A 57,671-nucleotide genomic window follows, 5' to 3' on the forward strand; every position below is an offset into this window, starting at 1 on the left:
CCATTCCCCGGTGGTGCAGAGGGATATTGAAGAACTGCTGGAGAACGGTACGATGTCTGAAGTTGAAGGTGGAGGCATAGCGTATCAGGACACAACCATTCTGCTGGGCACAGAGATCGAGCTGCGTGAACCCGAAATGCGAGAATTTCACATGCTCGCCTACTTCCGGGATCTGAGTACAATGAAATCTTTTACAGCCTGGATGAAGAAGTATATGAAAAATGTAAACCTCAGTTCCCAGCGGGTATACGTACCGGCTCTTGAGATGCAGGCGGAGATCAAGGCGCGCGGCGGTCTGATTATACCCGCTCATGTATTTACGCCGCATAAAGGCATTTATGGCAGCACAGCGCCGCGTATGGCAGATGTTCTGGATACGAGCCTTATCGATGCCGCCGAGCTGGGGTTAAGCTCGGATTCCTCTATGGCGAGTTACATTCGCGAAATGGATCGGATGCCTTTTGTGACCAACTCGGATGCGCATTCTCTTGGGAAAATCGGAAGGGAATATAATGAACTGCAGATTGCAGCCCCTTCCTTTGACGAATTCCGGATGGCGCTGCGTAGAGAAGAAGGAAGATACATTGCGGCCAATTATGGCTTGAATCCAAGACTCGGCAAGTATCACCGGACATATTGTGCAGCCTGCGGCAGCGTTATGGATGAACAGGATTTATCTGCAGAGCGGTGTCCGCTTTGCGGCAGTCAGAAGCTGGTTCAAGGGGTGCTGGATCGTATTCTAGGGATTGCAGACCGGGAACAACCGGAGCTCCCTGCTGATAGGCCGCCTTATCATTATCAGGTTCCACTGGAATTCATTCCTGGGCTGGGCAGAGCCAAGCTGCGTCAGCTGCTGGATCGGTTTGGTACAGAGATGGCTGTGCTGCACCGTACAGATGAAGACCAGTTGGCCGAAGTGGTTGGACCGGTACTTGCTGAGCTGATTGTTGCCGCTCGGAATGGGCAGCTGGCGTTGTCCTCAGGTGGTGGAGGGACGTATGGCAAGGTTACAGCGAAAGAGTAATACAGGTTCTAACGAGTGGTTCGCATTGGGGAAATAACAATTAGGACAAGAGGTCATACGAGCGAGTCCCGGTTCATATGCTGAATTATAAGGATGTTCAAGTTTATAATAACTCCTTGCATCAGGATAACCGGAAAGGGGACTCGTACCTGTATGCGTTCTTCCTATTTTACGTTTAAAGGACAAACCTCGTTATATGTATTCGTAGCTGTCTTGTTTCTGGTCGGTGTGATCTTCGGCGCATTGATGGTCAATGCCTTGTCTCTGGAACAGCGGCAGGATCTTGAAGGATATTTGGGTAACTTTTTTATGACGGTTCAGCATAGTTCCCAAGGCGTCGAAAGCACAGCCTATTGGGATATCGCTATGCTGCATCTGAAATGGGTCGGGCTGATCTTTATTCTCGGTTTGTCTGTTGTAGGTTTACCCGGCATACTTGTGCTGGATTTTCTGAAAGGTGTACTGATCGGCTTTACAGTGGGTTACCTTGTTGGGCAGTACTCGTGGAAAGGGCTGCTGTTTGCACTTGTATCCGTAGCTCCGCATAATTTGTTCGTCATTCCGATTCTGCTGATCTGCAGTGTGGCTGCAATGACGTTCTCGTTATATATCATTCGTAATCGCGTTTTGATGCACCGTGCACCAGGTAGGCAGAGACCCTTTGCTTCCTATATTATTTTAACAGTGGTTATGGCTGTACTGCTGCTCGGCGTAGCATCTTTTGAGACCTGGGTTACCCCCGCAATGATGCGTTGGGTCACACCCATGCTGCTTCCTGTCTAGCTTGCACTGGATGCCCTAAAATGTTGACTTTGATATTGAACTCCCCCTATAATGAAAAGAGTGGGTTAAGTTGCAGTGTGCAGTGATTTCCTAGGGGGAGGGAGAAAATGGAAGCACGGATCGATAAAATTAAGCAGCAACTACAGTCCCAAGGATATAAATTAACGCCCCAGCGGGAAGCCACCGTAAGAGTACTTTTAGAGAATGAAGAAGATCATCTGAGTGCAGAGGATGTTTTCATGCTCGTTAAAGAAAAGGCTCCCGAAATCGGTCTGGCAACCGTGTACCGTACCCTCGAACTGCTGAGTGAGCTGCATGTTGTAGAGAAAATCAACTTCGGCGACGGTGTAGCGCGTTATGATCTACGCGGAGATACATCCAAGCATCACCATCATCACTTAATCTGCGTACAGTGCGGAAGTATGGATGAAATTCGTGAGGACTGGCTTGGTCCGCTTGAAGAACGACTGGAGCGGGAATTTAACTTTTCGGTAGTAGATCACCGACTGGACTTTCATGGAATTTGTTATCGTTGTAAAGCTAAAAATGAACAAAAGCCCAAAGATGAAGAATAACATAGCCTATCTTCAAGCTCTCACCGGCGGTTTTGACGGGGGAGCTTTTTTGGTCCCGCACCCCGTGTGAGGTTCGAACGGGCATGGCATATTCCCGAGTTCACGGACATACCCTGTTTCAAGGACTATACTGGACTTGAATAGGGAAGGGGACATTCCAATGATTATATCTGTGCGGAGAGGGCTCCGTTTTATACGATTTATTGTATTCTTTGCCGGTTTGGTATATCTGTTCTATCACGTACTGGATCTGTTTAACGGCTGGATCTCACCCGTGGATCAGTATCAAATGCCAACCGGCAATGCGGTTAAAGTATTTCAGGAAACGGATTGGCCAGGCATTGGAGAAGCACGTCCTACGATGACGGAGCGTCTTCGTCTCTTCTATTGGTACGGAGAATAGCTGCCATTATGGCATTATGGAGATTAGCTCCGGCAGCGAAGGATGCAAATACGGAAGCAGCCTGCCGGTTGGCATTGCTGTCAGATGAGGAGTGTCGTACATGAATCAGACCATACACGCCTATGCTTTATACCTGGAAGAAGATAAGGGAATGTCGAGCAGCACCATGGAATCGTATCTTCGAGATGTGGACAAGTTCGTGGAATTTGTGAGAAAAGAATACGGAATCCGCGCAGCGGGAGAGGTTAGGCGAACCCATGTTGTGCTGTTTGTCGGTCAGCTCAAGCAGGATGGCCGGGCGAATGCAACGATTGCCCGCAGCATCGTATCTCTAAGATCTTATTTTCATTTTCTGATGCGGCGCGGTGAGATTGTGCAGGACCCTACATTTGATGTGGAAGCACCCAAGGCTGACAAGACGCCCCCTCAAGTACTTACCATTCAGGAAATCGAGCTGCTGCTTGCCGCCCCTGATGTCAGCTCACCACAAGGCGTTCGAGATCGGGCCATGCTGGAGCTTCTGTATGCCACCGGTATTCGGGTCTCGGAGCTGATCGCGCTTGATGTACGGGACGTACAGCCGGGGATGCGCTTTATCAGGTGCGGCGGGGCGGGTAAAGAACGTATTCTTCCGATTGGTGCTCCGGCTGCCCACTGGGCAAAAGTGTACATGGATGAGTTTCGTGATCAACTCCTCAAGACCGGAACGGACGAGCAGGCACTGTTTGTGAATGTATCTGGCAGACGGTTAACCCGGCAGGGATTCTGGAAATTGCTGAAGAAAGCCGCAGTGGACGCTGGCATTTCGGGCGAGATTACGCCGCACACGCTGCGCCATTCCTTTGCAGCTCACCTGATTGCAAACGGAGCAGACACCCGGGCTGTCCAGGACATGCTTGGTCATGTAGAACAGCCCGGCCAGCAGTACAGTCAGCATGGGCGTAAAACGATGAAAGAAATTTATGAAACCCATCATCCGCGGGCAAAATAATTTTGGCGCACAGTCTTCACAATTTGCCGCGGAATGATGTCTCTTTTTAAGCTAAAATATATTCGATACCAACTAAACGCCGTTATACATACGCAGGCTGCATCTTTAATTGCTTGACAACGCCATGACAGGCGCAGGGCATGTACCTGCTGCTCATAAACGGATCGTTTCAACTCAAGGGAGGAACAACATCTTATGACAGCTTTAAACCAACAGATGATTACAGAAGCAGCATCGTATATTCAAAGTAAAAGTTCTATCAAGCCTGAGGTTGGTTTGATTCTCGGTTCAGGCCTTGGCGTTCTTGCTGAACTGATCGAGGATGGCGTGAGCATCGCTTATCAGGACATCCCGCATTTCCCGGTGTCCACTGTAGAAGGACATGAAGGGGAACTGCTCATCGGAACCATTCAAGGCCGTCCGGTCGTGATGATGAAGGGGCGCTTTCATATGTACGAAGGTTACGGCCCGGAGCTGACTGCCTTCCCGGTACGTGTTATGAAAGAACTGGGCGTAAGCCGTATGCTGGTGACGAATGCAGCGGGTGGAGTTAACACATCTTATCAGGCAGGCGATTTGATGCTGATCTCGGATCATCTGAACCTGACTGGCAAAAATCCGTTAATCGGACCAAATGACGCTGCCCTTGGCGTTCGCTTCCCGGATTTATCCGAAGCTTACAGCCGCCGTCTGCGTGCTCTTGCCAAAGACACGGCGGCTGCTCAAGGATTCAATATACAAGAAGGCGTATATGCTGGCATGCTTGGTCCTAACTATGAAACTCCGGCTGAGATCAGAATGCTTCGTACCCTCGGTGCAGATGCTGTAGGCATGTCGACCGTTTCCGAAGTGATCGTAGCCCGTCATGCGGGCCTTGAAGTGCTCGGCATTTCCTGCATCAGCAACATGGCTGCGGGGATCCTAGACCAGCCTTTGTCACATGATGAAGTTATGGAAACGACGGAGCGTGTACGCGAAGCTTTCCTGGCCCTAGTGTTGGCGGTTATTCCTAAGATGTAATGAGGAATTGAAGCTGTAATGAGGAATTGAATAATAAACTGAAGGAATCTTCAGTTCGAAGAATTGAACAGGGAACAAATCATGGAATGGAGTTTTTTCAATGATTTGTTCTCTTTTTTTATAATATGACCATAACACTAACTTATCTTTATAACAAAACAGGCTCCACATATTCCAGTCTGGGCAGGACGTTAATTACATGGAAAGCAGTGATCTAATGTTTGGTTCGATTACATGTGGTTCAGTTATTGTCTCAAATCTTCCCCGCACCTCTCCGTTCCGATCCATCAAAAACTTAGTGAAGTTCCACTTGACCCCATGATCCCCGTGAATATCAGGAAAGTTCTCTATAAGAAAATCATTCATCCACTTGCCGCTGTCTGTTTTGGTATCAAAACCTAGAAATGGCGCTTGTGCGGTTAAAAACTGAAAGATGGGATGGGCGTGCGCCCCTCGCACTTCTATTTTCTCAAACAATGGGAACGTTAGCTTAAATCGATTTTTACAATTTATTTGCACTTCAAAATTGTCCCCGGGTTCCTTCTCGTTAAACTGGTTACATGGAAACGCAAGAATTTCGAAACCATAACGATGATATTTTTCATACAGCTGTTGAAGAGCCTCAAATTGACGAGAGCAGCTGCATTTACTTGCGGTATTAACAACAAGGAGTACTTTACCTCGGTATATGGCTAGATCAGCAGGACTGCCATCTATGAAATGAATTTTTTTATCGTAAAAAGACACTCGGATCACTCTCCTAAAGTATTCAAATCGTGACATATACATCATAATGCAGGATCACTCATTGGAGAAATATATATAAATGATTATATACATAGGTAAATCCTATAAATGATGTTTTCAGGGAGTCGTCTCCGTTTCCGTTCAGGTGCATGTTCAGGTTTGGGAATATGGGAATGCTCTCTGGACAGGCAATCCTTCTCATTTTACTCGAATACAACAACTGCCTTTTCCTTAAGGTAAAAAAAGTTAGGGAAAACCTGATTATAATGGAATAATTTACTGTAAACCCGCCGACAATGGTTAGCAGTACATGCGAGGACTAACCACCGAGCTATTCATTTGAGGAGGGAACCTAGTGAAAAAAAGAATACTGGCATCGTTCATGACCGTTTGTATGCTGCTGCCCCTGCTGTCATCATCTGCTTTGGCGGAAGAATCACCAAAGGCTGCTGGCGGAACGGACCTGGCTCCATCGGCTCGTTCAGCCATTCTGATGGATGCGGATACGGGAACCGTAATATATGAGAAAAACAGTCATGATCAGCTGCCACCAGCGAGCATTACTAAAATTATGACGATGCTGCTTACCATGGAAGCGATTGGTTCGGGTAAGCTCAAGTTAACGGATAAGGTAAGAACCAGTGAGTATGCAGCTTCAATGGGCGGGTCACAGATCTTTCTGGAGCCTGGTGAAGAAATGACGGTGGATGATATGTTGAAAGGCATCGCGATGGCCTCCGGCAATGATGCATCGGTAGCTATGGCCGAGAAGCTTGGCGGCTCGGAAGAAGCCTTTGTACAGATGATGAATGAGCGTGCACAGGAGCTGGGCATGAAGGATACACGTTTTGCCAACGCGAACGGTCTGCCAGTAGATAATCATTATTCCTCTGCGCATGATATCGCGGTGATGAGCCGCGAACTATTGAAACATCAAGGCATTACGAAGTACACGGGCGCCTATCAGGACTACCTGCGTAAAGATTCCGACAAGCCATTTTGGCTCGTGAATACGAACAAGCTCGTGCGTTTTTACCAGGGAGCAGATGGGTTGAAAACGGGGTATACGTCCGAAGCAAAATTCTGTCTGTCGGCTACCGCGTCCAAGGATGGGCTGCGTGTCGTTGCGGTTGTCCTGGGTGAACCCAATACGAAAACTCGCAACAGCGAAGTATCCTCGATGTTTGATTATGCTTTTGGTCAATATACGATGAAGGCTCTTTATAAAGCAGGAGATCTGCTGGGCAGTCTGAAGATTGAAAAAGGCGACGTCGCTGAGCTGCCGCTGAATGCGGCCCAAAACTACAGTGTTTTGATGCGCAAAGGGGCCAAGTCCACAGATATTCGCCATGAATTAATTGTAGCCAAAGAACTGAAAGCTCCGGTCAAGGCTGGACAGAGCGTTGGCAAGCTCGTCGTTTATCAAGGTAACGAAGTGATTAAAGAATTCGACATTCAGGCTCCACAGGACGTGAATAAAGCAGGCTGGTGGAAGCTGTTCAAGCGGACAACCTCCAATTTGTTCGATTAAGCGGCAGGATGCGCCTTTCTCCTGGTGACTGGAACAATTTTTGTAGTTAAATAGGAGTTTTCTTCTAGTTTTGTCGGGGGGCAGGAAAAGCTTTTGGCAGCGTAGAAATCCTTGTTCAAGACAGGGAGGAGAGTGGGCAAACGTGAACTTGAATGTGGACATGGAGCATCACCGCGGGATTTTGATTGTGCGATTATCCGGGGAACTGGATCATCATACAGCTGACATGGTACGAATGCAGATGGATGAAGCGATTCAGCGCAGACAATGCGAGCATCTGGTGCTGAGTTTGAAAGACCTGCAGTTTATGGACAGTTCAGGACTAGGTGTTATTTTGGGAAGATACAAGTTGATCAAAAATAAAGGCGGCAAAATGGTCGTCTGCGATGTGAATCCGCCGGTTTACCGTTTGCTGGAAATGTCGGGATTGTTCAAGATCATGCCGATATACGAAAATGAGGGAACTGCTCTCTCAGGTCTGGAGGTCGTCTCATGAATGAAGGAACAGGGACAAATTTCATGAATCTGCAATTTGCGGCCAAGTCGGAGAATGAATCGTTTGCACGGGTGACTGTTGCGGCGTTTATCTCTCAGCTTGATCCAACGATGGACGAGCTCAGTGATCTGAAAACGGTCGTCTCCGAAGCGGTGACCAATAGTATCATCCACGGATACAATAACAATCCGGAAGGTGTCGTGACCATTCAGGCTGAGATTCGTGACGATATGATCACGATTATTGTAGAGGATCGCGGTGAAGGCATCGAGGATCTTGATCTGGCCAAACAGCCGCTGTATACGTCCAAACCCGAACTTGAGCGGTCGGGCATGGGCTTTACGATCATGGAAAATTTTATGGATGAATTCGAAGTCAGCAGTGAGCCCGGCAGAGGCACCTCCATCAAGATGAAAAAAAGGATTGAATCCAAGAAAGCATTGTATAATTAGGGGTTGGTGTTCTTATGGATGCTGAAGTGAAACCATCTTCACAGACCTATTTGGACGATGCCGAGGTCAAACGGCTGATTGCGCTCAGTCAGTCGGGTGACCATGAATCACGGGATACGCTGGTGAACTGCAACATCAGACTCGTCTGGTCCGTCGTGCAGCGTTTTATGAACAGGGGATATGAACCGGAGGATCTGTTCCAGATTGGTTGTATCGGCCTGCTCAAGTCAGTGGACAAGTTCGATCTCAGTTATGACGTAAAGTTCTCGACGTATGCGGTACCGATGATTATTGGTGAGATTCAGCGTTTTCTGCGGGATGACGGGACCTTGAAGGTCAGTCGTTCGCTGAAAGAAATGGCCAATAAAGTTCGCAAGAAGAGGGACGAACTGTCCAAACATCTGGATCGACTGCCCACAATTAAGGAAGTTGCTGCTGAACTTGGGGTTACCCCGGAGGAAGTGGTATTCGCCCAGGAGGCTAACAAACCGCCAACCTCCATTCATGAGACGGTATTCGAGAATGATGGTGATCCCATTACTCTGATGGATCAGATCGCGGATGAGTCTCAGGAGAAGTGGTTTGACAAGCTGGCGCTGAATGAAGCAATCGGCGGCCTGAGTGAACGGGAGCGGCTTATCGTGTACCTGAGGTATTACAGGGATCAGACTCAATCCGAAGTGGCAAGCAGGCTGGGGATATCCCAGGTGCAGGTCTCACGGTTGGAGAAAAAAATACTGCAATCGATTCGCGATCAAATCGCGCAGTGATTCAGGATTGATTCAGGGCTGATTTTATCCACCGGTTTGGGTGTTGATTCATCTTATTACGACAACTAACAACCTCAATTCGCGTTTTTTAGCGATGAGGTTATTTGTCGTTTTAATATTTGTTTGGAGAATGTTACTTGAGTTTCTTGGTGAGTATGATTTCTAAAGGTTCGTCCTCAAGAATCAAACACCCTGAATCTCGATAGCCTAATTTCCTATAAAAATGCTGCGCCCCTTCATTTGCTAATGTAGACGTCATGACCAAAGGAAAACCCTGCTTCTTCATTTCATTTTCCCAAAAAAGAACTGCCTTCGTACCCATTCCTTCATTTCGATGTACATCTTCAATCCAGAGCATATTCATAAAAGGTGTGTTGTCCCAAAAAAAGCTGTACCGAATCCATCCAATATGGTTCTGCTCTTCATCCTGGATGATAAAGATCTCATCAGCCAAAATTTTCGGTAGGATCAGATTTTCTAAAATATGGTGGTCCTGCCCTTTAATATATTCGTAGTGTGATTGATCTGCCGTAATGATCTTCATGATGGTGGCTCCTTCGTTCTTGAATTCTAAAATTCTGAAAAATATCTCAGTTGTTAAATGTTTATTTTCAAACTTTAAAGTATTGATAGATGAGGGTTAGATTGTCATCTTTCTCCTCTTGTTCGTAAAAATCGATATCGAATGATGTGTATACATTTTTCCAAAATTGAATTGCAGGGATGTTGTTTATAACTTGACCAACAGCATATCTCCCAGGTAAATGTTCGAACAACGCTTTACATGCAGTCCTGCCTAAACCCTGCCGGCGATATTTTTTCACGATGAAAAATGAATTCAAAACATAATCAGCAAATTCCTGATTAGAAAACGGGCCGCTTTGAATTAAAATGAAACCTATAATTTTTTGATCGTGCAGGCGTATAAAGTACGGTGTTAATCCTTCCTTTTCAAAGAACCAATCCAGTATATCAAATTCGAATAGACCATTTTGGGGATTCATCTCTATGTCTTGAATAAATTCGGACAAATCATGAAGGAACAACGTCATTAGATTTTTGAGAATATGTTGATCTGGTTGTTCAGCTTTTGTAATTAGAATCACAAGCCGCCCCTCCTATAAAGTGATTTCTTCAAGGTTAGCAAAGGCGCATCTTAAAAAATATATAAAAAATAATTAGAAAAGTTTGCTGCACACAAAAAATCACACCATAGAAATATGATGTGATTTTGATATACCTTACTTTTTTGAATAGATAATTTTTTTGATGCTGTCCCTGGAAAGACAATATTCATCAGAGAGTGCAGCAATCGTTAAACCATCGGAATATTGTTGACGTATTGTCTCATTTCTTTGGCTTAAATATGTGCGGCTTCCCGAATTTTCTCCCCACTTCTTTCTGCGGCCTTCAGGTATTGGAATGTAAACCATACTGCCTTGAATATATTTCTGTATTTCTATTAATAATTCTTCCGGTAAAATGACATCGGCGTTTACATATTTCATGATCGCTCTGCTCCTTAAAATATAAAATTTAAGGTTGCAAAGCCTATCCTATAAACCATTACCGAAGTTGATATTGAGACGGTTATTACCTCAGCTCCATGCAAACAACCGTCGTTGTTTATAGATCAAGACTTTGCATGGAGCATGCGGGACGTTTACTCATCATCCGGGACCTCACTTTCAAAAAAGCTTCATAAAAATAACTTTCGAGAATTGTTCCGCGGTTTCCTGCACGTACAGTAATTTTAGGGAGCAGCAGGGAAGCAGGCCAGCGGAGGGATGGAATCGGTAAAAGGAGCGAAGCGAGCGCGTTTATCCCGGGATTTCCTCCTTGAAAAGGAGAGAACGAGAAATCCGGGGATAACCAGCGTCCGGCACCGATCCATCCCGGGAGCGTCTGGCGCCCCCTCCATTATTTTGCTTCCACGAGTATGCTTCCAGCCTCTTCCCCTGCCCGCCGCCCGCAAGTGTCTTCCATTTCTTTTGGAATACGAGGGAGGCAGGCCAGCGGAGGGATGGAATCGGTAAAAGGAGCGAAGCGAGCGCGTTTATCCCGGGATTTCCTCCTTGAAAAGGAGAGAACGAGAAATCCGGGGATAACCAGCGTCCGGCACCGATCCATCCCGGGAGCGTCTGGCGCCCCCTCATCACTCTTTCCAACTTAAATGTAATAAATTTGCACATTCTTCAAATACTAATCTAAATTACGCAGTAAAGGAGTGCTTTGGATGTCCCAGACACCCACTCCAACGGTCTACGTTCGCATGCGCAGTCGCATCCGCATTCAGAGAGGGCGAGCGGTTAAACTGCGGAGTATTGCCCATGTACTGGCCTCATCCGAGGAAGAGGAGGACAGGCTGCTGGAGCTGGAACTGCTGCGCCCCGGACCGGAGGACGGCAACCTGATTCTCATTGACATTCTACAGATTATTCCCCAAATACGGCAGCTGCTGCCGGATGTGAACGTAGAGCTGATGGGATCGGGACATACATTAGTTGAAGTGATGGCAGGTAATGGCCGGCCTTCGAAATCGCTGTTTATTTTGGTATGGCTGCTGCTGTTTTTTGGCTCGGCTCTGACCATTATGAATTTTCATGCCGACGTAAACATGCAGGAGGTTCAGATTCGTATCGTGGAGATGCTGACGGGAGAACGGGATGAGCATCCGTACCTGTTTCAGCTCGCCTATTCTCTCGGCATTGGCTTTGGTATGGCCGTTTTTTTCAATCATCTGTTTAAGAAAAAATGGAATGAAGAACCTACACCGCTTGAGGTGGAGATGTTCCTGTATCAGCAAAATGTAGACCAGTTTGTCGTCATCGAAGAGACCGAACGTATGCATGAGCAGCATCGCAGGGAGCTGAACAACGATGAGCGTGCTTAACGGAGCGATCAGCATTGTGCTTGGCATTGCAGGTGGCATTGCAGTGGGGAGTGGTGTCATAGCGCTTATTCTGGTGCTGGACATGATTCCAAGGCTGGCCCAAGTGACGCAATCCTATGATAAAACTCATTGGTACGAGGGGGCGCTCATCGGAGGTTCGTTACTGGGAACGGTAGCGGATTTCTGGCATTGGAAGATGCATGGGGTCATGCTGTTAAGTCCCATTGTGGGACTGTTCTGCGGTGTATTTATCGGTCTGCTGGCTGCAGCGCTGACGGAAGTGTTAAATGTGCTGCCCGTACTGGCGAAAAGGCTGGGGATGAGATCGTACTTGTTTGGACTGCTGCTCGCGATGATCCTGGGCAAAATGACAGGTTCGTTGTTCGACTTTTTAATATACCAGCGGTAAAGCGGCACGACAGGTTAAAGGAGGATGGACATGGACGAACATACGGAGCGCACGGGTCTTGACCATGAAGGCGGTATTACGGAAGACATGATGCATAAGTCGGCTTACGAGATCCAGAAGGAAGAAGAGAAGAGAGCATATCAGAAAAAGAAACAAAACGAGATGTCCGACAGCATTGAGGAATCTGTGCAGTATTGGCAGCAGAACGATGACATCTCCCCGCGCATGAGTGAAAACAAAAACACACTCAAGCAGGTGCTCGGTCTAGGTGAATCCTTTGATGTGGACATGAGGGAGATGGTACTGGGCGGCAAACATGTTGGATTGCCTGCTCACGGGTTTTGCCAAAGATGAGATTTTGCTTGAAGTGTTAAAAAGGTTAACCTACCTTTCACCCGATCAGATATCGGAGCACGCACTGAAGTCCTATTTTGAATGTTATATCCCCCATATCCAGGTGGAACGGGTAGAAAGGATGAGCGCTGTCATCAACAAGGTACTAACCGGGATGAGCGCTATGTTTGTGGAAGGAGATCGCTCTGTTCTCATTATGGATACCCGGAGTTATCCGGTCCGATCGCCTGAGGAGCCGTCGCTTGAACGTGTGGTTCGCGGATCACGGGATGGCTTTACTGAAACGTTGCTGACCAATGTAACGCTGGTGCGCCGCAGAATACGTGACCCTGGACTGAAATTTGAAATCATGCAGGTAGGGCGGAGAACACAAACCGATGTATGTGTTGTATATATTGATGATATTGTTGATAAGGTGCAGGTTGATTCGGTACGCGAAAAAATACTGCGGATTGATATCGACGGCATACCGGCTGCCGACAAGCAGCTGGAAGAGGCGATTATCAACAAAGGATGGAATCCGTTCCCGCTGGTTCGGTATTCGGAACGTCCTGACGTTACGGCTTCCCACCTGCTGGAAGGTCGCGTCGTTATTTTTGTAGATACATCCCCCAGCGTGATGATCCTGCCCACAACCTTTTTTGATCTATGTGAGCATGCAGAGGAGAACAGACAAACCGCTCTTATGGGAACCTATCTGCGATGGGTACGTTTTGCAGGTATTCTGATCTCTCTGTTTCTACTCCCGCTGTGGATGCTTATGGTCATTGAACCTTCCCTTAAACCGATCGGACTTGATTTTATTGGTCCTCAGGAAAATGTGAAATTACCGATTATCGTGCAGTTTCTCCTCATCGAACTGGGTGTAGATCTATTACGGATGGCAGCCGTGCATACACCGACACCGCTCGCTTCGGCCATGGGTTTGATCGCGGCAATTCTGGTTGGAGATATTGCGGTAAAGACAGGTTATTTTGTCAATGAAGTTGTGCTCTATATGGCCATTGCGGCGATTGGAATGTTTGCCACACCGAGTTACGAGTTAGGGCTTGCGAATCGACTGGTCAGGCTGCTGCTGCTTATTGCGGTTGCAATATTTAAAGTGCCAGGCTTGGTGGTTGGAACAACACTTCTCATTATAGCGATGACGATTCATCGTTCATACAACTCGTCCTACCTGTGGCCATTTATACCGTTTAATGCAAAGGCATTTGGCAGCTTTTTGTTCAGAGTTCCATTGCTTGTTAGCAAGAAACGTCCATCGTTCAACAAAACGCGTGACAACACGAAGATGTCGGATGATCCGGATGGCGAATTGCAAAAAAGTAAAAAACACAAATGATGTGCCGAAAAATCCATTCATCTCCCGTCTTAATTTGATATACTGGTGTAAAATCAATGGAATAGTAACTGTTCCAGTATACAAAAAGTGAGGAATGCAGACGATGTATTTACACGGTACAAGTAGAATAAATGAGCAGGGTCATCTGGAAATTGGTGGAGTAGACGTTACGGATATGAAAGAACAATTCGGAACTCCGCTCTACGTTGTGGACGAGCAGCTGGTTCGTGAGCGCTGCAGGGAGTACATGGAAGCATTCCGCGCTTCAGGCTTGGGTTTCCAGGTTGCGTATGCGAGCAAAGCATTCTGTGTTATGGCGATGTGTGCACTTGCAGCAGAGGAAGGTCTTTCCCTGGATGTTGTATCCGATGGAGAACTGTTCACGGCACTGCAGGCGGGTTTCCCGGCTGAACGCATTCATTTCCACGGCAACAATAAAACGCTCGAAGAAATCGAAATGGCGCTTGACGCTGAAATTGGATGCTTCGTAGTAGACAACTTTAACGAGCTGCACCTGCTCCAAGCTGTCGCAGCGGACAAAAATCGTAAAGTAAACATCCTCCTGCGTGTAACGCCAGGGGTTGAGGCGCATACGCATGAATATATTTCGACAGGACAAACGGACTCCAAGTTCGGTTTTGATATCGGCAACGGTACAGCATTTGAAGCGATTGAACTTGCATCCAAACAATCCAACCTGGTATTGCTTGGTGTGCATTCTCACATTGGTTCCCAAATCTTTGAGGTTGAAGGGTTCCAGATGGCGGTACAGCGGGTCGCAGAGTTTGCAGCAAGTGTATATGAGCGTCTGAACGTGGCGTTCAAAGTGGTGAACCTTGGCGGAGGATTCGGAATCCGTTATATCGACGGAGATACACCGCTTGAGGTTGCACAGTACGTGAAGGCGATTACGGATGCGGTGAAAAACCATTTTGCCCAAATCGGTTATGCTGTACCTGAAATCTGGGTTGAGCCAGGCCGCAGTATCGTGGGTGAGGCCGGTACAACATTGTATACGGTTGGCACAAGCAAAGACATTCCAGGCGTGCGTAAATATGTAGCGGTAGATGGTGGTATGACGGATAATCCACGTCCAGCACTGTATGAGTCCAAGTATGAAGCTGTACTGGCCAACCGTGCAAATGAAGCGGCAGTAGAGACGGTCTCTGTCGCTGGAAAATGCTGCGAGAGCGGGGACATGTTGATCTGGGATCTGGACCTGCCTAAAGTGGAAAGTGGAGACCTGCTTGCTGTAGCCTGCACAGGCGCATATAACTACTCTATGGCGAGCAATTACAACCGGATTCGTCGTCCAGCGGTTGTATTTGTCAAAGATGGCCAAGGAGATGTTGTCGTACGCCGCGAGTCCTACCAGGACATTATTCAAAATGACCTCGTTCCAGCACGTATTGGCAAACAACCGGTTACTCGTTAATTCATCAAGCTGAGTCACGGAATAGCAAGACTCGATTTTACTGATTGTAGAGGACGGAGGGGCATATCCTTTCCGTCCTTTGCTGTGCCTATTGCGTATCTGTACGGCATGTAGGTATCCAACCAAAAAGAACAGAAAATCAAAAAAAGCTGTTCTTTCTTTTGCGATTCGGCTCTTTTCGGTGTAAACTAAGAAAAGTGCTGTAATGCTTGACCTCAAGTTAAGTGCTGCGTCACAATTAACCCTGCTCAAAATTGAAAGGAGTCATTTACATATGGCGAAACAAGCAAAAATTAAATTGGCAAACGGCGGAGAAGTATTGATTGACCTGTTCGATCAAGAAGCTCCGAACACAGTAGCAAATTTTGAAAAGCTGGCAAACTCCGGTTTCTACAACGGTCTGGTGTTCCACCGTGTTATCCCGGGCTTCGTAGCTCAAGGCGGATGCCCTAGCGGAACAGGTACCGGTGGTCCTGGTTACACAATTAACTGTGAGATTAACCCGAACAAACATGAGCGTGGAACGCTCGCAATGGCACACGCAGGCCGCAATACGGGCGGAAGCCAGTTCTACATCTGCTACCAACCGCAGCCGCATCTGGATGGACAGCATACCGTGTTTGGTAAAGTAAGCAAAGGTATGGAGTTTGTTGATGCATTTGAAGGCCGCGACAAAATGGAAACTGTTGAAGTAGTAGAAGTTTAATTTCAACTGAAGCTGGTCAACCGCATCAAGTTAACCCCTGGTACATTCCTATTACGGAAGTACCAGGGGTTTTGTGCATTGTACGACTTTTTTGCATAATTGCCTTGCGATGTGTTACCAAAAATAAGCTTAAAGGAACTGGCGGGATGAGTTGAACGTAGGTTATTCTAGCTAGGAACATATTGTTGAAACCGAATACATGAGGTTTGACAGCCTACTGGATATACTGAGCTTACATGTTTTCAGAACTACTGTGAAAGGATGTTGTTACTTTGACTTTAGATGTTGTACAGCAGCTTAAATTACTTCAAAACATTTATAGTGAGAGCACGATTTGGGACGAGGAGCTGCGTGCTTCAAGACACAATGTGCCAGAGGACGTATCGGCGGAACAATTACAGGCACTAGAGTCTGCTGGTCATGAGCCTAATCACTTTGTAAGACCGCAGCATGAGGAGACGATCCGAGAACTGAGAACATTGTCTGAGCGTTGGACACTTCAGGAGACTGCTCAGGCTTTTGTGGCTTCTCTATGGTCAGCGCCAATGATCTGGCGTTCACTTCTTACAGGAAAACTGATCGCAGCCAGCATACCTGATCATAAATATAGACCGTATCCTTCCAGTCATAAGTGCCAGATCTGTGGTTTGGATGTGAATGACGGAGTAGACACATCGCTTCAGTGGTACTGGCGGATGACAAACGGCACACCGCTGGATGGAGACATATTTGGACATGTACTTGCTCTAAGAGAGATGGCCGCTTCGGAAGAGCTTCCTGTACCGAATGAATATGATCGCTGGACGCTGCGCGCCGTGTTAACGGTGCTGCGCAATTTGCCGCCTAAGACCCGTTACAGCAAGGCTGCGGATGCGCTCAAAAAAGAACAACTTCTGCCTACCAAAAAGGTATATGTTTACCGCGACCTGCTTGAAACGCTGGCGCTGGTCGGCATTCTGGACACGCCAGAGCAGCCCGGCATGATTACGGCTTTCACTTCGTATGCCGAACGCGACAAGAGGCCCAATACCCGCGTTGAGGTTCAAGCTCCACTGGCATGGTGGGATTCATCTATCGGAATAAACGAGGATAATCTGTCCCGAATTTTCAGTGGCTTCGACTGCAGCGATGTATCACTTGAGGACAAACCCGAACCCAATCCTCCAGCGATTGACACCGTTGTTGGCGCGTTCGAGAGCAGACGAAGTGTGCGTGCCAAAGCGAAGGTGCCGAAAAAATCTCCCGATGCTGGTACAGGTGAAGTGCAGCCTGGAGACGTATATGCAGTAAAAGCACTTAGTGGCTCTTGGGTTACTGTATACTGTCACGAAGTGAAGGACAAACGTGCCATTGTCGAATATCTGGATGGCGTATTCACCGATATGCCGGGAAAAGAAGACCTTATTCTGACTGTTCGTCCAAGGTCGGATGAGCGCTGGCAGTGCTCGGCCATCGGCATGGACTCGACCAGTTGGGTTAGAAGAGTAGCCCGGGATATGCCAGCTCCTGCTGCTTCCCAGCCCAAACCTGAGAGTGTTCCGTTCCACGCTGCAAAGGATTTGAGGCACATGGCAAGCTGGTGTTTTCCAGACTTGTAAGTGTGCTTGTAGGGAATTGTAGAAGTCCGGGTCTCGCTTGAGACGCGGATTTTGCTGTTTTATGCTTATTAAAAGTTAGTATGTGACAAAAAGAAACAAAAATAAATTGATTTTTTGGCACTAAAGTGCTAACATCCAATTAATAACGAAAGCGATCCTTCAGGGCAGGGTGTAATTCCCTACCGGCGGTGATGCATCATGTTATGGATTACAGTTCCATTACATGGCAAAGTCCGTGACCTGTCTGCCTCGGCAGATGGCTGATCTGGTGTAATTCCAGAACCGACAGTATAGTCTGGATGGGAGAAGGAGAGAGTGTATGCCTAGCAGGCTGCACTCCGCAGGAGTGATGCTGCACAGCCGTCAGCAATAGACGTGACGCTGCGCGGGGAAGGCTTGTCTCTAACAAGTTTTTCTGAACATACTATCGTCTTATAGAACTCTTTACCTGAATTTTGTATTCAACAAGGTATGTGTTTGTTTTCACTTGCCTGAAAATGCAGTTTGGGTCAAGCGGCGGTATGTTGTACACGTTTCCTCCTGTAGATGACAGTTGTCTCTCATCATCCCCACCCGGAACGGAATGTTCGGTGGGGATTTTTTAGTTCAAGATTATAACCGTGGGGTGAACAATATATGGAAATGATCAATGATGAATTTTATATGGCGTTAGCACTGGATATGGCAGAACGGTCACAAGGACAGACTGGAATTAATCCTGTCGTGGGATGTGTCGTAGTTAAGGATGGAAGAGTGGTTGGCCTGGGCAGCCATCTGAAGAGAGGCACAGGGCATGCGGAAGTGCATGCTCTTAATATGGCAGGAAGTGATGCAGAAGGCAGTACAGTATACGTAACACTTGAACCCTGCAGTCACTATGGCAAAACGCCACCCTGCAGCGAACGATTGATACACGAGAAGGTCAAACGGGTGGTGGTCTGTTGTGAAGATCCGAATCCACAGGTGTCTGGCACAGGCATCAGTATGCTTCGACAACAAGGTATCGAGGTTGAAGTGGGTGTCTTGCGCGAACGCGGCAGACGCATGAATGAAAAGTTTATCAAGTTTATTACAACAGGCCTGCCTTTTGTCACTCTCAAAACAGCATCTACGCTGGATGGCAAAATTGCTACACGCAGCGGGGACAGCAAATGGATCTCCAACGAGCCGGCACGTGAGATCGTACATGCGCTCCGCCACCGTCATCAAGGCATCATGGTGGGGGTAGATACGGTTATCGCGGATAATCCAGAGCTGACAACTCGTCTGCAGGTCGAGGGTATCAGCCCGGTAAGAATTGTTGTGGATTCCAAGCTGCGTCTGCCCGTAGGTTCCAAAATGGTCAAGGATGGACTTGCACCAACTTGGGTGCTTACGACAGATGAGGCCAGCCAGGAAGCCGCAGAGCGTCTTGAAGCTTACGGGGTAGAAGTTATTCGCTGCGGACCAGGGCCGCGTGTCGACTTGCTTCATGGACTGAGTAAGTTGGGAGAACGGGAGATTGGCTCCATTCTGCTGGAAGGCGGCGGTACATTAAACGGTGCAATGCTGGAGGCGCGGCTTGTGGATCGGCTGCTTATGTTTATCGCTCCGAAGATTGTGGGCGGATATGATACTCCTGGCAGCTTCCGTTTTGAAGGTGTAGAGCGTATGAGCCAGGCCATACAATTGCATCAGCTGGAAATCGAGCAAGTTGGAGATAATATCAGCATTGGCGGAATTCCTGTTTGGCCGGAATAATCGACTGGACGGGACAACTCGAGGATGCAGCATCATATTAATAAAGAAGACTTATTGTATACATCGTTTTGGATAGGGAGGCGGCAGTATGTTTACGGGTTTGGTGGAAGAAGTGGGTCAGATCCGGCGCATTGGCCGTAAAGGTGAAGCCCTGGTGCTGAACATCAGTGCTGCAGTCATTATGGACGATTTAAAGATTGGTGACAGTGTGGCGGTTAACGGAGTATGTCTAACGGCAACAACGCTGGAGGCTGGCGGGTTTACAGCAGATGTCATGCCCGAAACGTACCGTCATACGAATCTCAGTCAACTTCAATCCGGCAGTAAGGTGAATCTGGAACGAGCAATGCTGTCCGGGGGGCGATTCGGCGGTCATATTGTTCAGGGACATGTGGATGGGACTGGCGTAATAGGGAGCATCACACGAGATCAGAATGCGGTTGTATTTGAAATCAAACCGGATGACAGTGAGCTGTTCAAGTTTCTGATTCCGAAAGGATCTGTAACGCTGGACGGCATCAGCCTGACGGTTGTAGAGACAACGCAGCGTTCATTCACTGTTTCGATTATCCCTCATACCATTGGTGAGACCGTACTGAACATTAAAAAGACGGGAGATACCGTCAATATTGAATGTGACATTTTAGGGAAATACGTCGATCACCTGCTGCAGTATGGCAGAGGTCATGCGGAAACGAATACAAGCAAACCGCGAAGCATCAGTGAGGAATTTCTTTCGAATCACGGTTTTGCCTGACCAATGAGTGTACAAAAAACGAAAAACAGGAGGTGCGCCAATGTCAGAACAATCGGAACCATCCGTCTTGGATTCAATTGAAGAAGCCATCTACGATCTGATGAGAGGTAAACCAGTTATCGTAGTTGATGATGAGGACCGGGAGAACGAGGGCGATTTTATCGCTTTGGCGGAGAAGGCCTCACCTGAGGTGATCAATTTCATGATTACCGAAGGCCGAGGACTGGTGTGTGTACCGATTACGCAGCAGCGTGCAGACGAACTGAATCTGAAACCGATGGTGCAGCAAAATACAGATTTCCATGGGACTGCGTTCACCGTCTCGGTAGACCATATGGAGACAACGACGGGGATCTCGGCTCATGAGCGTTCAATTACGGTCAAAGGTTTGATTGATCCCAATGCCAAGAGCAGCGATTTCCGCAAGCCGGGTCACATGTTCCCGCTGATTGCCAAAGATGGAGGCGTGCTCCGCCGTGCCGGTCATACCGAAGCTGCCGTTGACCTTGCAATCATGTGCGGATCATATCCAGCAGGCGTGATCTGCGAAGTGATCAAGGAAGACGGTACGATGGCGAGACTTCCGGATCTGCAGGAGATTGCGCGTAAGCACGATCTGAAATTGATCAGCATACAGGACATGATTCGTTACCGGAATGAGAAGGAACAGCTGGTGCAGCGTGAAGTGTCCGTGCGTATGCCGACGGATTTCGGCGAATTTCAGGCGGTGGCATACACAAATGCAGTAGACAACAAAGAACATGTGGCGCTGGTGAAAGGCGAAATTGACGGTTCCAAACCCGTACTTGTACGTGTTCACTCGGAGTGTCTGACGGGAGATGTGTTCCATTCTCATCGCTGTGACTGCGGTCCACAATTTGATGCGGCTCTAAAACAGATTCATGAAGAAGGCAATGGTGTGCTGCTTTATATGAGACAGGAAGGCCGGGGAATCGGTCTGATCAACAAACTCAAAGCATACAAGCTCCAAGAGGAAGGTCTGGACACAGTGGATGCCAATCTGAAGCTTGGGTTTGCTGCCGATCTGCGGGATTACGGTATCGGCGCGCAGATTCTGAAGGATCTCGGCGTTCGGCAGATTCGTTTGTTAACGAATAATCCGCGTAAGATTAAAGGGTTGGAAGGATATGGGCTTGAAGTCGTGGAGCGTGTGCCGATTCAGATGAAGGAGAACGAGGACAACACGGCTTATCTTCATACGAAGCAGGCAAAATTGGGACACATGCTTAAGTTTGATGACATCGAGCAGAACGAACAGCAATAACGAATAAACGTAGTTTACCAATATGTAAATATTACAAAATGAACAGGGTAATTCAGTACCCATGAACCTATTATATCAACAGGGAGATGACGATAATGCCTAACTATTTTGAAGGACATTTGGTATCAGAAGGATTAAAATATGGCGTAGTTGTTGGACGTTTTAACGAATTTATTACCAGCAAACTGCTCAGCGGGGCACTGGATGCTTTCAAACGTCACGGCGTGCAGGACAATGAAGTCGATGTAGCCTGGGTGCCGGGTGCATTCGAAATTCCGCTCATCGCGCAGAAAATGGCCGAAAGCGGCAAATATGATGCGGTCATCACACTCGGAACGGTCATTCGCGGCTCCACGACGCATTATGATTATGTCTGCAACGAGATGGCGAAAGGGGTAGCAGCGATTAACCTGAAAACAGGCGTGCCTACCATCTTTGGACTCGTTACTACAGAGAACATTGAACAGGCGATTGAGCGTGCTGGAACGAAGGCAGGCAACAAAGGTTGGGATGCTGCATCAGCTGCTATCGAAATGGCGAACTTGACGAAACAGCTAAAATAGTGCTTATTTAATAGTAGTGCCCTGCTTTGCGCAGACGAAATCGGGAGACCGGGTTCGAACGGCTGGCAGGGTTTTTTATTTTTCTGGCGGGAGGATTCGTCTAGTGACGGTAGTTACATACAAACTGGAGACTTTTGAAGGGCCTTTGGATCTGCTGCTTCATCTGATTGACAAGGCTGAGATCGACATCCAGGATATTCCCATCAGCGATATTACCGATCAATATATGGCGTATCTGCATTCCATGCAGGAGCTGGAACTGGATATTACAAGTGAATTTCTGGTGATGGCAGCAACGCTGCTGTCCATCAAGAGCAAACTTTTACTGCCTAAACCACCGGTAATCGAGGACTTCGAGGATTATGGTTATATGGAAGAAGAAGATTATGATCCGCGTGCCGAACTGATAGCACGTCTTATCGAATATCGCAAATATAAAGGAATTGCGCGGCATCTCCATGAACGGGAATGGGAGAGAAGCCTTATTTTTTCCAAAGAACCCGAGGATTTGCGCCCTTATATGCCTGTAGAGGAGCAGTCGAACCCGGTGCAGGGTCTGCATACTTCTGATCTCATCGCGGCGTTTCAGAAAGCACTGCGCAAGGCTGAGAAGCGCACAACAGTTACCCGGATCAAAAGGGACGAAATCTCGGTCAAGGACCGTATACGTGAAGTTGTCGGTGCCTTGGAGCGGGTAGGACCTGGAGGGCGATTATTATTTTCCAAGCTTATGGATGATCAGATTTATCGGCATGAGATCGTAGTGACGTTTCTCGCGGTACTGGAGCTGATGAAGATGAAGCAAATTGTTTGTTATCAGGAGCGGTTGTTTGAGGATATCGTTATGGAGTGGAGAGGGGAAACAACGAATCATGGATTTTCCGAAATTGAAGTCGATTATTGAGGGCCTGCTGTTTTTGTCCGGAGAAGAAGGCCTGAGTGTCAAACAGATTGCCGAGATTGTCGACCAGCGGGTGGAACTGGTCACGGATGCCATCGAGGAGATGATCACTGATTTCTCCCGGCAGGGGCGTGGTGTACAGATTCTGAAGATAGCAGGTGTCGTGCAGCTTGGCACGCTGCCAGAACATGCATCGTATTTTGAGAAGCTTGCCTATTCTCCTGCACGCACGTCGTTATCTCAAGCGGCATTGGAGACTTTGGCGATTGTAGCTTACCGTCAGCCCATTACACGTGTGGAAATTGAGGAGATTCGTGGTGTGAAATCTGAGCGCGCTATCCATACACTCGTGAACAAGGATCTCATTGTTGAAGTGGGTAGAGCGGAGGCGATCGGACGTCCAATCTTGTACGGAACGACAAAGTCATTCCTCGATTATTTCGGACTGGCCTCGATCAAGGACCTTCCGGAACCGGGGTTGTTTGAAGACTCCGAAAATTTGGAGGAAGAAACGCAGCTGTTATTCAACAAGCTGGATATACAGCAGACGAACTTTGGAGATCAAGGCGGGCAGCATGAGCTTGGATACGAAGATAATGCCGGGTCTCTAGAACAAGATCGTGCGGCAGATTCGCAGGATGATTCTTCGAATTCATCCTCATCCTCCTAATTAACGTTGATTAGTAAGAACATAGAGGGACGAAGTGGATATAAATCTGCTTTGTCCCTTTATTTTTTGTATATTATTTGCAAAGTGGATTGATCAAGCATCATACCCGTCAAGTGATGTTCGGCAAAAAATGGTGAATTTCAATGCAAACGTGAATTTTTTCCAGTGAAAAATGCCATACTATGCATGAAAAGAATTGAGGGCTTGGAGGTAAGGCCTGTGTGGATCTGGCTTGGAGGAATCGGTTTGTTCATCGCACTGCTGATTGCCGCAGTCCTCATCTCAAATGTTCATGTGCATGTTCTGTTTCGCAAACATAAGAGCGATGACTATGCGAATATTCATGTTCGGCTGCTGTATGGTCTCGTGCGGATGAACTACGAGATTCCGAGCATTGTTTTCCGGAATATGAGAGAGGGCTTCCTGCTTAGAACAGAACAGTCCATGAATCATTCCAGAGGAGAAGTGCTCGGGAGTCAGCAGGTGAACAAACGAAAAGTAAAAGGCTGGGCCAAGGATGTCAAAGTTATGCTTAAAGCGACGGAGGCCCTTAAAATTTGGGTCAGGCAGACACTCAAACGGGTGTATATTACGAATCTGTTCTGGTCTACGGCGGTTGGGGTGGGAGATGCTGCATATACGGCCATGCTGTCAGGCTGGTTGTGGAGCGTCAAATCAATGATTGTTGGTTTCTTGACTTATCAGATGCGCTTCAAAACAGTGCCTGATCTTGAAGTTCTTCCTGTGTGGTCGGAAGAAATGGAATTCAGGACGGAACTGGATTTTAAACTTCGGATTCGCATGATGGCGATTTTGGCTGCAGGGATGAGACTTCTTACACGAGTGCTGCAGGTTGAGGGCGGGTGGCGCATGTGGTTTAAGCTTCTTCAACAGCAGCGCCGTAAACATAAGGAAAAAAAGAAACGGAAGCACATCGTGGATAAAGATTCTCATACATCCGAAACGTAGCTTGCAAATTGATTGAACAGGTTGTAAAAGAATCATTCTGTTATATCGGGTTCCCTGCATTACATAACTCCCGCAAGTTTGGGGATGATATGGTTAGATCAAAAAACCTATAAGTTGAACTAATTGTTTGCACCCATTTTTAGTTTAGCTTGTATAGTTTACATTGAAACTGGAGGGAATACAGATGTCAGATCATCCAATTCAAGGCTTAATGGAAACTGCTATGGAAAATATCAAGGCCATGGTGGATGTCAATACAATCGTTGGTGATGCTGTAGAGACACCGGATGGTACCGTTATTTTGCCAATTAGTAAAGTCGGATTCGGCTTTGCAGCAGGCGGCAGTGATTTCAACGTGAGTGATGGAAAAGGCAGCAGCACATCAAGTGCGACAGAGCATGCTCATTCCGCGAAGGTCGCTTCACCATTTGGCGGCGGCAGCGGCGGTGGTGTATCCATTCGCCCGATCGCTTTCTTAGTCGTAGGCAAACAGGGGGTACACATCGTGCCGCTGGATAATTCGACGCACTTGTTCGAGAAATTGATTGATTCTACGCCTTATGTACTCGATCGTATTCAGGAGATGTTCCGTCATCGTAATCATGGAACAACGGAACATGATGTTCGAGTGGAAACGGATCATACCACGTATAGTTGAGCCGCAATCTTAAATCCCTCCGGCACTGCGGTGCATGAGGGGTTTTTGCTGTTTTTACCTGTGCGGGACATACTCCAGGTTGTCCGAACATAGGATAGTACAAGATTCCAAGCGACCCGGAGGAATGTGGATGCGAAAAAAAATCATGAAGGTTATTGTAGGTGTGCTTATGCCAGTAATGCTGTTTTCTTCATTAATGGGCCCACCGTCGGTTCAAGCAGCGGTTACCGGACCATCTACTCATGCGCAAAGTGCGTCCCTCATCGATGTGACTTCAGGACGGATTTTGTACAGTAAGGATGGGGACAAGGAGCTGCGCATTGCAAGTTTGACCAAGATTATGACAGCCATCGTTGCGATTGAAGAAGGCAGGTTAGATGAGAAAGTCAAGGTGACGTCCTCCGCTTTTGCCAAAGAGGGATCTTCACTGTATCTCAAACTGGGTGAGGAAATGACGCTTGAGAATATGTTATATGGTCTTATGCTTCGTTCAGGGAACGATGCGGCTTCAGCGATCGCTGAGCATATCGGCGGATCGGAAGAAGGTTTTGTACTGCTTATGAACAGAAAGGCAGAGCAGATCGGTTTGACGCATTCCCATTTTATGAACCCTCACGGACTTGATGCAGAAGGTCATTACTCCACAGCGAATGATTTAGCGAAGTTAACAGCGTATGCACTCCATAACCCGGTGTTCAAACGCATCGTTGCAACAGAAAACAAATCAGCTCCAAATCCCAATGAAAGCTGGGAATATTCCTGGCATAACAAAAACAAAATGCTTCGTTTGTACGAGGGTGCTGACGGTGTGAAAACGGGTTACACCAAAAAAGCATTCAGATGTTTGGTTAGTTCGGCTACACGAGATGGACAGCAATTGGCGGCAGTGACGCTTAATGATGGGGATGACTGGAATGACCATGCAAGGATGCTGGATTTTGGCTTTGAACATTTTCCGCTGGTCGAGATTGCAGAGCAGGAACAGCCCGTGCAGAACATGGAACTTGTAACCGGGCGTGGTTTTAAATACCCGCTCGCCAAGGGGGAAGAGGAATCTTTAACCAAAAAGCTGATTCTGCTCGACAATCGTGCACAGGGGACTACAGCTGAGGAAGAACAGTCAACTGATCCTACATTTGGCTTGGCGGGTCGGGTCGATATGCATCTTAAAGGCGAATTTATTGGCTCCATACCGGTGTATCGTAAAGGAAGTTACATTCCACCCGAGCCGAAAATTGAAGATGATGCACTGGGCGGCATCGGAGATTCTGTAACATGGATTTCGGCATGGAAAGCTGTGCTAAGCCGACTGTTATCACCTTGACCAAATGTAGTGCAGCTGGGGCTTGCTGTCTAAGAGGAGGGATGGTTCCAATGATTAATCTGATTTGGCTGATGATGATCTTGATCGGGTTTGCTTTTGCAGCAGTAAACGGGAAAATTGAAATCGTCACCCAAGCAGCATTCGATGGTGCGGCTACGGGTGTTACCGTATGTTTTGGTCTGATCAGTGTGCTGGTTTTCTGGATGGGCATGATGAAAATGGCCGAAGATGCTGGTCTCCTGGGACGCATTGCCAAGCTCCTTGGACCTGCTGTACGATTTCTGTTTCCCGATGTACCGAAAGACCACCCGGCTATGGGTTACATATTGTCTAACATGAGTGCCAATTTGCTGGGACTCGGGAATGCGGCTACCCCGATGGGGATTAAAGCCATGCAGCAGCTGCAGGAACTTAACCCGGACAAACAGACAGCTTCACCAGCAATGTGCACGCTGCTTGCCCTGAATACCGCCAGTATTACAATTATCCCCACCACCTTGATTGCCATCCGCTTGAATTATCAATCTGCCAACGCCACAGAAATTGTAGGCACAACATTAATGGCTACCATTATTGCTACACTTGCGGCCATTATGGCAGACCGCTGGTATCGAAACCGAGCATTACGCAGACCGCCACGGGTATCCCATAGCGGTAATCCTGGCATGAAAGGATGAGCAGTCTTGTTAACCTTCATTAACTGGATTTCCGTCTGGGCCATCCCTGTTATTATCGCGTTCGTTCCATTATATGCGTTTACCAAAAAGGTCCCGGTCTACGAATCCTTTGTTGATGGGGCCAAGGATGGCTTCTCGACGGCTGTTAGTATTATCCCCCATCTCGTAGGTATGATGGTTGCCATCAGCGTTTTTCGTGCCTCGGGAGCGCTGGATTTTGTTATCAGTCTGTTCACTCCGCTCGTTTCCTGGATGGGTGTGCCTGGAGAAGTGCTTCCTCTCGGCATATTACGTCCGCTAACCGGTACAGGCTCGCTCGCTTTTACTACCGACCTCATTAAAACGTATGGTCCTGACTCCATGATTGGCCGGATGGCATCCACCGTTCAAGGCAGCACGGATACGACTTTATATGTTTTGACTGTATATTTTGGGGCAGTAGGCATCCGTAACGGACGGTACGCGCTCAAAGTGGGATTGTTTTCGGACGTTGTTGGCTTTATTGCCGCACTTGCTATTTGCTTGATTGTTTTTGGTTAAATGAAAGCTCCTTTCCTTCCGATATACTAGATATGCTAGAATATAAACGGAGGAGAGTGAGACATGCAGAAGAGTTGGAAACGAACGCTCCGTTTTGGGTTGGCTGGTATGCTCGCCATGACGATGCTTGCAGGTTCAACAGGATTAGCAGGTGCTCAGGCCGAACAGACGATACAATTTACCGGTTATTTTGACAAACCACTGCGCGCTCAATTGGCATTGACTGCCGATTCTTTTCCGGTAGTAAATGTACGTTTGATCAAAGCCAATGAGCCGGATCTGGTTTATTATGATGTTGGAACATCTATTTTGATATCTAAAGACGAAGTACTGACCAACTATCATGTCGTTCAGGATATTGCAGAACTGCCAGACGGAGACAAAGGAACCCTGACGGTTGCGAGCCCGGGGGCCCTCCATAAATCTGTTAAAGCTAAAATCATCAAAACCGATCCGGTAACGGATATGGCCTTGCTGAAGCTGGACAAACCCATTGACGCTGAACCTGTGAAGTTCGCCGATGCGAGGGATAATCAGGTGGTCTACACGATTGGATTTCCCAAAAATACGTCCGGAGATCTTGTGATATTGGATGATGAATTCCCTTCAACTTACAACACCATAGCTAAAAGTCGGGTATTCAGCTCTCGTGATATGGATGTTCCTGGAAAATCAGACATGGGCAGCATTGTCAAAGCGATGGCGCAGGGGAATTCTGGCGGACCTGTGCTTGATCAAAATAATCGGGTAGTCGGCATGATGACCTTTGTATATGACGGACGAACGTATTTTATTACTTCAAAAACACTGCAGGCATTTATAAAAGAAGCTTCGTCACCCGCGAAAAAGCCGATTCAGGTCGCGGGCAGGGTTTCGAACTAAAAACAAATACAGCATAAGCTGGAATGAGGAAGGTTTACCTTTGCGAGGTCTGAATGAGTTCAGACATGGTGAGGGTAAACTTTTTTGTATACCCGACTGCTGAATATCAACGCTGGAGCACATAAAATCAGCGGTAAAGCCCGCCTGTTGACAAAAACATCGGATAATCCTTGTGATTTCCCGGTTGGATGGGTATCATTAGTGTGAGGTGACATGACAAACATGGAAAGATTACAAAAAATTATCGCACAGGCAGGCATTGCATCCCGCCGCAAGAGTGAGGAACTAATCCTGTCCGGCAAAGTGGAAGTTAACGGGGAGGTCGTAACTGAACTGGGTACGAAAGCGAACCCCGAAGAGGATATGATTACAGTTAATGGAAAACCGATTCGCAGTGAGAAAAAAGTGTACTTGATGCTGAACAAACCAAAAGGTGTAATTACAAGTGCATCAGACCCGGAAGGACGGAAAATTGTATCCGATTATCTGAAGGGTGTTAAAGAGCGTGTCTATCCGGTAGGGCGTTTGGATTACGACACAGAAGGGCTCCTCATTCTGACCAATGACGGTGAATTTGCACATTTGTTGACTCACCCGAAGCATCACGTACCCAAAACCTATTTGGCAACGGTTAAAGGGGTACCTCATGGTACAGAACTGGAAAAGCTGAAAAATGGAATTATGCTGGAGGACGGCATGACTGCACCAGCTGAAGTAGAGTATAAAGATGTGGATACAGCTGCCAATGAAGCTGTGATTTCCATTACGATCTATGAGGGACGAAATCGTCAGGTAAGACGTATGTTTGAGGCAATTAACCATCCGGTAACCCGGCTGAAACGCATTTCGTTTGGAGGCATTTTGCTGCAAAACCTGAAACGTGGGCTGACTCGTAACCTAAGTAAAGAGGAAGTTAACAATCTAATTACACTCGCAAAATCCGAACCCGCCAAAAAAATGAAAAAAAGGTAATGTGAGGACACATAATTTTCATAAAACCGCCGCAGTTTTGTGACGAAATTCGCTATAATTGTTCATAGGATGTTCACAGTTATCTATGACAAGAGTCTATATAGGTGGAACAATTCTTTTACACGTTAACGGAGAGGACAGAAAAAACCTGGAAAAGCGAAGCGCTCGCCTAAAAGCTTTCTGAAAGAAAGCTGCATCGAAAGCATACGCTTATCACCGGATTTTCCCCTTTGGAAAAGGGGATTCAAAAAATCTGGGGATAACAGCGATTGTAAGGTTATTCTGTCATTGGAGTGGGCTGTGTAAAATCTTTAGTTCAATTTATATAGCAAATGAAATCGTCACTTCAAAGGGGAGCAGCACATGGGAAAATCAAGAAGAACGGTGCAAATCGTTATTTTGTGCTTGATCCTGGTGTTGGGTGGATATGCGATTACAACATCGGTATCCGGCTCGAATGGCAAACCGAAAGAAGGGGGACAGGCCCCTTCTTTTGAACTGCTGGGCCTGGATGGTCAAGTTCATACGTCTGATGAGTATCAAGGGAAAGCGATGGTGATCAATTTCTGGGGCACATGGTGTGAGCCATGTGTAAAAGAGATGCCCGCACTTCAGGCGCAGGCTGACAAATGGAAGGACAAAGGTGTCCAATTTGTTGGAATTAACGTTGGAGAAGATCAAATGACTGTAGAGAATTTCATAAGGCAGGTAGGTGTAACCTTCCCAATTATGCTGGATCGAGAAAAGAACTCGGTCCGTGACTATGGAATCTCACCGATGCCAACAACGTTTTTCGTATCAGAAACGGGTAAAATCTCTACGATTCACGTCGGACAGTTGGATTTGGACACACTTGACGCTCAAATCTCGCAACTGGCGAAGCAGCCCTGACAGGAGGTCTATTCGTGTTCCAAAATACGAAATGTGAGTGCGGTCATCAGAATCCCGTAGGGACGGTATTATGTGAGGCTTGTGGTAAACCGCTGCTGGAAGCGGAAGCTCAATCCAATGAAGTGCTGGAGATGCGTTATGATGGCATGGCACGGCGTTCACAGCGCAGCAATCCAAATGTTATTGATCGCATATGGAACTTTTTTTCATCCGTAAAAATCGCTGTTTATATGATTGTTATCACGCTGGTTGGTTCCATGCTGGGCACGATTTACCCGCAGGAGAGTACATTTCTGAATATGGATCCTTCGGTTTATTACAAAGAGACTTATGGTCAGCTAGGCCATATATATTATCTCCTGGGCCTATCCCATACATATGAATCCTGGTGGTTTATTCTGCTGCTGGTGATGATTGGAGCTTCGCTTGTAATCTGCAGTCTGGATCGTGTACTGCCGCTGTACAAAGCTCTTAACAAACAGCGTATACGGAAACATCTGCAGTTTCTGACAAGGCAGCGTCTCGTATATCAAGGTTCGGTTGAAGAGGCACCGGAAGAATGGATTAAGAAAGCGGTTACGCCGTTGCGTAAAAAAGGATATCGTGTTCACACTCAGGGGGATGCACTGCTTGCCGAAAAACAGCGATTCAGCCGCTGGGGGCCATATGTGATTCATATCGGACTTATTATTTTCCTACTGGCTGTACTTGCACGAGGGCTTCCGGGTTTGAATCTGGATGAGCATGTTGCTTTTCCTGAAGGCGAAATTAAAAAGATTCCCAATACTTCGATGTATCTGAAAAATGAGAAGTTCAGTGTGGAATTCTATAGTGAAGACGAAGTGCCCGAGCAGTTCAAAAATGTAAACAAAACGGTTCCCAAATTATTTGAAACAAAGGTCGTTCTGTATGAATGTACGGCAGATTGCTCCGATCTCTCCAAAAAACCTCAGCTTACTGAGGTTGCAAGACATGATGTTCGGGTGAATCATCCCCTTAATTATCAAGGGCTGAAGGCATACCAGTTTGATTATGATCTTACGCCGACGATACGCTCTGTTACACCGGACCTAGTCAATGCGAAGACCGGGGAAGTATATGGGGCTTTGAAGATTGATATGATGGACACACAGCGCACCTTTGAAGCAGGCCCTTATAAACTGACTGTTAAAGAAAAATTCATGGACTTTGCGCTGGACGATAAAGGAGAGCCAAAATCGAAATCACCTTCGCCCAATGCACCTGCATTTCTCTTTCATATCGAAGGACCGGATCTGCCGGACAAGGGAATTCAATACTTGTATTTTGCCAAACAAATCGACAAGCAGCGTTTTCAGCAGGATGCAATTAATCGTCAGCTTGTAGGTGGAGATCTCCCTTTGCAGCTGGAAGTTGACAGTATGGACAAAGTAGACCTTATTCAATCCGTAAGCTACCTGAATATACGCGTGGACAAAGCGATGCCTTTTGTATGGGTAGGCGCTGGTATTGTCATGCTGGGTCTTGTCATGGGCTTTTATTGGCATCATCGCCGCATTTGGATTCGATTTGACGATCAACGAATTACGCTCGGCGGGCATACCAACAAAAACTGGTTTGGTTTCAGACGGGAAGCTGCCGGTATTTTGAAACAGATGAATCTGGAAGTAGATGAGAAGTCGTTGGATAACGGGGGGAACCAAGCATGAATATACTTGATTTCAGCAGCGATGCATTTATCGTATCTTTTTTTCTGTATTGTGCTGCGTTTTTGCTGTATGCCGTTGCCGTCATGGGCAAGAAATGGAGCAATCGTGATCCGCTAGATCACATGAATCGTTGGGGTAAACGTGCATTTATCGCATCTACAGTTGCTTTAACTGCCCATCTGGTATTCTTTGGTACCCGATGGATAGGTGCAGGGCATATTCCGGTAAGTAATATGTACGAATTCATGTCCTTTTTATCCATGATGATTATGGTTGCATTTATCGTGGTGTATGCAATTTACCGCAAGTCTCTGCTGGGACTGTTTGCACTTCCGCTGACGATTATTATTATGGCTTATGCGGCTGTATTTCCTCAGGAAGTTCAACCATTGATTCCGGCACTGCAGTCCATCTGGCTGAAAATTCATGTTACGCTGGCTGCATTAGGCGAAGCGTTTTTCGCTGTAGGTTTTGCAGCGGGATTTATGTATCTGCTTCGAACGGTTGATTTTAGCGGCAAAGACAAGTCTTCTCGCCGTCAGCGCGGATGGGTGGAGTTCACGCTCATTACGATTGTTGTCGTTATTGCATTTATTGGAACAGTGTTTGCTTTCCGCGCAGCAGGATATGAGGCTGTATTTGCGCAGACAACAGTCACCATTGACACAAAGGGAGAGGAAAATAGTACAATAGAGAAAGTGATTTATCGCATGCCTCCTATTTTTGCTCCATATAATAGTGAAGTGGAGAGCATGAAACCGTTTCTAGGGATGAAAGAGCCTTTGCTTGAAACACCTTCCTGGATGAACGGAGTTAATGCAGGACGTAAGCTGAATACAGTGATTTGGTCTGTTATTGCGGGTCTGATTTTATACGGACTTATCCGTCTAATTGTACGCAGACCGCTTGGACAAGCGCTGCAGCCGATGATGAACGGAATAGATGCGGATGATCTCGATGAAATCAGTTATCGGGCCATTGCGATTGGTTTCCCGATTTTCACTCTGGGGGCCTTGATCTTTGCGATGATTTGGGCACAGATTGCCTGGAGCCGCTTCTGGGGATGGGACCCCAAAGAAGTGTGGGCACTGATAACATGGCTTTATTATAGTGTGTATCTGCACTTACGTTTATCCAAAGGATGGCAGGGGCAGAAATCTGCCTGGCTCGCTGTGCTTGGGTTCCTCGTAGTCATGTTTACTTTGGTTGGCGTAAATCTGATTATTGCAGGATTGCATTCCTATGCTGGAGCAGACTAGGAGAGTCCTTTAAACTTAGCGGACAAACTACGGTAAATTCATGAAGTACCCTTTTATCCAAAACAGGGTATTCAAATATTGTTCGCGAGATCGAACATAATAGAAGTGTTGAGCAGTTATTGTAAAGGGGCTGGAGTGGCATGTCAGAACATGAGAATCGTATACTGGTCGTGGATGATGAGGAAAGAATCCGCAGACTTTTGAAAATGTATCTTGAAAAAGAGGGTTATGAGATTGATGAAGCCGAAGACGGCGAAACCGCACTCCGTAAAGCAACAGCAGGAGATTACGGACTGATTTTACTGGATGTTATGCTGCCGGGTATGGATGGGGTTGAAGTGTGTACGCGGCTTCGCCAGGTGAAATCTACCCCTGTATTAATGCTGACTGCAAAAGGGGAAGAAATTAATCGCGTGCAGGGCTTCGAGGTAGGAGCGGATGATTACGTAGTGAAACCATTTAGTCCGCGTGAGGTGATTTACCGGGTGAAGGCTATTTTGCGACGTTCGTCGGCAACGGCATACCTTTCCAAGGAAAGCAACTCAAGCAACAACATTGTATTCCCGCATCTGGTCATTGAACATGATGCTCACCGGGTGACGGCAGGCGGCGAAGAGATCAGTCTGACGCCGAAAGAATACGAGCTGCTGCATTACCTTGCAACATCGCCTGACAAAGTTTTCTCCAGAGAAGAGCTGCTTAAGGATGTATGGAACTATGAATTTTTCGGTGATCTTCGTACCGTAGATACCCATGTGAAGCGTCTTCGTGAGAAGCTGAACAAAGTATCTCCTGAATCGGCAGCGATGATAACAACCGTGTGGGGTGTCGGTTATAAACTGGAAGTACCGAAATAATTTCGCGTTCTGGAGATCTCTGGTTGGAAAATTATGGATTACGATCATCTGCCTTGTAGGATGTGTACTTATAGCGCTGGGTCTTTTTCTGCTGCCCTATATTGACACCAACTTTGCTGAGTCTGAATCCAGAGATATCAAGCGGCTGTTCACATATATCTGTATAGTTGGATTCAGTCTAACAACGTTTTTTGCATTATTTTTGTTCACCAAAATTACGCAGCCTATGCAGCAATTAATTCAGGCGGCGAATGCTATTCGCAAGGGAAATTACGACACAAGGCTTTCTCTTCGTACAAATGACGAAATTGGTGAGCTCGCCAATACGTTTAATCACATGGCTGTGCAGCTCGAAGACACGATTCGAAATTTGAATCATGAAAAGGAACATCTGGCAAGTGTGCTGCGAAGCATGACGGATGCGGTGATTACGTTCGATGGTGAGGGCAAAGTAATTCTGACCAATCCGCCTGGTGAGAAAATAATGCAGGCCTGGTACGCCCTTGATTGGGCTCAGGAAGATGAAGGTCTGGATGGCTATCCTTCCGTGAATCCGTCCCGGGATGTCCCGGAGCCGCTTGTTCCCTTATTTAAACTCGTGATGGAGCAGGGAGGAGATCGGAACTCCAACGTTCATGTACAGCAAGGGGTGTGGTCTGTGCAGATGGCCCCTTTGTATGCGGATAGTGTGGTACGAGGCGCAGTTGCTGTGTTAAGAGATGTTACCGAAGAAGTGAAAATGGAAAAGATGCGCCGTGACTTTGTCGCTAATGTATCTCATGAGATTCGTACACCTTTATCAATGATGCAGGGATATAGTGAAGCCTTACTTGACGGGATGGCAGCATCACCGGAAGAGAGTGAAGAACTGATCCAAGTCATCCATGATGAATCGCTGCGGATGGGCAGGCTGGTGAAGGATTTACTTGACCTCGCTCGAATGGATGCGGGACATACCGATATGAACATGAAGGAAGTTGAACTCGGTGAGCTTCTGGAACGTATTTATCGGAAATTCATGGTGCGTTCGAAGGAGCAGGGACTTCAGCTTCACTTGGAATGCAAACAGCAGGTCATCTCCCTGCAGCAGGCAGACGAGGACAGGCTGGAGCAGGTATTTACGAATTTGCTGGATAATGCGTTCAGGCATACCCCTGCTGGTAAAAGTGTGAAGATTACGGCTGAACTTGTCACTCACCTGCGCGCGCCTTTTGCCAAAGTAAGTATAAAGGATGAAGGTGTGGGGATTCCCACATCGGACGTGCCTTTTATTTTTGAACGTTTCTATAAAGCGGACAAAGCTCGAGTGCGGGGAGAAAGCGTGGGAACAGGACTTGGCCTTGCTATCGTAAAAAACATCGTAGATGCGCATCAAGGAACGATTCATGTGAATAGTGTCCTTGGTGAAGGAACGGAGTTTATTTTGCAATTTCCCGTAGATTCTTCGAAATAGGTTGATTTTAAACAAAAAATGCGTAAAACACCCTTCTGATGGAGGGTGTTTTTTGTTGAAGTATTCCGTTTAATCTTGTTCAACGTGGAACAAGATTTTATCCTTTTTTATTGCGTAAAAAAATGTCCAAGATAATTTTTGTTCACCTCCTTCATAAGCTTGAAAATAAGATGTCAAAGGAGGATTGAGCTGAGCATGTCCGATGGACGAAAAAGAGTGAATATTAAAGCCTTTCTGGAAGGAAGAGCATTTCGAGCGGGATCGCCGTTTATTTCGATAACTGCCAGTGAGCTGGAACAGTATGAGTCTATTCTTCGTTCTCTAGCCGTGACCATTCCTGCTGCAATAAGTCAGCCTGCTGCAGCGAATATACTTGCGTTACAGAATAGTTTACGCCAGCTGCTTACGTTTGTGAATCAGTCAGAGTTACGTGCCGGAGTAAAGGCCGAGCTTCAAGCTGTATTGGAACTGACGATTGCTTCTTCTGAAGTCATACCCGTGGCTGTAATTAATCTTGCAGGGAACCTGCAAAATCTGTTGGATGATTTGTTAAGCGTTACACTTCTATTGGAAGTTCCGCCAGCAGTGAAGGATCGTCTGGTCGGATTAGTTCGTTCCATATCGATTTCGTTAAGCAGAGCTACGACAACCTTGGGAACTGGAGGTATTCCGGGGCCAGCGGGTCCTCCAGGTGTTCCTGGGGTCCCAGGTGTTCCAGGCGTTCCTGGCGAAAGAGGCGCAGCAGGCCCTACAGGTTCAGTGGGGCCTGTAGGACCTGTAGGACCTGTTGGACCGCAAGGAGCACAGGGGCCAGCAGGCTCTCCGGGCGTAGGGTTAAACAATATTACAACCTTTGATCCTTCGACCGGACCTACTTACGCTCAGGGCCAGGTGGTCAGCTATGATGGCAGTCTCTATGTGGCCAATGTGAATGGTCCAGTGGGTGCACCAGGTATTTCACCAGACTATACGCTTTTACTTGCTGCAGGTCCTGCAGGGGCGACAGGTGCGACAGGCGTCGGATTATCCGGAGCTATCGCTTTTGATCCGACTCAAGCAACGGGATATCCTGCTGGTCAAGTCGTTTATTATAATGGCAGTACCTACATTACCAGTGCAGCGAGTCCCACGGGTATACCGGGCACATCTTCAGATTACACGCTGATCGCTGCAGGGGGGGCCACTGGCGCCACCGGAGTTGGGTTGACTGGTGCTGTAACATTCGATCCTGCTCAGGCACCAACTTACGCTGCCGGTCAAGTGGTAACATACAACGGCAGCACGTACATTACCAATGCGGCTTCACCTGCAGGTGTGCCGGGAAGTTCGCCAGACTATACGTTAATTGCTGGTGCTGGACCAACTGGGGCAGCAGGCGCGACGGGAGTAACCGGTGCGACCGGCGCAGGATTGACGGGAATTGCGGCCTTTGATCCAGCTGTGGCACCAACGTACCCGGTACGGCAGGTGGTCACGTTTGGCGGCAGCACGTATATCACGAATACAGGCTCGCCAACGGGAACGCCGGGGACGTCACCGGATTACACTCTATTGGCGAGTGCAGGGACGACAGGCGCCACCGGTGCGACGGGTGCAGGGGTCACTGGAGCAACCGGGGCAACGGGACTGGTTGGGGGAACCGGGGAAACAGGTGCAACGGGTGCGACAGGAACCGCAGGCATTACCGGAGCCACGGGCGAGGGGACCACGGGGGCAACAGGAGTAACCGGAGCGACCGGAGCAGGATTGACGGGGAGTGTTGCCTTTGATCCGGCTGTCGTGCCAACGTATCCGGTAGGTCAGGTGGTTACGTTTGAAGGCAGCACGTATATCACGAACACGGCTCCACCAACGGGAACGCCGGGAACGTCTCCCGACTATATTCTATTGGCAAGTGCAGGGACGACAGGCGCCACCGGTGCGACGGGTGCAGGGGTCACTGGAGCAACCGGGGCAACGGGACTGATTGGGGGAACCGGGGAAACAGGTGCAACGGGTGCGACAGGAACCGCAGGAGTGACCGGAGCCACGGGCGAGGGGACCACAGGTGCTACCGGCGCTACCGGCGCAACGGGAGCAGGCTTGACGGGGAGCGTTGCCTTTGATCCGGCTGTCGCGCCAACGTATCCGGTAGGTCAGGTGGTTACGTTTGAAGGCAGCACGTATATCACGAACACGGCTCCACCAACGGGAACGCCGGGAACGTCTCCCGACTATATTCTATTGGCAAGTGCAGGGACGACAGGCGCCACCGGTGCGACGGGTGCAGGGGTCACTGGAGCAACCGGGGCAACGGGACTGATTGGGGGAACCGGGGAAACAGGTGCAACGGGTGCGACAGGAACCGCAGGAGTGACCGGAGCCACGGGCGAGGGGACCACAGGTGCTACCGGCGCTACCGGCGCAACGGGAGCAGGCTTGACGGGGAGCGTTGCCTTTGATCCGGCTGTCGCACCAACGTACCCGGTAGGTCAGGTGGTTACGTTTGAAGGCAGCACGTATATCATGAACACAGCCCCACCAACGGGAACGCCGGGAACGTCTCCCGACTATACTCTATTGGCGAGTGCAGGGGCGACAGGCGCCACCGGTGCGACGGGTGCAGGAGTTACTGGAGCAACCGGGGCAACGGGACTGATTGGGGGAACCGGGGAAACAGGTGCAACGGGTGCGACAGGAACCGCAGGAGTGACCGGAGCCACGGGTGAGGGGACCACAGGTGCTACCGGCGCTACCGGCGCAACGGGAGCAGGCTTGACGGGGAGCGTTGCCTTTGATCCGGCTGTCGCACCAACGTACCCGGTAGGTCAGGTGGTTACGTTTGAAGGCAGCACGTATATCACGAACACAGCCCCACCAACGGGAACGCCGGGAACGTCTCCCGACTATACTCTATTGGCGAGTGCAGGGGCGACAGGCGCCACCGGTGCGACGGGTGCAGGAGTTACTGGAGCAACCGGGGCAACGGGACTGATTGGGGGAACTGGAGAAACAGGAGCAACGGGTGCCACCGGTGCAGGCTTGACGGGGAGCGTTGCCTTTGATCCGGCAGTCGCGCCAACGTATCCGGTAGGTCAGGTCGTCACGTTTGACGGCAGCACATATATCACGAACACAGCTCCACCAACGGGAACGCCGGGGACGTCACCGGATTACACTCTATTGGCGAGTGCAGGAACGACAGGTGCAACGGGTGCGACAGGAACCGCAGGGATTAACGGAGCCACGGGCGAGGGAACCACAGGAGCAACAGGAGTAACCGGCGCGACCGGAGCAGGCTTGACGGGGAGCGTTGCCTTTGATCCGGCTGTCGCGCCAACGTATCCGGTAGGTCAGGTTGTCACGTTTGACGGCAGCACATATATTACGAACACGGCTCCACCAACGGGAACGCCGGGGACGTCACCGGATTACACATTATTGGCGAGTGCAGGGGTTACTGGAGCAACCGGGGCAACGGGACTGGTTGGGGGAACTGGGGAAACAGGAGCAACAGGTGCGACCGGTGCGACCGGTGCAGGATTGACGGGGAGCGTTGCCTTTGATCCGGCAGTCGCCCCAACGTATCCGGTAGGTCAGGTCGTCACATTTGACGGCAGCACGTATATCACAAACACGGCTCCACCAACGGGAACGCCGGGGACGTCAGCGGATTACACATTATTGGCGAGTGTGGGGGCGACAGGCGCCACCGGTGCGACTGGTGCAGGGGTTACTGGAGCAACCGGGGCAGGATTGACGGGCATCACGGCTTTTGATCCGGCTGTTGCACCGACGTACCCGGTAGGTCAGGTGGTTACGTTTGGAGGCAGCACGTATATCACGAACACAGCCCCACCAACGGGAACACCGGGAACATCAGCGGACTATACTCTTTTAGCGAGTGCAGGAGCAGTGGGAGAAACGGGTGCAACTGGAGCAACAGGTACGGCAGGGGTTACAGGAGTCACTGGCGAAGGCATAACGGGCCCAACAGGGGTGACTGGAGCCACGGGCATAACGGGAGTAACCGGTGCAAGCATCACAGGGGCAACCGGGGAGACGGGTGTAACGGGTGCAACCGGAACGGCAGGAATTACGGGGGCAACTGGCGAAGGCATAACGGGCCCAACAGGAGTAACTGGAGCCACGGGCGTAACAGGAGTAACCGGTGCGACCGGTGCAAGTATCACAGGGGCAACCGGGGAGACGGGTGTAACGGGTGCAACCGGAACGGCAGGAATTACGGGGGCAACTGGCGAAGGCATAACGGGCCCAACAGGAGTGGCTGGAGCTACGGGCGTAACAGGAGTAACTGGTGCGACCGGTGCAAGTATCACAGGAGCCACAGGAGCGACCGGTGTAACCGGGGATACCGGCGCAACCGGTGCAACAGGTACGTCCGTAACAGCTGCATCAGCGTTTGCAGAAAATACGAGCGGTACGATCCTGGTTCTTTTGGGCGGCACATTGATTACGCTGCCGAACAATCAAAACATCGGAACAGGTATTACAGTTAATGGAACTAGCGATACGTTTACCTTGGCGAATACAGGACGATACTTTATTTCGTACAAAATTAGTTTAACCGCTGCGGCTTTGATACAGTCCCGAGTACTGCTCAATGGTGCAGTTGATTCCAGCAAGTGTTGTCTCGCCTGCGCTATCCTTGAGCCAGCTGCAGACCGAATTTATCATTCCGGTTACTGCTGGTTCGACCATTCAACTTCAACTTTTCGGCCTTGTGGCCACGGCTGTGCTTTCGCCACCAGGTGCAACGTTAACAATCATTCAATTGAGTTAATTGTTTCGATCTGCACGCAGCAAAAAGACGGGAACATCATCGTTCCCGTCTTTTTGTCTGAAATAAACTGATGCTTAGCCCAGTACAATCTCAACCGCTGTATTCAGTTCAGGCAGTGCTGTAAGCTGAACCAGTACATCTTTTGGTACTTCTTTATCGACGGTCAGAATCATGATTGCTGCACCGCCGATAATTTTACGCCCCACCTGCATGGATGCAATGTTTACATCATTTTGTCCAAGAAGCGTACCTACGCGCCCAATGATACCTGGCTTATCGTTGTGAGAGATCAAAATTTGGTGACTTTCCGGTGCGATATCTACCGGGAATTTGTCGAGGCGAACGATACGCTCGCCGTAACCTGCAAGAAGTGTACCCGCAACGCGGCGCTCTTCCCCTTCTTGGGTAGTTATCAACGTTACAGTAATCAGGTTAGTAAATCCTTTAGTAGCAGAGGTTTGGCTTACAACGACATTCAAGTCACGAATTTTGGCCAGATGCATGGAATTGACGATGTTGGCTTCGCCCCCCAGATGTCTCGCCAGAATGCCTTTCACAATGTAACGAGTCAGCGGAGAAGTATCTACCTCTGACAAATCCCCTGCGTAGTCAATACGGATCTCTTGTACAGCATTTTGAGTAATTTGTGCTGCGAAACTTCCCAGCGTCTCACCAAGCTTGAAGTAAGGCTGAAGTTTGTTCATAACGGTTGGTGCAACCGCGGGCATGTTTACGGCATTTTTGAACGGTTCATTGCGAAGAATATGAAGAACCTGTTCAGATACGTCAATGGCTACATTTTCTTGAGCTTCAACTGTCGATGCGCCTAAGTGAGGTGTAACAATAATGCTTGGGTGATTCAGGAATGGATGGTCTGCTGCAGGCGGCTCACTTTCGAATACATCGAATGCAGCGCCAGCAACGATACCTTCATCAATCGCTTCAACAAGTGCCATCTCGTCAATGACACCGCCGCGTGCGCAGTTAATGATGCGCATACCTTTTTTCATCACTTCAAATTGCGGACGCGAAATCATATGGCGTGTTTCCGGAGTCAGCGGCGTATGCACTGTCATAAAATCGGCATTACGGATGATATCATCAACACTGGCCAGTTTTACCTGCAGTTTCTCAGCACGCTCCTCAGTGAGGAACGGATCGAAGGCTAGAATGTCCATCCCGAATGCTTTGGCACGTTTAGCAACTTCGCTTCCGATTCTCCCCATACCGAGTACGCCCAGTGTTTTATTTCTCAATTCCACACCCAGGAAGGTTTTTCGATCCCACGTACCTTGAACGGTTTTGGCGTAAGCCTGAGGAATGTGTCGTGCCAATGCCATCATCATGGCAAAGGTGTGCTCACATGTCGTAATTGTATTGCCGTCAGGTGCATTAATTACAATAATACCGCGTTGTGTAGCGGGTTCCAGTTCAATATTATCAACGCCAACACCTGCGCGTCCAATGACTTTAAGTTTGGTTCCAGCCGTCATAATGCGTTCAGTAACACGTGTCTGGCTGCGAACAAGAAGGGCATCATAATCACCGATAATGGCAGTAAGCTCATCTTCACTAAGTCCGGTTTTCTTCTCGACTACGACATCACTTGCATCCACCAGCTGCTGAATTCCCAAATCACTGATTGGGTCCGATACTAACACTTTGTACATGGTTTCTTCCTCCTTAGGTTTGTATATCTATATTTCGTCAAGGTTTCGTCTCCAGATGGAGACATTCCTTAAAACCGATGATTCTTCCCTCCAACAACGCGGTGTCGTGGCAGAGGAGGAGGGTAAACGAACAGGGTGATTCCACAGGATTCTTTTATCAAAAATAATCAAAAAAACTCTCAATCCACATACTGCTTGCGCAATAAGGGACGAGAGTTGTCGTGGTACCACCCTAATTCACCGCCGTTTCGCAACGACAGTCTTAGCGGTCAATGAAGACCGAAGAGGATAACGGGTCTAAACCGATTGCACCTACTCCTATTTCAATGCAATAACTCAGGAGCGCTCAAGATCATCTGCCTGCCGCCGATTCCCACCATCCATCGGCTCTCTGAAAGACTAAGCAACGTCTTTTCTCCATCATCGTGTTTAACGGGACTAATTTTTTCATAATGTATCATGGCTTACATGAGCATGTCAATAGGCTAAGATGTTTTAATTCTGTTCGCGGCAGACTGTGTTTTTCGCGCCTCTTAGAAGTCCGTTTTACCTCCACAACAAATTTTAAACCCGACAAAAACATCAGAAACGTGTTGTTTCGCGAGATGAATTTCACCGCATTAATGAAGTAACGTTTTTGGGTAATGATCCGGGACTTCGGACAGGTCTTGAACCGAATTGGTTTTTTGGCTATGATTTAGTATACTATCGGATTAGTCTATGTATGGATAACGATATCAAATAACTCAAGGGACAGACGCATGCAATGAAAAACAAGAAGTTTCCGAAATTTAAAATTAGGAAGGCCGAACCACAGCAGTTAACCGAGCGCCTGCTGCTGATTAATCTTTATTTCACTCAGGGGCTGACTTTAATTATCGGGGTCATATGGATTCTGCTGCAAAAAAGAAATTTATTTGAGGTTCTGGCTTGGCCTGAGCATCTTCAATTTTTATGGTGGGGTCTTGGTCTTGCTGGTATTATGCTTGTCATGGATTTGGTACTGTCCTATGTTATACCTCAAGAGAGCATGGATGACGGCGGGATTAATGAGCTGCTGTTTCAAGGACGTCCAATCTGGCATATTGTATGTATAGCGGCCATCGTGGCTGTATGCGAGGAATTGTTGTTCCGAGGTGCGATCCAACATGCCATTGGTCCATACTGGACAAGTATTTTATTTGCAGTTATACACATTCGTTATCTTCGCCACTGGATTCCAACAGGGTGGGTGTTTCTATCGAGTTACGGGCTTGGCTGGATTTATATACAGTCTGGCACGTTATGGGCACCAATTCTATGTCATTTTGTTATTGATTTGGTATCCGGTTTGGCGATACGTTTTCGGAGGGGATCATGAATCAGCCGCTAAGTAGAATGAAAACATATGGCAGTCAACGTCAGCGTCACTCGGATAAAAAAGAGAAAACTGAGCGCCGCACAACTTCTCAGACCACACTCGTGGCTGAAACGGCGGCTGCTGTCGAGACCGGTGGAGTGCCAACAATTACTTCGATCACGTTACCGCGGTCTCAGCGTCAATCCTATGCATCAGCTCTGGAAAGTCCCGTTTTACCGCAGCGAGCACCAAGCCGTTCCAAAAAAACGGGAAATCAGCAGGGAGAGACGATTTCAGAGGCACGTACATTGCCAACTCGTACCGAGCTGCATCCCTCGAGACGTTTGAGATTAAGCAAAAGGTTCGTTAACTCACTTATATTTATTTTTATTATGTTGACCGTTGGTCTAGTGTGGTGGGGCATTAAAGGTGCACCCCCACTAAATACCTTCCTCCCATTACCGTGGTAATGGTGGTCGTTGCAGCAGTGGTTTTGTCAGCTGCAGCTGTGCTTCTGTTAGTGCATATGTGGCTTGAGGCTCGATCACATGTACTGAGAGTAGATGAAGTAGAACTAACGCATCTTCCGTCAGCATTCGATGGAGCCGTCATTTTGTATTTGTCCGATACACATAAACGCTTGCTGAAAACAAAAGATATAGAAGAGTTAAAGGGTAGGGTTGATTGGGTACTAATCGGGGGAGATATGGCCGAAGAGGGAATTTCCTGGTCCATTGTCAGACAAAATATGAAGATTTTATCGAGTCTGGCCCCGGCCTATGCAGTCTATGGCAATCACGACAAAAAGGCGGCTGCAGCTCAATTGTCCAAGCTTCTGAATGACGCGAGTGTGCAGTTGTTACAAGACAAGGCCGTTTATTTACAAAAAGGGACACAGCACATCCGGTTAATTGGATTGGACTATCGCTCCAAAAAGGGAAAAATGCTCCTTCAAAAGACGGAAGGTGATTCGACCATTCTTTTGGTTCACGATCCCCTGCAAGCGCTGCGGTTAGACCTTCATGCGGACTTGATATTAAGCGGTCATACACATGGAGGGCAAATCGTTTTGCCATGGCTCGGACCGATATTCCTGAGCAGGGCTTATCGAGCTGTACCGAGCGGGTGGTTTTCGTTGAAACGAAGCAAAGATGATTCTCAGGGCGGGAAACTGCTTGTGAGCAGAGGGTTTGGCACGAATCACCTCCCCCTCAGGTTAAATTGTCCCGCTGAGATTCATCTCATAACATTACGTGTACCTGCTGCGAGCAGCCCGGATCAGTAGTTTCGGGCTTTTTGCTGTCCGTTGTATTCTTCCAGCGGGAGCACTGCTGCTGCCGTTGTTTATCGGGTCTGATGCTCGATTGCACGCGGATCAACAAACGAATATCCTTTCTGTTCAAGCTGAGTTAACAACTCATCAAGACCTTCAACCGTCCATGGCAATTCATGCATTAAAATATTACTTCCGGGGTGAAGCTGATCCAGGACGTTCTGAATAACTTTATCAGGCTTGTTTTTGGTGCTCTTATCCCAGTCAAGTGATCCGTTAGACCACGTCATATATAACATGCCTTGCTGCTGGACTGCACCTTTGAGAGCATCATTACCAGAGCCAAATGGGGGCCTGAAAAACTGAGGCTGCTCACCAATGATATCTTTCACAAGCTGCTGAACGTCAGTGACCTGTTTAATCGCCTCAGCTTGCGGCATCTTTTTCAAATCCTCGTGATCCCAGGCGTGGTTACCGATAATCTGTCCACGTTCATGAATGAGCTGCAGCAGTTCAGGTTGATGCTTGACGCGGTATCCGTTAACAAAAAAAATAGCTTTGGCATCATGTTTATCCAGTGTATCGATAAGTGAAGTAATCATTTTTTCTTCTTTTGGTCCATCGTCAAATGTTAATAATACAACTTTGGCGGAACTGGATTCATTATTGGGTTTAATAACATAATTCGAATTCATATGATACGTTTTATCTACGACTTCTTCCCTTGTAGTTTCATGTCCAGAGGTTGCGGAAGCCTTAGTTTCTTCTGTTTCGTTAAGGGTTTCATCTAAAGAATCATCTGCTGTATCTGTCGTGACATCTTTGGACTCAGCGGCTTTGCCTGAGGTTATTTTGTTTGTTTCATCCTTGCTGGCTGCAGTCGTTTTTTCTGAGGTTTGCTCCGCATCGGATACAGACTGGTTTTGATCACCGCAGGCAGTAAGCAGCATGCTCGCGATCAGAATCATGGAGACGACATTTCTTAACATTTCTTCAACTCACTTTCCTGTATTTATTCGGAATGAGATCGACTTCTGCAGCAAACACTACTCTTGAATTCAACACTTAAAGGAGGTTGGTGTAATGAAGGCGTCATCCTTTTTCTGGGGTATTGTTGTTGGTGCAGCCGCCAGTTCTTGGTTAGCTAAAGGCAGGCTTCCTATGATGTCATCAAGTTCATCACGAAACGTCGTCAACCAGGCCAAGCACAAAATGATGGAGATGACTTTCCCGGGCATGGATGGTTTCAGCAGTAAACCGGACCAACATGGGGAAACGCACAAAGCTGCAGCGAAAATTAGCAGACCAGTCACACCAAAAGAAAAAGAAGAAAACATGAACATGCTGAAAGACTTTATTCGTACCAACCCGGATGTTAAACATGAGGTGGAGCAGATTTTAAGTCAGACAAATACAACTGTACCGGGTTTATAACCCTCAGCATCCATTAAGAATCATCCACAGTCTTGATTTGATGTGGATTGATTCTTTTTTTGTTGATTTTACTTCGTGCATTTACAGGTATAAAATGATAACATAACTACATAGATTTATTTTCAGCACATATTGTTTTGTGCTTCATAATCTGTTATAAGACTTGCTTATAAAGGGGAGATCCTGTATGAAAATAGAACGACTAAGTCACGATAAGATACGGATTTTCCTGACCTTTGACGATCTGAGCGAGCGCGGAATACAAAAAGAAGATATGTGGCAGGAACTACCGAAGGTACATGAACTGTTCACTGAAATGATGGACCAGGCTTACTCTGAACTTGGTTTTGATGCTACAGGTCCGCTGGCTGTTGAAGTATTCGCACTTCCCGCTCAAGGGATGGTTGTCATTGTTACTCGTGGAAAATATGATCCGCAACAATATGGTTCAGGTCATGAAGATGATCTTCCTGAAGAGGTATACGAAATGGAAGTTACATTGGAGCAAAGTGATTCCATCGTATACGCTTTTAAGGATTTTGAAGTGCTGATTGAAGCTGCCCATATGTTACATCAACACGTTACGGATGCGGGCAAACTGTATTCTTATAAAAATAAATGGTTCTTGCATTTTGAACCGGATGATGTGGACACGACCAAACACGCTGCCCTGATCGCTTTGCTGGCTGAGTTTGGAGAAGGTTCCTCTGTTACTCCGGCTGTTATGGAAGAGTACGGCAAGTTGGTTATTCCTGAACAAGCGATTGAGGTCATCTGCACCCACTTCAAACGTCAGGATTAAAATCCGGTTCTAAACGCGTCAATAGTCAGAGGAGGGAATTTCGGTGCTATTGTTTTCGCTTCTAGCTGCAGCAGTTGCTCCGGGTCTCGCCTTGTTAACATACTTTTATCTGAAAGACCGGTATGATTATGAGCCGCTTCACATGATTCTGAGAGTGTTTGTGATGGGTATTTTAATCGTTCTGCCCGTCATGATTATTCAGCGAGGTATGATGATGTGGCTTGGTGATAACCCCCTGATCGAATCCATCCTGATCTCGGGCGGGGTTGAGGAGTTTGTCAAATTTTTTGTGATTTATCACATCATTTATAATCACACCGAATTTGACGAGCCTTATGACGGGATATTATATTCGGTTGCCGTTTCATTGGGTTTCGCTACTGTGGAGAATGTGCTGTATGCTTTCGCAGGCAATGCCTCGGTTTCAGGAATGTTCCTTCGGGCTCTTCTTCCCGTATCCGGACATGCGATGTTCGCGGTTATTATGGGATATTACATGGGTAAGGCTAAATTTATTGACGATACGAAGAAGAAACGATGGTATCTCTGCTTATCTCTAATGCTGCCATTTTTCTGGCATGCCTTATACGATGTCATTATGAATATGATGGTGAATCACTGGTTATGGTTCATTGCGCCTCTTATGGCGGGTCTGTGGTATGGAGCAATTGGCAAGATTACACGGGCTAATAACCGTTCTCCTTTTCGTTTTGTGAAACGTGAGGAAGAGATTAAATTATAAAAATACGGACACACTGGTGGACATAAAGCGTCTAAGAACGCATTGACCCGGTGTGTCTTTTTTATGTGTTTGATGCCCGGGAAACGACGAAATGAAACGGGGATAGAACATGACGAGAATTAAGATCAAAATTAGATGCAAACAGTGCGGTGAACGATTTACGTTAAGAGGCAGAAAAGAACGGGGGAGGATTGAAACGGGTTTTAAACAGTGTCTTTGCGATAACAAAGATCAATTTGATATTGAGGAAGATGGGATGGCCACGAGTTTTCAGCTGTATTAAACGAAAAACAGCATTACTGTCATATCGTGAAAAGACTTCTAAATTGAAGGCAAAAATCGTCCTGAATGGAAATCGCATGCATAAGAGGTCTTTCTTCGATCCACAATAAAGGCAGTGGTTTAGAAGAAAGGAGAATCTACCGTGTATAAACGATTAAGTTCAGTCATGTTTCCGATATTTGCAGTTCTCCTGATCGGTGCGCTTGTTTGGGGTTATCAGGAGAATCAGGAGAAAAATGCGATCCTGATCAAAGCAGAGAATCAATATCAGCGTGCTTTTCACGACCTCTCATTTCATATGGACAAATTGCATTCAGAGATAGGCAGCACACTCGCTGTCCATACAAGCTCACAAGGCATGCACCGCAAAGGGTTGATGAATGTGTGGAGGCTTACAAGCGAAGCGCAGAATGAAATCAATCAGCTTCCGCTCGGCATGCTTCCCTTCAATGAGACGGAGGAGTTCCTTTCACGCATTTCAAAATTTGCGTACCATGCTTCAATGCGTGACTTGACGAACGAACCGCTTAGTGAGAAAGAAATGGGCAACCTGAAAACACTGTATCAAAATTCTTCGGAAATTACGAAAAATCTGAAGGAAGTGCAGCAAAAAGTGCTGTCGGATCGTCTGCGCTGGATGGATGCTGAAACCGTCATGGCGACTCAGGATCAGACGAATGATAATTCCATTGTGGACGGCTTCCGTACAGTCAACAAAAAGGTGCAGGAGTACCCTGAACTTGATTGGGGTCCTTCAGTGTCTAACATGTTTGCCAAACGTTCCGTGAAAAAGCTCGGCGGACTACCTGTGTCCAAAGAGCAGATTCAGGAAAAGGCAGCTGAATTCTCAAATATGGAGAGCAGCAAGATTCAAGTTCAGGAGAATGGTAAAGGAACAGATTGGGAATCGTTCACAGCAACTGCTCACCATGCCAGAAACGGAAAACTGATGATGGATTTCACCCGCAACGGTGGAATGCTTATCTCTTACAGTGATACCCGGCCGGTAGGAGCTAAAAAGGTGTCCCGTCAAGAGGCGATGAACCAGGCAGATCATTTTCTTGAAAATAAGGGTTACAAGGATATGAAAGCCGTCAACTACGATGAATTTGGCAATCTGGCTAACCTTACGTATGTGCGTAAACAAGGGGATACATTAATATATCCCGAGAAAATGTCTGTGCGTGTTGGTTTGGATACAGGAGAAGTTATCGGTTTTCAGGCAAGTGACTTCGTCTATGAGCATAATGACAAACGTCAAATCCCGAAAGCTAAGCTTACAGCTGAGCAGGCGCGCAAAAGACTCAATTCCGACTTCAAAGAAAATTATGTGCGTAAATCGTTGATCGAGAACGAATACAGTAAAGAAGTGCTTTGTTACGAATTCGGGGGACGAATTAATGGTTCGCGTTACCGGATTTACATTAATGCCAATACTGGAACGGAAGAAGCTGTCGAAGAGATCAAACCTGTCAATGCTGCATCCTAGAAATAGGCAGCAGCGCGCGCATTTGCATAAGTCATCTTGTGAGAACAGACCATAGTCATGGTCTGTTTTTTCTTGTTCCAAGTGAGAAAGGTCATGGTATAATAGTCCTTGCAATACGAAGATAAATACATAAGTGGCGGTGAACCGATTGTTTCCTAAAGTAAATGAAGTATTATATATCCAGATCGCATCGGCTGACGAAAAAGAGGAACACAAAGAATACAAATCGCGTATCGCAGATACAGATGATAACAGTTTCCTGATTGAGGTTCCGATGCAGCAGGGAAACAGCCGCCTGAAAAGACTTTTTTTTGGCGAAGAACTGTCCATCTCCTATATAAACGAGAGTGGAGTCCGTCATTATTTTAACACCTATGTGACCGGTTTTGAGGAAGATGTCATTCGCCTGGTACGCATTCGAAAACCGCTTCCTGATGAGATTTCCAAAATTCAGCGCCGCAGTTTCCTTCGTGTTCATGCCAGCCTCGAACTGGCACTCCAGTGTGAAGATCTCACTCGTGCAGTGGTTCTGACTGAAGACATTGGTGGCGGTGGAATGTCCATTTACATTGAGCCCGAATTGAAAATTCAGGAAGGACAAAAGCTAAAATGCTGGCTGCTCGTCCCTTATCGCAATGGCGCAATCGATCATGTGCAATTTGAGGCCGAGGTGGTGCGCATCAAAAAGCTGGAATCAGGGCGTGAGCTGGGAATGCTGAAATTTTCGCAGATTACGGATTCAGAGCGCCAAAAAGTGATTAAATTCTGTTTTGAGCGGCAGCTGGATTACCGTATGAAGTAAAGAAATGAACTCGCATAAATTAATCCGGTGTTGGGCAACGTAAGGCAAAAACGGAGATCGCGGCCATGAGTAAACGTCTGAATTCACGCAGGTATGAACGTATTTATCATGTAGTCTCAAAACGAATAGAGCGGAGAGTAATGCTTATTATCGCAGTTCTCTTGATTCTTGTTATCCTCTGTCAGCTATTACTGCTTGTTCCTGATCTGAAGAAAATGATGACAACGATTGATCGGCTTGAAGGTACCCCGATTCGTATGCAGGGCACAAACAAAGACCCCACTGGCTGATTTGTCTGTTTTTGCATCCATGTGTAGAGTGTGGTATAATTTTCACGATGACAGGCAATGCCTGTTTTTTTATTGAGGTTTATCGTTTGAGGAGGAATGCCCCGTTGGCAAGCCAGAACACATCAGATAACGGGAAGATGAACGTTGCAATTGACGGACCTGCTGGTGCCGGAAAAAGCACGGTGGCCCGATTGGTTGCAGAGGAACTCGGATACATTTACGTTGATACCGGCGCAATGTACCGTGCAGTATCCTTACATATGATTCGGAAAGATATTTCTCCGGATGATATGAGTCAGGTACTTCTGGAAGCTCAGGATTTGGTTATTGATTTACAACCGGATCGGGGTGGACAGAAAGTGTTCTGTAATGGGGAGGATGTAACTTCTGAAATCCGCTCCCGTGAAGTGACGGGGATCGTGTCTCGATATGCGCAAATCGAGGGGCTGCGTACGCAATTAGTGGATATTCAGCGGCAAATGGCTTTGCGCAAGGGCGTCGTAATGGATGGGCGCGATATCGGAACAACAGTACTGCCCGATGCAGAAGTGAAAATTTTCATGACTGCCAGTGTACAGGAGCGTGCTCTTCGCCGCTTCAAAGAACTGGAACCATCCGAAGGTCTGACGTTGGAACAACTGGAGCGAGATATTGCCACCCGTGATAAACTGGATGAGAATCGGGAAGTTTCCCCGCTGCGCTGTGCAGAGGACGCGATCGTCCTGGATACAACAAAGATGAACATCCATGAAGTGGTTGACAAAATCGTATCTTATTGCACAATGGTCAGAGGAGAGAGCGGTCTATGATTTACACCTTTTGTAAGACAGTACTGCGGATCATGTATACCATTCTTTTTCGCCTGGAGGCAGTTGGACGGGAAAATATCCCGAAAGACGGCGGCGTACTTCTATGCTCCAATCATATCAGCAACTTTGATCCGCCAACCGTTGGCATTAAAATTCGCCGTCAAGTGAGATTTATGGCTAAAAGCGAATTGTTTAATGTTCCGGTATTAGGGCCAATCATCAAAGCAGTTGGTGCCTTCCCCGTGAAACGTGGAGGCGTCAGCAAAGAATCCATCAAAACCTCACTCAATATTTTGCGTGGTGGTGAAGTGCTTGGTATTTTCCCAACCGGAAGCCGTCACAATGATGGAGGAATTGGTAAAAAAGGAGCGGCAAGTTTTGCTCTCCGCAGCGGTGCCACTGTAATTCCTACTGCTATTATCGGCAACTACAAGTTGTTTCGTAAGATGAAAGTAGTATACGGCGCACCGGTCAATTTGGACGAGTTCAAGGATGACACCTCTGGAGATGCTCTGGAGAGAGCGACCGAGAAAATTATGTCCAAAATTAATGAAATGACGAAAACAGGCGTGCCCAGCAAATAAGGCAGTCTGCCAAGAGTGCATGTTTCCATATTTTTGAGGAAAGCTATATCAAGTGCATTCGCATGAAAGTGTTTTGAACTCTGCCAAGGCAGGTTTGAATATAATGGGGTTTTTGAATTGAGGAGGGTATTTGACATGTCGGAAGAAATGAAAAATCAAGAAGCAACCCAAGATGAGTTGGATCAATTCGTTTCCTTGAAAAAAGGAGATACTGTAAAAGGAACCATCGTCAAATTGGAAGATAACCAGGCTTATGTAAGCATTGGATATAAATATGACGGTGTTATTCCAATTCGTGAACTGTCTTCGCTCCACGTAGACAGCGCTTCTGATGCGGTAGAAGTAGGACAAGAAGTTGAAGCTAAAGTACTCAGCATCGATGACGAGAAAGAAAAACTCGTTCTGTCCAAACGTGCTATTGACAGCGAGAACGCTTGGGAGCAATTGCAAAAGCATTTTGAAGACCAAGACGTGTTCGAAGTTGTTGTAGGTGATGTTGTTAAAGGCGGTCTGGTAGCAGACGTGGGCGTGCGTGGATTTATCCCGGCTTCCATGGTTGAGCGCCATTTCGTTGAAGACTTCAGCGACTACAAAGGACGCACACTGCGTGTTAAAGTGAAAGAGATCGACCGTGAGAACAACAAAGTGATCCTTTCTCAAAAAGATGTACTGGAGCAGGAATTCGAAGCGAACAAAGCACAAGTTATGGCTGGTTTGCAAGAAGGTCAAGTCATCGAAGGTACAGTACAGCGTTTGACTCAATTTGGCGCGTTCGTTGATGTGGGCGGAGTTGACGGTTTGGTCCACGTATCCGAGCTGGCTTGGACGCACGTTGACAAACCATCCGATGTATTGTCCGAAGGCGACAAAGTCAATGTTAAAGTGCTGAAAGTTGATCCTGACAAAGGCAAAATCAGCCTGAGCATGAAAGCAGTTCAACCAGGCCCTTGGGAAACAGCTGGTGACAAATTCAACACTAGCGATATCGTAACAGGTGTTGTAAAACGTCTGGTTGATTTCGGTGCATTCGTTGAAATCGCTCCTGGTGTAGAGGGACTTGTGCACATCTCACAAATCTCCCACAAACACATCGGCACTCCTCATGAAGTGTTGAAAGAAGGACAAGAAGTTCAAGTTAAAATCTTGGACATGAACCCGTCTGAGCAGCGTGTAAGCTTGAGCATCAAAGAAACGGAAGAAGCTCCTGCTCAACCACAAAAATCAGAGCGTCCAGCAAGAAACAATGCTCCACGTGAAGAGATCAACAATCCTAACGTGTCCTTGAACAATCAAGGTATGAGCACTACGCTCGGCGAACTGTTTGGCGATAAACTCAGCAAATTCAAATAAGTTATACATGCATGGTTCTAGGTTATATACTGCATATTTTGCTGAACAATAAAAGCAAGATCGGCGAGCCCCCGCGGGTTCGCCGATTGTTGTTATTGCGAGAATTCCGTTATGAAACGTTAGCCAAGACATAGCTTTTTTGCTATGATGATTAACGTAAGTATGGACAGGAGGAGTGGAATGTATGGCAAGACCAGTTGTGGCAATTGTCGGCCGACCGAACGTGGGTAAATCCACCATTTTCAATCGGATTATTGGCGACAGACTGGCCATTGTGGAAGACAAACCGGGCATAACCCGCGACCGGATCTACGGAATCGGTGAATGGAACGGTAAAGCATTCAGTATTATTGATACAGGTGGTATCGAAATTGACGGCGAGGACGTCATTATGAAATCCATCCGCATGCAGGCAGAACTTGCGATTGAAGAGGCAGATGTTATTGTATTTATGTGTGACGCCAAAGCAGGTATTACACAGTCTGACGAAGAAGTCGCAGAGATGCTGTACCGCTCAGGCAAACCAATCGTTGTGGCTGTCAATAAAGTGGATAACATTGGACGCAGTGAGCTGATTTATGAGTTTTACGGCTTCGGTTTTGGTGATCCAATCGGGGTATCTGGCAGTCATGGTACAGGGATTGGCGATCTGCTCGATGCCATTGTGGAGAAATTACCTGAACTTGAGGAAGAGACATACGATGAAGATGTGATTCGTGTAGCTCTGATCGGACGCCCTAATGTAGGTAAATCTTCACTTGTAAACGCAATTCTGGGCGAGGAACGTGTTATTGTCAGTGACGTAGCTGGAACAACCCGTGATGCAATTGACACTCCTTTCGAAAAAGACGGGCAGCGCTATGTGCTGATTGACACAGCCGGTATGCGAAAGCGCGGTAAAGTATATGAAACAACAGAAAAATACAGCGTGATGCGTGCAATGCGTGCAATTGAGCGTGCCGATGTAGTCCTGATTGTCATTAACGGCGAAGAAGGCATCATTGAGCAGGACAAGCACATTGCAGGTTATGCGTTTGAAGCAGGTAAAGCTTCATTGTTTGTAGTGAATAAATGGGATATCGTGGATAAAACGGATAAAACAATGAAGGAATTTGAGACGAAAATTCGAGACCACTTCCTCTTCATGACGTATGCTCCGGTTGTATTCTTGTCCGCGCTCACAAAACAACGCTTACAAAAATTGCTGCCTGTGGTACAGCGCGTAGCAGAACAGCACTCGCTGCGGGTGCAGACACATCTGCTTAACGATGTAGTATCCGATGCGGTAGCCATTAATCCGCCGCCAACCGATAAAGGGCGGAGAATGAGAATTAACTATGTGACTCAGGTAGCGGTCAAACCGCCAACCATGGTCATTTTTGTAAACGACCCTGAATTGATGCACTTCTCGTATGAGCGCTACCTGGAGAATAAAATCCGTGCGGCGTTTGATTTTGAAGGCACACCAATTCGCATATTTACTCGGAGGAAGTCCGACGAAGGTTAGGGGAGAAGTTTGTGATTTTATCAATCGCAGCGATCGTACTGAGCTATCTGCTTGGTTCGATCAGCTTTAGTGTTCTTCTTGCAAAAGCAATACGGGGGATTGATATACGTCAGCATGGGAGCGGAAATGCAGGAGCAACGAATACCCTGCGTATACTGGGTAAAGGGCCGGCTGCTGCCGTTCTGCTGCTTGATGTAATCAAAGGTGTTGCTGCAGTATGGATTGGCATATGGTTAAGTGACGGGTCTCCGTGGATTGCTGCATTCAGTGGTATCGCTGCCATAGCAGGTCATAACTGGCCGCTCTATTTCCATTTCCGGGGAGGAAAAGGTATTGCGACCGCGATTGGTGTAATGGCAAGCCTGGCTTTCCTACCTGCGCTGTGTGCCGGAGTTTTGGCGATACTGTCCATCGTTCTGACACGTTATGTTTCGCTTGGTTCTTTAATTTTTGTCGCTTTGACTCCTGTTTTCATTCTGATCCTGCCTGGATATTCGATGAGTATTTTCTGGGGCAGTCTGATTATTTGTCTGTTTGCATTCTGGAGACATCGCACGAACATTGTGAAGCTCGCCAAAGGACAGGAAAATAAATTGGGATCGAAGAACCCTGGAGGGGGGAAACGCGTTGTCTAAAAAAGTTGCTGTACTGGTTGCAGGCAGCTGGGGAACAGCACTCGCCAGTGTACTCGCCGCAAACGAACTGGATGTAGTAATGTGGACACGTAGTGAAGAACAGGCCGCTGAGATTAATACACAGCATACCAATGCACGTTACCTTCCTGGTGCAGAGCTGTCTTCCCGTATTCGGGCAACGAGTGATATGGAAGCGGCAGTTGCAGGTGCAGCCGCTGTTTTAATTGTCGCGCCTTCGTCTGCGATGCGTGCGGTCACGCACCAGTTCAAACCTTTTTATACACCCGATATGCTGATTATTCATGCTACCAAAGGTTTCGAGACGGAAAGTCTGAAACGGATGTCTACGGTGATCGCTGAAGAGCTTGAATGCGAAGAAGGACGGATCGTGGTGCTGTCGGGTCCAAGTCATGCCGAAGAAGTAGTGAAGCGCTGTCCAACAACTGTAGTTGTGGCCTCACTGGATAAATCTACCGCCGAGGCCGTTCAGGGATTGTTTATGAATGCCTATTTTCGTGTGTATACCAATCGGGATATGCTTGGAGTTGAGTTGGCCGGAGCTTTCAAAAATATCATTGCGCTAGGGGCGGGGATGTCAGATGGTCTTCAATTTGGAGACAACGCCAAAGCAGCTCTGTTAACTCGTGGACTTGCCGAGATTACACGTATCGGTGTAGAAATGGGGGCCAATCCGTTAACATTTTCCGGACTGGCGGGGATCGGTGATCTGGTTGTAACAGCGACAAGTCAGCACAGCCGGAACTGGAGAGCAGGTTCCATGCTGGGACAGGGACAGAAGCTGGACGATGTGCTTCAATCCATGGGCATGGTTGTTGAAGGGATTCGCACCACACAGGCTGCCTATTTTATTTCTCAGAAAACCGGTGTTCAAATGCCGATCGCAGATCAACTGTATCATGTATTATTCCTGAACAGAGAGCCGCGAGCCGCGGTTGAAGCTTTAATGGGGCGCGACCCCAAAACCGAGATGGAAGTGATGAAGCTCGAAACATGGGAGCAGTGGCACTCCTGAACGGATTGTTCCGATGGCCTGTCTTAAAATGATGAAGCTTATTCACCTTTTCCGCAGCAGACTCATATGATACACATGAGCATTGCCGGAGGAGGGGAGACGAATGGGCAGCAACATTTCGAAAGATGCGCTGAAAGCAATTAACAAAAAAACGGGCAAAACGATCACTGAAGGTGCAGTCAAGAAACTGGCCAGCACCGTGAAACCAACAACGATGCAGAATGAGGCTCAGCTTCGCCAGTTGATCAAACAAGTATCCGCTATGGCAAAAATACCGGTATCTGAGGATACGGTTCAGGATATTGTGAGTGCAGTCAAGAAAAGCGGACTGAATCCAAGCAATATGGAGTCGTTAATGAAGATGATGATGAAAAAATAATAGAGATCCCACCTGTTTACACGAGGATCGAGCTTAAACAAAGAGCAAGCCAGCAGATGCTGGCTTGCTTTTTTGTCGTTTTACTGGAAAAATGCGCCCGATTTCATGTTATAATGATTGCAATTGTCACAAAGTCAGTGATGAATATCGGACCGAAAGGGAGACTGTTGGTTTATGAGCGCGATGGACAAGATGTGGCTGTCATTGGTGGCCATCCTCATTATGGGATTATCTGTATTTTTAATTACATTTGCCCGTGCCAAGACAAAGGGGTTGGTACGGGGCATTCTTTCCATTATTGCATTTTTAATTATGCTCATCGGCTTTTTCGGTGGAATTGCTTCTCTGACTTAGATTTCCAACCGAGAGAGAACATCCGCATAAGCGCATCATAAGAACGGACACAATGAAAAGACGGATGGGAGGAGTGTATGCCTATGGGATCGCATGAGACGGAGGGCTGGACGGCGCGTTATCCTGAATTAGAAGCGGCACTGCTGGAAACGGCCAGAGCGTGGAGCAATCAACCGTACACCTGGCTGTTGGGAGGAAGCTGCGGCCTTCTGCTTCAAGGTGTGGAATTGCAGCAAGCGCCGCGGGATATCGATGTGTATGCAGATATTGCAGCAGCCGAAAGCGCTGCATCGCTGTGCTCCCGGAAGGAAGCTGGACGAGCCTGCGGTAGACAAAACAGGACCTTATGCTTCTCTGCTCAGTCATTACCAGGTAGGTGAATGTTCACTGGAACTGGTTGGCGGTTTTGAAGTATGGGCGCGGCAAAGCTGGTATCGTACACAGATTGAACAGGTGCTTGCTCCCTATGCATATGAAGCTCAAGTGGATTCATATCGAC

Annotated in this window: 59 protein-coding genes, 2 pseudogenes, 1 riboswitch and 1 other annotated feature (2 of these 63 only partly in view); of the genes and pseudogenes, 54 read left to right on the forward strand and 7 right to left on the reverse strand. The window is 47.5% G+C overall.

Going from position 1 to position 57,671, the window contains the following annotated elements; genetic code table 11:
* The 6 genes from ABXS70_RS07665 to ABXS70_RS07690 all read left to right on the forward strand — a co-directional run.
* Positions 1–1,024, forward strand: partial view of an endonuclease Q family protein gene (locus ABXS70_RS07665; RefSeq protein WP_366295099.1) — the 3' portion only. It extends 185 nt beyond the left edge of the window; only the last 1,024 of its 1,209 coding nucleotides appear in the window; its start codon lies beyond the left edge, outside the window; the stop codon is at positions 1,022–1,024.
* Between the two features lie 153 nt (positions 1,025–1,177).
* Positions 1,178–1,807: a stage II sporulation protein M gene (gene spoIIM, locus ABXS70_RS07670; RefSeq protein ID WP_342551765.1), complete on the forward strand. Its 630-nt coding sequence runs from the start codon at positions 1,178–1,180 to the stop codon at positions 1,805–1,807.
* Positions 1,808–1,914: 107 nt separating this feature from the next.
* Positions 1,915–2,382 (forward strand): Fur family transcriptional regulator, encoded by a 468-nt coding sequence (locus ABXS70_RS07675; protein ID WP_090922447.1) that lies wholly within the window; start codon positions 1,915–1,917, stop codon positions 2,380–2,382.
* A gap of 160 nt (positions 2,383–2,542) precedes the next feature.
* Positions 2,543–2,785: a DUF4227 family protein gene (locus ABXS70_RS07680; RefSeq protein ID WP_342551764.1), complete on the forward strand. Its 243-nt coding sequence runs from the start codon at positions 2,543–2,545 to the stop codon at positions 2,783–2,785.
* Between the two features lie 100 nt (positions 2,786–2,885).
* Positions 2,886–3,776 (forward strand): tyrosine recombinase, encoded by an 891-nt coding sequence (locus ABXS70_RS07685; RefSeq protein ID WP_342551763.1) that lies wholly within the window; start codon positions 2,886–2,888, stop codon positions 3,774–3,776.
* Between the two features lie 195 nt (positions 3,777–3,971).
* Positions 3,972–4,796: a purine-nucleoside phosphorylase gene (locus ABXS70_RS07690; protein WP_342551762.1), complete on the forward strand. Its 825-nt coding sequence runs from the start codon at positions 3,972–3,974 to the stop codon at positions 4,794–4,796.
* Positions 4,797–4,991: 195 nt separating this feature from the next.
* Here the strand turns inward: ABXS70_RS07690 and ABXS70_RS07695 are convergent, their stop codons facing one another.
* Positions 4,992–5,543 carry a glutathione peroxidase gene (locus ABXS70_RS07695; RefSeq protein WP_366295105.1) on the reverse strand — a complete coding sequence of 184 codons (552 nt, stop codon included), beginning with the start codon at positions 5,541–5,543 and terminating at the stop codon, positions 4,992–4,994.
* 355 nt (positions 5,544–5,898) lie between these two features.
* Between ABXS70_RS07695 and ABXS70_RS07700 the strand changes: the two genes are divergently transcribed.
* The 4 genes from ABXS70_RS07700 to sigF all read left to right on the forward strand — a co-directional run bounded on the left by ABXS70_RS07700 (position 5,899) and on the right by sigF (position 8,792).
* Positions 5,899–7,074, forward strand: coding sequence for a D-alanyl-D-alanine carboxypeptidase family protein (locus ABXS70_RS07700; protein WP_342551760.1), 1,176 nt, complete (start codon positions 5,899–5,901; stop codon positions 7,072–7,074).
* 142 nt (positions 7,075–7,216) lie between these two features.
* Positions 7,217–7,570, forward strand: coding sequence for an anti-sigma F factor antagonist (gene spoIIAA, locus ABXS70_RS07705; RefSeq protein WP_342551759.1), 354 nt, complete (start codon positions 7,217–7,219; stop codon positions 7,568–7,570).
* Positions 7,567–8,022: an anti-sigma F factor gene (gene spoIIAB, locus ABXS70_RS07710; protein WP_123062222.1), complete on the forward strand. Its 456-nt coding sequence runs from the start codon at positions 7,567–7,569 to the stop codon at positions 8,020–8,022. The genes spoIIAA and spoIIAB overlap by 4 nt, the downstream gene beginning before the upstream one ends.
* 14 nt (positions 8,023–8,036) lie before the next feature.
* On the forward strand, positions 8,037–8,792 hold the full coding sequence (gene sigF / locus ABXS70_RS07715) for an RNA polymerase sporulation sigma factor SigF (RefSeq protein ID WP_090922432.1): 756 nt from the start codon (positions 8,037–8,039) through the stop codon (positions 8,790–8,792).
* Positions 8,793–8,925: 133 nt separating this feature from the next.
* Here sigF and ABXS70_RS07720 read toward each other — a convergent pair whose 3' ends face one another.
* The 4 genes from ABXS70_RS07720 to ABXS70_RS07735 form a co-directional block, all read right to left on the reverse strand.
* A complete protein-coding gene (locus ABXS70_RS07720; protein WP_342551757.1) occupies positions 8,926–9,336 on the reverse strand; it encodes a GNAT family N-acetyltransferase in 411 nt (136 codons plus the stop codon).
* 67 nt (positions 9,337–9,403) lie between these two features.
* Positions 9,404–9,898 (reverse strand): GNAT family N-acetyltransferase, encoded by a 495-nt coding sequence (locus ABXS70_RS07725; RefSeq protein WP_342551756.1) that lies wholly within the window; start codon positions 9,896–9,898, stop codon positions 9,404–9,406.
* A gap of 135 nt (positions 9,899–10,033) precedes the next feature.
* Complete coding sequence (locus ABXS70_RS07730) at positions 10,034–10,300, reverse strand: CD3324 family protein (RefSeq protein ID WP_342551755.1); 267 nt, start codon at positions 10,298–10,300, stop codon at positions 10,034–10,036.
* Positions 10,301–10,612: 312 nt separating this feature from the next.
* Positions 10,613–10,948, reverse strand: a complete 336-nt coding sequence (locus tag ABXS70_RS07735; protein WP_366295112.1) for a hypothetical protein — start codon at positions 10,946–10,948, stop codon at positions 10,613–10,615.
* Positions 10,949–11,028: 80 nt separating this feature from the next.
* Between ABXS70_RS07735 and ABXS70_RS07740 the strand changes: the two genes are divergently transcribed.
* From ABXS70_RS07740 to ABXS70_RS07865, 26 genes and pseudogenes are all read left to right on the forward strand, one after another.
* Complete coding sequence (locus ABXS70_RS07740; protein ID WP_342551753.1) at positions 11,029–11,685, forward strand: stage V sporulation protein AA; 657 nt, start codon at positions 11,029–11,031, stop codon at positions 11,683–11,685.
* On the forward strand, positions 11,672–12,094 hold the full coding sequence (locus ABXS70_RS07745; RefSeq protein ID WP_342551752.1) for a stage V sporulation protein AB: 423 nt from the start codon (positions 11,672–11,674) through the stop codon (positions 12,092–12,094). Before ABXS70_RS07740 ends, ABXS70_RS07745 begins: the two co-directional genes overlap by 14 nt.
* 87 nt (positions 12,095–12,181) lie before the next feature.
* Positions 12,182–13,790: pseudogene (locus ABXS70_RS07750) on the forward strand (spore germination protein).
* Positions 13,791–13,893: 103 nt separating this feature from the next.
* Complete coding sequence (gene lysA, locus ABXS70_RS07755) at positions 13,894–15,225, forward strand: diaminopimelate decarboxylase (protein WP_342551751.1); 1,332 nt, start codon at positions 13,894–13,896, stop codon at positions 15,223–15,225.
* A 274-nt stretch (positions 15,226–15,499) separates the two neighbouring features.
* Positions 15,500–15,931 (forward strand): peptidylprolyl isomerase, encoded by a 432-nt coding sequence (locus ABXS70_RS07760; protein ID WP_145331782.1) that lies wholly within the window; start codon positions 15,500–15,502, stop codon positions 15,929–15,931.
* A gap of 272 nt (positions 15,932–16,203) precedes the next feature.
* The gene (locus ABXS70_RS07765; protein WP_366295117.1) at positions 16,204–17,529 is read left to right on the forward strand and encodes a hypothetical protein; all 1,326 of its coding nucleotides are present in this window, start codon (positions 16,204–16,206) and stop codon (positions 17,527–17,529) included.
* Positions 17,530–17,680: 151 nt separating this feature from the next.
* Positions 17,681–17,844, forward strand: a riboswitch (FMN riboswitch).
* Between the two features lie 321 nt (positions 17,845–18,165).
* On the forward strand, positions 18,166–19,269 hold the full coding sequence (gene ribD / locus ABXS70_RS07770; RefSeq protein WP_342551749.1) for a bifunctional diaminohydroxyphosphoribosylaminopyrimidine deaminase/5-amino-6-(5-phosphoribosylamino)uracil reductase RibD: 1,104 nt from the start codon (positions 18,166–18,168) through the stop codon (positions 19,267–19,269).
* Positions 19,270–19,357: 88 nt separating this feature from the next.
* On the forward strand, positions 19,358–20,026 hold the full coding sequence (ribE, locus tag ABXS70_RS07775) for a riboflavin synthase (protein ID WP_342551748.1): 669 nt from the start codon (positions 19,358–19,360) through the stop codon (positions 20,024–20,026).
* A 40-nt stretch (positions 20,027–20,066) separates the two neighbouring features.
* Positions 20,067–21,311, forward strand: coding sequence for a bifunctional 3,4-dihydroxy-2-butanone-4-phosphate synthase/GTP cyclohydrolase II (locus ABXS70_RS07780; RefSeq protein ID WP_366295121.1), 1,245 nt, complete (start codon positions 20,067–20,069; stop codon positions 21,309–21,311).
* A gap of 95 nt (positions 21,312–21,406) precedes the next feature.
* Entirely contained in the window at positions 21,407–21,874 is a 468-nt protein-coding gene (gene ribE, locus ABXS70_RS07785; protein WP_342551746.1) for a 6,7-dimethyl-8-ribityllumazine synthase, read from the forward strand.
* 103 nt (positions 21,875–21,977) lie between these two features.
* Positions 21,978–22,778: a segregation/condensation protein A gene (locus ABXS70_RS07790; protein WP_342551745.1), complete on the forward strand. Its 801-nt coding sequence runs from the start codon at positions 21,978–21,980 to the stop codon at positions 22,776–22,778.
* Complete coding sequence (gene scpB / locus ABXS70_RS07795; RefSeq protein ID WP_366295126.1) at positions 22,747–23,445, forward strand: SMC-Scp complex subunit ScpB; 699 nt, start codon at positions 22,747–22,749, stop codon at positions 23,443–23,445. Before ABXS70_RS07790 ends, scpB begins: the two co-directional genes overlap by 32 nt.
* Before the next feature lie 219 nt (positions 23,446–23,664).
* Positions 23,665–24,414: a DUF2953 domain-containing protein gene (locus ABXS70_RS07800; protein ID WP_342551743.1), complete on the forward strand. Its 750-nt coding sequence runs from the start codon at positions 23,665–23,667 to the stop codon at positions 24,412–24,414.
* A gap of 184 nt (positions 24,415–24,598) precedes the next feature.
* Positions 24,599–25,072, forward strand: coding sequence for a GerW family sporulation protein (gene ytfJ, locus ABXS70_RS07805; RefSeq protein WP_366295129.1), 474 nt, complete (start codon positions 24,599–24,601; stop codon positions 25,070–25,072).
* Positions 25,073–25,250: 178 nt separating this feature from the next.
* Positions 25,251–26,396, forward strand: coding sequence for a D-alanyl-D-alanine carboxypeptidase family protein (locus ABXS70_RS07810; RefSeq protein WP_366296566.1), 1,146 nt, complete (start codon positions 25,251–25,253; stop codon positions 26,394–26,396).
* A gap of 50 nt (positions 26,397–26,446) precedes the next feature.
* A complete protein-coding gene (locus tag ABXS70_RS07815; RefSeq protein ID WP_342551741.1) occupies positions 26,447–27,073 on the forward strand; it encodes a nucleoside recognition domain-containing protein in 627 nt (208 codons plus the stop codon).
* Positions 27,074–27,079: 6 nt separating this feature from the next.
* Positions 27,080–27,613, forward strand: a complete 534-nt coding sequence (locus tag ABXS70_RS07820; RefSeq protein ID WP_342551740.1) for a spore maturation protein — start codon at positions 27,080–27,082, stop codon at positions 27,611–27,613.
* A gap of 63 nt (positions 27,614–27,676) precedes the next feature.
* The gene (locus ABXS70_RS07825; RefSeq protein WP_342551739.1) at positions 27,677–28,495 is read left to right on the forward strand and encodes a serine protease; all 819 of its coding nucleotides are present in this window, start codon (positions 27,677–27,679) and stop codon (positions 28,493–28,495) included.
* Positions 28,496–28,717: 222 nt separating this feature from the next.
* Positions 28,718–29,467 carry a pseudouridine synthase gene (locus ABXS70_RS07830; protein ID WP_342551738.1) on the forward strand — a complete coding sequence of 250 codons (750 nt, stop codon included), beginning with the start codon at positions 28,718–28,720 and terminating at the stop codon, positions 29,465–29,467.
* A 363-nt stretch (positions 29,468–29,830) separates the two neighbouring features.
* Entirely contained in the window at positions 29,831–30,358 is a 528-nt protein-coding gene (locus ABXS70_RS07835; RefSeq protein ID WP_342551737.1) for a redoxin family protein, read from the forward strand.
* A gap of 14 nt (positions 30,359–30,372) precedes the next feature.
* Positions 30,373–32,046 carry a cytochrome c biogenesis protein ResB gene (locus ABXS70_RS07840; RefSeq protein ID WP_366295135.1) on the forward strand — a complete coding sequence of 558 codons (1,674 nt, stop codon included), beginning with the start codon at positions 30,373–30,375 and terminating at the stop codon, positions 32,044–32,046.
* Positions 32,043–33,305, forward strand: a complete 1,263-nt coding sequence (gene ccsA / locus ABXS70_RS07845; RefSeq protein WP_342551735.1) for a cytochrome c biogenesis protein CcsA — start codon at positions 32,043–32,045, stop codon at positions 33,303–33,305. The genes ABXS70_RS07840 and ccsA overlap by 4 nt, the downstream gene beginning before the upstream one ends.
* Positions 33,306–33,445: 140 nt before the next feature.
* Complete coding sequence (locus tag ABXS70_RS07850) at positions 33,446–34,162, forward strand: response regulator transcription factor (protein WP_110894386.1); 717 nt, start codon at positions 33,446–33,448, stop codon at positions 34,160–34,162.
* Entirely contained in the window at positions 34,131–35,615 is a 1,485-nt protein-coding gene (locus ABXS70_RS07855; RefSeq protein ID WP_342551734.1) for an ATP-binding protein, read from the forward strand. The genes ABXS70_RS07850 and ABXS70_RS07855 overlap by 32 nt, the downstream gene beginning before the upstream one ends.
* Positions 35,616–35,810: 195 nt before the next feature.
* Positions 35,811–36,242: pseudogene (locus ABXS70_RS07860) on the forward strand (collagen-like repeat preface domain-containing protein); the annotation flags it as partial.
* Between the two features lie 3,976 nt (positions 36,243–40,218).
* Positions 40,219–40,398 carry a hypothetical protein gene (locus ABXS70_RS07865; protein WP_366296568.1) on the forward strand — a complete coding sequence of 60 codons (180 nt, stop codon included), beginning with the start codon at positions 40,219–40,221 and terminating at the stop codon, positions 40,396–40,398.
* A gap of 74 nt (positions 40,399–40,472) precedes the next feature.
* Here the strand turns inward: ABXS70_RS07865 and serA are convergent, their stop codons facing one another.
* A complete protein-coding gene (gene serA, locus ABXS70_RS07870) occupies positions 40,473–42,068 on the reverse strand; it encodes a phosphoglycerate dehydrogenase (protein WP_342551732.1) in 1,596 nt (531 codons plus the stop codon).
* Between the two features lie 202 nt (positions 42,069–42,270).
* Positions 42,271–42,501: a binding site (T-box leader), on the reverse strand.
* A 333-nt stretch (positions 42,502–42,834) separates the two neighbouring features.
* Here serA and ABXS70_RS07875 point away from each other — a divergent pair.
* From ABXS70_RS07875 to ABXS70_RS07885, 3 genes are read left to right on the forward strand one after another with little or no spacing between them, the layout of a single operon-like run.
* Positions 42,835–43,428 carry a type II CAAX endopeptidase family protein gene (locus ABXS70_RS07875; protein ID WP_342551731.1) on the forward strand — a complete coding sequence of 198 codons (594 nt, stop codon included), beginning with the start codon at positions 42,835–42,837 and terminating at the stop codon, positions 43,426–43,428.
* The gene (locus tag ABXS70_RS07880) at positions 43,425–43,877 is read left to right on the forward strand and encodes a hypothetical protein (RefSeq protein ID WP_342551730.1); all 453 of its coding nucleotides are present in this window, start codon (positions 43,425–43,427) and stop codon (positions 43,875–43,877) included. The genes ABXS70_RS07875 and ABXS70_RS07880 overlap by 4 nt, the downstream gene beginning before the upstream one ends.
* Positions 43,878–43,894: 17 nt before the next feature.
* Positions 43,895–44,692 carry a metallophosphoesterase gene (locus tag ABXS70_RS07885; RefSeq protein ID WP_342551729.1) on the forward strand — a complete coding sequence of 266 codons (798 nt, stop codon included), beginning with the start codon at positions 43,895–43,897 and terminating at the stop codon, positions 44,690–44,692.
* 59 nt (positions 44,693–44,751) lie between these two features.
* On the opposite strand, the gene ABXS70_RS07890 is transcribed toward ABXS70_RS07885, so the two are convergent.
* Positions 44,752–45,669: a polysaccharide deacetylase family protein gene (locus tag ABXS70_RS07890; protein ID WP_342551728.1), complete on the reverse strand. Its 918-nt coding sequence runs from the start codon at positions 45,667–45,669 to the stop codon at positions 44,752–44,754.
* Positions 45,670–45,763: 94 nt separating this feature from the next.
* On the opposite strand from ABXS70_RS07890, the gene ABXS70_RS07895 reads away from it, so the two are divergent.
* The 15 genes from ABXS70_RS07895 to ABXS70_RS07965 form a co-directional block, all read left to right on the forward strand.
* Positions 45,764–46,114 (forward strand): hypothetical protein, encoded by a 351-nt coding sequence (locus ABXS70_RS07895; RefSeq protein WP_342551727.1) that lies wholly within the window; start codon positions 45,764–45,766, stop codon positions 46,112–46,114.
* 187 nt (positions 46,115–46,301) lie between these two features.
* A complete protein-coding gene (locus ABXS70_RS07900) occupies positions 46,302–46,916 on the forward strand; it encodes a genetic competence negative regulator (protein WP_342551726.1) in 615 nt (204 codons plus the stop codon).
* A gap of 43 nt (positions 46,917–46,959) precedes the next feature.
* Positions 46,960–47,658 carry a glutamic-type intramembrane protease PrsW gene (gene prsW, locus ABXS70_RS07905; protein ID WP_342551725.1) on the forward strand — a complete coding sequence of 233 codons (699 nt, stop codon included), beginning with the start codon at positions 46,960–46,962 and terminating at the stop codon, positions 47,656–47,658.
* Between the two features lie 424 nt (positions 47,659–48,082).
* On the forward strand, positions 48,083–49,429 hold the full coding sequence (gene ypeB, locus ABXS70_RS07910) for a germination protein YpeB (protein WP_366295144.1): 1,347 nt from the start codon (positions 48,083–48,085) through the stop codon (positions 49,427–49,429).
* 148 nt (positions 49,430–49,577) lie between these two features.
* Positions 49,578–50,231 carry a flagellar brake domain-containing protein gene (locus tag ABXS70_RS07915; protein WP_342551723.1) on the forward strand — a complete coding sequence of 218 codons (654 nt, stop codon included), beginning with the start codon at positions 49,578–49,580 and terminating at the stop codon, positions 50,229–50,231.
* Positions 50,232–50,296: 65 nt separating this feature from the next.
* Positions 50,297–50,521: a hypothetical protein gene (locus ABXS70_RS07920; RefSeq protein ID WP_342551722.1), complete on the forward strand. Its 225-nt coding sequence runs from the start codon at positions 50,297–50,299 to the stop codon at positions 50,519–50,521.
* Positions 50,522–50,625: 104 nt separating this feature from the next.
* A complete protein-coding gene (gene cmk, locus ABXS70_RS07925) occupies positions 50,626–51,330 on the forward strand; it encodes a (d)CMP kinase (RefSeq protein ID WP_342551721.1) in 705 nt (234 codons plus the stop codon).
* Positions 51,327–51,914 (forward strand): lysophospholipid acyltransferase family protein, encoded by a 588-nt coding sequence (locus ABXS70_RS07930; protein WP_342551720.1) that lies wholly within the window; start codon positions 51,327–51,329, stop codon positions 51,912–51,914. The genes cmk and ABXS70_RS07930 overlap by 4 nt, the downstream gene beginning before the upstream one ends.
* 135 nt (positions 51,915–52,049) lie before the next feature.
* The gene (rpsA, locus tag ABXS70_RS07935) at positions 52,050–53,264 is read left to right on the forward strand and encodes a 30S ribosomal protein S1 (RefSeq protein ID WP_342551719.1); all 1,215 of its coding nucleotides are present in this window, start codon (positions 52,050–52,052) and stop codon (positions 53,262–53,264) included.
* 184 nt (positions 53,265–53,448) lie between these two features.
* Positions 53,449–54,771 carry a ribosome biogenesis GTPase Der gene (gene der, locus ABXS70_RS07940; protein ID WP_342551718.1) on the forward strand — a complete coding sequence of 441 codons (1,323 nt, stop codon included), beginning with the start codon at positions 53,449–53,451 and terminating at the stop codon, positions 54,769–54,771.
* Positions 54,772–54,782: 11 nt separating this feature from the next.
* On the forward strand, positions 54,783–55,406 hold the full coding sequence (plsY, locus tag ABXS70_RS07945; RefSeq protein WP_366295151.1) for a glycerol-3-phosphate 1-O-acyltransferase PlsY: 624 nt from the start codon (positions 54,783–54,785) through the stop codon (positions 55,404–55,406).
* A complete protein-coding gene (locus tag ABXS70_RS07950) occupies positions 55,399–56,439 on the forward strand; it encodes an NAD(P)H-dependent glycerol-3-phosphate dehydrogenase (protein WP_342551716.1) in 1,041 nt (346 codons plus the stop codon). Before plsY ends, ABXS70_RS07950 begins: the two co-directional genes overlap by 8 nt.
* 103 nt (positions 56,440–56,542) lie before the next feature.
* Positions 56,543–56,818 (forward strand): stage VI sporulation protein F, encoded by a 276-nt coding sequence (locus ABXS70_RS07955; protein ID WP_342551715.1) that lies wholly within the window; start codon positions 56,543–56,545, stop codon positions 56,816–56,818.
* Positions 56,819–56,992: 174 nt separating this feature from the next.
* Positions 56,993–57,172, forward strand: coding sequence for a DUF2768 family protein (locus ABXS70_RS07960; RefSeq protein ID WP_184187216.1), 180 nt, complete (start codon positions 56,993–56,995; stop codon positions 57,170–57,172).
* A 258-nt stretch (positions 57,173–57,430) separates the two neighbouring features.
* A protein-coding gene (locus ABXS70_RS07965) for a hypothetical protein (RefSeq protein ID WP_366295154.1) crosses the window boundary here: on the forward strand, positions 57,431–57,671 show its 5' portion. It continues 221 nt past the right edge of the window; the window shows 241 of its 462 coding nt (coding positions 1–241); the start codon lies at positions 57,431–57,433; its stop codon lies beyond the right edge, outside the window.

Origin of the sequence: Paenibacillus sp. AN1007 (assembly GCF_040702995.1) — a bacterium.
In the GTDB taxonomy this organism is placed as follows: Bacteria; Bacillota; Bacilli; order Paenibacillales; family Paenibacillaceae; genus Paenibacillus.

Excerpts from the sequence above, each read along its gene's own strand:
- ABXS70_RS07680 (WP_342551764.1), top strand. The coding sequence starts at position 2,543 with ATGATTATATCTGTGCGGAGAGGGCTCCGTTTTATACGATTTATTGTA.
- ABXS70_RS07760 (WP_145331782.1), top strand. The coding sequence starts at position 15,500 with ATGGCGAAACAAGCAAAAATTAAATTGGCAAACGGCGGAGAAGTATTG.
- spoIIM (WP_342551765.1), top strand. The coding sequence starts at position 1,178 with ATGCGTTCTTCCTATTTTACGTTTAAAGGACAAACCTCGTTATATGTA.
- ribE (WP_342551746.1), top strand. The coding sequence starts at position 21,407 with ATGCCTAACTATTTTGAAGGACATTTGGTATCAGAAGGATTAAAATAT.
- ABXS70_RS07955 (WP_342551715.1), top strand. The coding sequence starts at position 56,543 with ATGGGCAGCAACATTTCGAAAGATGCGCTGAAAGCAATTAACAAAAAA.
- spoIIAB (WP_123062222.1), top strand. The coding sequence starts at position 7,567 with ATGAATGAAGGAACAGGGACAAATTTCATGAATCTGCAATTTGCGGCC.
- ABXS70_RS07745 (WP_342551752.1), top strand. The coding sequence starts at position 11,672 with ATGAGCGTGCTTAACGGAGCGATCAGCATTGTGCTTGGCATTGCAGGT.
- ABXS70_RS07920 (WP_342551722.1), top strand. The coding sequence starts at position 50,297 with ATGAGTAAACGTCTGAATTCACGCAGGTATGAACGTATTTATCATGTA.
- ABXS70_RS07740 (WP_342551753.1), top strand. The coding sequence starts at position 11,029 with ATGTCCCAGACACCCACTCCAACGGTCTACGTTCGCATGCGCAGTCGC.
- ABXS70_RS07675 (WP_090922447.1), top strand. The coding sequence starts at position 1,915 with ATGGAAGCACGGATCGATAAAATTAAGCAGCAACTACAGTCCCAAGGA.
- ABXS70_RS07895 (WP_342551727.1), top strand. The coding sequence starts at position 45,764 with ATGAAGGCGTCATCCTTTTTCTGGGGTATTGTTGTTGGTGCAGCCGCC.
- ABXS70_RS07825 (WP_342551739.1), top strand. The coding sequence starts at position 27,677 with ATGCAGAAGAGTTGGAAACGAACGCTCCGTTTTGGGTTGGCTGGTATG.
- ABXS70_RS07730 (WP_342551755.1), bottom strand. The coding sequence starts at position 10,300 with ATGAAATATGTAAACGCCGATGTCATTTTACCGGAAGAATTATTAATA.
- ABXS70_RS07685 (WP_342551763.1), top strand. The coding sequence starts at position 2,886 with ATGAATCAGACCATACACGCCTATGCTTTATACCTGGAAGAAGATAAG.
- ABXS70_RS07865 (WP_366296568.1), top strand. The coding sequence starts at position 40,219 with ATGGTGCAGTTGATTCCAGCAAGTGTTGTCTCGCCTGCGCTATCCTTG.
- ABXS70_RS07830 (WP_342551738.1), top strand. The coding sequence starts at position 28,718 with ATGGAAAGATTACAAAAAATTATCGCACAGGCAGGCATTGCATCCCGC.
- serA (WP_342551732.1), bottom strand. The coding sequence starts at position 42,068 with ATGTACAAAGTGTTAGTATCGGACCCAATCAGTGATTTGGGAATTCAG.
- ABXS70_RS07880 (WP_342551730.1), top strand. The coding sequence starts at position 43,425 with ATGAATCAGCCGCTAAGTAGAATGAAAACATATGGCAGTCAACGTCAG.
- ribE (WP_342551748.1), top strand. The coding sequence starts at position 19,358 with ATGTTTACGGGTTTGGTGGAAGAAGTGGGTCAGATCCGGCGCATTGGC.
- ABXS70_RS07735 (WP_366295112.1), bottom strand. The coding sequence starts at position 10,948 with ATGAGGGGGCGCCAGACGCTCCCGGGATGGATCGGTGCCGGACGCTGG.
- ABXS70_RS07875 (WP_342551731.1), top strand. The coding sequence starts at position 42,835 with ATGAAAAACAAGAAGTTTCCGAAATTTAAAATTAGGAAGGCCGAACCA.
- ABXS70_RS07850 (WP_110894386.1), top strand. The coding sequence starts at position 33,446 with ATGTCAGAACATGAGAATCGTATACTGGTCGTGGATGATGAGGAAAGA.
- ribD (WP_342551749.1), top strand. The coding sequence starts at position 18,166 with ATGGAAATGATCAATGATGAATTTTATATGGCGTTAGCACTGGATATG.
- scpB (WP_366295126.1), top strand. The coding sequence starts at position 22,747 with ATGGATTTTCCGAAATTGAAGTCGATTATTGAGGGCCTGCTGTTTTTG.
- ABXS70_RS07815 (WP_342551741.1), top strand. The coding sequence starts at position 26,447 with ATGATTAATCTGATTTGGCTGATGATGATCTTGATCGGGTTTGCTTTT.
- rpsA (WP_342551719.1), top strand. The coding sequence starts at position 52,050 with ATGTCGGAAGAAATGAAAAATCAAGAAGCAACCCAAGATGAGTTGGAT.
- ABXS70_RS07930 (WP_342551720.1), top strand. The coding sequence starts at position 51,327 with ATGATTTACACCTTTTGTAAGACAGTACTGCGGATCATGTATACCATT.
- ABXS70_RS07835 (WP_342551737.1), top strand. The coding sequence starts at position 29,831 with ATGGGAAAATCAAGAAGAACGGTGCAAATCGTTATTTTGTGCTTGATC.
- sigF (WP_090922432.1), top strand. The coding sequence starts at position 8,037 with ATGGATGCTGAAGTGAAACCATCTTCACAGACCTATTTGGACGATGCC.
- ABXS70_RS07810 (WP_366296566.1), top strand. The coding sequence starts at position 25,251 with ATGCTGTTTTCTTCATTAATGGGCCCACCGTCGGTTCAAGCAGCGGTT.
- lysA (WP_342551751.1), top strand. The coding sequence starts at position 13,894 with ATGTATTTACACGGTACAAGTAGAATAAATGAGCAGGGTCATCTGGAA.
- ABXS70_RS07690 (WP_342551762.1), top strand. The coding sequence starts at position 3,972 with ATGACAGCTTTAAACCAACAGATGATTACAGAAGCAGCATCGTATATT.
- ABXS70_RS07890 (WP_342551728.1), bottom strand. The coding sequence starts at position 45,669 with ATGTTAAGAAATGTCGTCTCCATGATTCTGATCGCGAGCATGCTGCTT.
- ytfJ (WP_366295129.1), top strand. The coding sequence starts at position 24,599 with ATGTCAGATCATCCAATTCAAGGCTTAATGGAAACTGCTATGGAAAAT.
- ABXS70_RS07900 (WP_342551726.1), top strand. The coding sequence starts at position 46,302 with ATGAAAATAGAACGACTAAGTCACGATAAGATACGGATTTTCCTGACC.
- ccsA (WP_342551735.1), top strand. The coding sequence starts at position 32,043 with ATGAATATACTTGATTTCAGCAGCGATGCATTTATCGTATCTTTTTTT.
- der (WP_342551718.1), top strand. The coding sequence starts at position 53,449 with ATGGCAAGACCAGTTGTGGCAATTGTCGGCCGACCGAACGTGGGTAAA.
- ABXS70_RS07720 (WP_342551757.1), bottom strand. The coding sequence starts at position 9,336 with ATGAAGATCATTACGGCAGATCAATCACACTACGAATATATTAAAGGG.
- ABXS70_RS07960 (WP_184187216.1), top strand. The coding sequence starts at position 56,993 with ATGAGCGCGATGGACAAGATGTGGCTGTCATTGGTGGCCATCCTCATT.
- ABXS70_RS07780 (WP_366295121.1), top strand. The coding sequence starts at position 20,067 with ATGTCAGAACAATCGGAACCATCCGTCTTGGATTCAATTGAAGAAGCC.